Origin of the sequence: Streptomyces sp. AA4, from assembly GCF_000158875.1 — a bacterium.
In the GTDB taxonomy this organism is placed as follows: domain Bacteria; phylum Actinomycetota; class Actinomycetes; order Mycobacteriales; family Pseudonocardiaceae; genus Amycolatopsis.
The window spans coordinates 865,307-910,574 of sequence record NZ_GG657746.1 but is presented as its reverse complement, the minus strand read 5'-3'; the positions used below and the strand labels follow the sequence as shown (position 1 = coordinate 910,574).

The window sequence follows — 45,268 nt, the reverse complement described above, 5'->3', positions numbered from 1 at the left end:
CTCCCGTAGGAGTCTGGGCCGTGTCTCAGTCCCAGTGTGGCCGGTCACCCTCTCAGGCCGGCTACCCGTCGTCGCCTTGGTAGGCCATTACCCCACCAACAAGCTGATAGGCCGCGGGTTCATCCCATACCGCCGGAACTTTCCACACCCCAAGATGCCTTGAAGTGTCATATCCGGTATTAGACCCAGTTTCCCAGGCTTATCCCAGAGTACAGGGCAGATTACCCACGTGTTACTCACCCGTTCGCCACTCATCCCCGGCCGAAACCGGTTCAGCGTTCGACTTGCATGTGTTAAGCACGCCGCCAGCGTTCGTCCTGAGCCAGGATCAAACTCTCCAACAATGTCTTCAAGTTCGATCGAGACTACTCTCAATCAATCATTCTCAAAGGAAACCCCGACGAGGGGGTTTCATATAAGCTCTACTGGCTTAGTTCACTAGCACACTGTTGAGTTCTCAAGCAACACACCCCGAACCAGCCCCGGAATCAACCAGGCCAAGCTCGATGCGTTATTTCAAGCTTTTGGTCGAGCATGCCGGTACCTACAAGGCTAGTCGTAGGGAGTCGGCGGCCGCTCGTGGGCCGACGCTGAACATTACCTGGTCCGTTTCGCGGTGTCAACCCGCTCGACCCTGGCTCCTGGTCGGTGAGGCTTTCGGCCCCGCCGGCCCGGTGTTCCTGGCGACGAAGAGAAGATTACATGCCTTCCAACCACCCGAAAACAGGGGGGTCACTTAACGGCATCGACCCTGGTCAGAGGGTTGCCAGCGCGCTGATTCCACCACTCCGCCAGCACCGGACCCCGCCCGGAAGGCCCTCGGAGAGGCCTCACGTGACCCAGGTCTCCCCTATCGAGCGACTCTCCCCGGCCACAGACCCCAGCATCTGACCCAATTCAGCAGGTCAGCCCGCACGGCGCAACCCCGAACCCGCCCAAAACGAAGGCCGTCGGTCAGCACGAGGCACTGACCGGCGGCCGCCACAAACCTTCACCCGCTCTGGGCAACCCCGAACGGCTTACCCGGGCAGCTTCGGCAGATACCGGGGCGGAATCCGCACCGGCGCGACCCGCATGTAGTCCGCGGCCAGCGCGAGCATCTTCCCGTCCGTCCACTGCCCGCCCATGAACGAAATCCCCACCGGCAGCGGTCCGACCGAACCGGCCGGGACGGTGACGTCCGGGTAGCCCGCGACCGCGGCCGGCGTCGACGACGGGATCACGTCGTTGTCCCCGACCTTGCAGTCCGTCTTCCAAGCCGGCGGGTTCGTCGGCGACGCGATGGCGTCCAGGTCGTACTTCGCGAGGGTCTCGTCCAGCGACCGGCGCGCGAGGTCGGTCAGTTCCGCCCGGTTCTTCAGGTAGGTCGGGTCCTGCGGTCCGGGGGCGGCAAGTGCCTGCTCGAACAGCTCCTGACCAGCGAAGCAAGTGCGCTCCAGCGGGTCGGCGCGGTTGTACGCGATGAGGTCCGCCAGGTTCCGCGGCCCGGTCGGGCGCGTGGCGAGGTAGGCGTCGATGTCGCGGTGGAACTCGGTCAGCAGCGCCGGGAACTCCAGCTCCGACAGCCGATCCTGATACGGCAGGTTCACCTCGACGACCGTCGCGCCGGCGCGTTCCAGCGAAGCCTTCGTCTTGCTGACCACGGCATCCGTGTCCGGGCCGAGCACTGGCAGCCGCCACAGTCCGATCCGGGCGCCGCGCAGGACGCCGGGCCGAAGGAGCTTCGCGTAGTCCGTCGGCTGGGTGGACGGATAACGCAGGGTGGCCGGGTCGGACGGGTCGCGGCCCTGCAGCACCGAGAGCGTGATCGCGGTATCGACGACATTGCGCGCGATGGGTCCCGCCGTGTCCTGTTCCGCGGAGATCGGGACGACGCCGGTCCGGCTGACCAGCCCGAGGCTCGGCTTGTGGCCGACGGTCGCGGTCATCCCGGCCGGGCACACGATCGACCCGTCGGTCTCGCTGCCGATCGCGACCTGCGCGAGCGACGCGGCGACGCCGGCCGCGGATCCGGCGGACGAACCGCACGGGTTGTGGTCCAGCACGTACGGGTTGTTGGTCTGCCCGCCGACGCCGGACCAGCCGGAAGTCGGCTTCGCGGCGCGGAAGTTGGCCCATTCCGACAGGTTCGCCTTGCCGAGGAGCACCGCGCCGGCGTCGCGCAGCCGGGTGATCAGCGTGGCGTCCTTGGCCGGACGGCTCCGCAGCGCGCGCGAACCGGCGGTGGTCTGCTGGTCGTGGGTGTCGACGTTGTCCTTGACCAGCACCGGGATCCCGTCGAGCGGACCGCGGGTGCGGCCGGTCCGGTGCCGGACGTCGCTGGCCGCGGCCTGTGCGAGCGCGGCCGGGTTGAGCGCGAGGACGGCGTTGACCTTCGGGTCCAGCACCCGGATCCGCGCGAGGTACGCGCTGGTCAGGCGGGTCGCGGTGAGCTGCCCGGTCGCCATCCGGTGCTGCAGCGACGGGATGTCGGCGCGGTCGAGGTCGAAGTGCAGCCCGGCCGCGTCGATCTGGGGGTCAGCCGCCATCGCGACCGCCGGCGGCGCGGTGGCCAAGCCCGCCGCCGCGACCAGTGCGGCGAGTACGGCGGGCAGTCTTTTTCCCATGTTCCGATGCCTCCCCAACGTCGGAGCACGGCCCGGGGCCCGGTTCAGAGCATCGGCAACAGAGTCCGGAGCTCGTACGGGGTGACCGCGCTCCGGTAGTTGTCCCACTCGACCCGCTTGTTGCGCAAGAAGAAGTCGTAAACGTGCTCGCCGAGCGCTTCCGGCAGCAGCTCCGACTTCTCCATCTCGGCGAGCGCCTCGCCGAGGTTCTGCGGCAACTGCGAGTAGCCGGCGGCGCGGCGTTCGGAGTCCGACAGCTGCCAGATGTTGTCCTCGGCAGGCGGCGGCAGCTCGTAGCCCTTTTCGATGCCCTTCAGCCCCGCGGCCAGTATCACCGAGTAGGCCAGATACGGGTTGCACGCCGAATCGAGCGTCCGGATCTCGACGCGCCGCGACGACGCCTTGCCCGGCGAGTACATCGGCACGCGCACGAGCGCCGAGCGGTTCGCCCTCCCCCACGACACCGTGGTGGGCGCCTCGCTGCCGCTGATCAGCCGTTTGTAGGAGTTGACCCACTGATTGGTGACGGCGGAGATTTCCTTCGCGTGGTGCAGGACGCCGGCGACGAACGCCTTGCCGGTCTCGGAAAGCTCGTGCGGATCCTCGGCGTCGTAGAACGCGTTGCGGTCGCCTTCGAACAGGCTGACGTGGGTGTGCATGCCGGAGCCGGGCTGGTCGGTGAACGGCTTCGGCATGAAGGTCGCGCGCACGCCCTGGGTCAGCGCGACCTCCTTGACGACGTAACGGAACGTCATCACGTTGTCGGCCATGGTGAGGGCGTCGGCGTAGCGAAGGTCGATTTCCTGCTGCCCCGGCGCGCCCTCGTGGTGGCTGAACTCGACCGAGATGCCCATCGCCTCGAGCGTCTCGATCGCGTGCCGGCGGAAGTGCGTCGCGGTGGCGTGGCTGGCCTGGTCGAAGTAGCCGCCGTTGTCGGCGGGCTCGGGCTCGCTGCCGTCGTCGGGGAGATTGGCGAGCAGGAAGAACTCGATCTCCGGGTGCACGTAGCAGGTGAACCCGGCTTCGCTGGCCTTCGACAGCTGGCGGCGCAGCACGTGCCGCGGGTCGGCCCACGACGGCGACCCGTCGGGCATCGCGATGTCGCAGAACATCCGCGCGGAGTACGGCCCGCCCTCCGGGGTCTCCCACGGCAGCACCTGGAACGTGGACGGGTCGGGCTTGGCGACCATGTCCGATTCGTAGACGCGCGCGAAGCCCTCGATGGCCGAGCCGTCGAACCCGATGCCCTCGCTGAACGCGCCCTCCAGTTCGGCGGGCGCGACCGCGACGGATTTCAGGAATCCCAGCACGTCGGTGAACCACAGGCGAACGAAACGGATGTCGCGCTCTTCCAAAGTGCGGAGCACGAATTCCTGCTGGCGATCCATGGCCGAACCCTAACCAGCACGTGTTAACGCCATGTTTCACGGGTCACCCACAACGGAGGCGGGTTCACGCCACCTGCGCGACCTGCGATTCCTGGATTTTCCTTGATCGGGTGATCGACAGCGACGCGACCGAGGCGATCACCGCGAGCCCGGCGGCGACGTACCAGGCGACCGCGTAGTCGCCGAGCTGGTCGCGCACCGCGCCGGCGGCGGAGGCGGCGAACGCCGCGCCCAGCTGGTGGCAGGCGAAGACCCAGCCGAACACGATCGGACCGGCTTCGCCGAAGGAGCGGATGCAGAGCGCGACGGTCGGCGGCACGGTCGCCACCCAGTCGAGACCGTAGAAGAGGATGAACGCCCACATGCTCGGCTGGACCGAATCCGTGAACAGCTGCGGCAACAGGGCGAGCGAAACTCCCCGCAAGGCGTAGTAGATGCCGAGCAGGATCCGCGGGTCGACGCGGTCGGTGAGCCATCCCGACGCGATCGTTCCCACCACGTCGAAGATGCCGACCAGCGCGAGCAGGCTCGCCGCGGTCGTCTGCGGCATGCCGTGGTCGTGCGCGGCCGGGACGAAGTGCGTGCTGACCAACCCGTTCGTGGTGGCCCCGCAGATGGCGAAGCCGACCGCGAGCAACCAGAACGTCCGGGTGCGCGCGGCCTGGAACAGCACGGACAGTCCTCGGCGGACAGTGCCGACCTTCGGCGCGGGGCGCTCGACTTCGGTGCCTTCGGGCGCTCCGAACGCGACAGTGCCGACATCGGCGGGGTGGTCGCGTACGGCCAGCAGCACGACCGGGACCACCGCGAGAGCCGCGATGGCGATGACCATCGACGCGGTCCGCCAGCCGTCGTCCACCGCGAGCGACGCGATCAACGGCAGGAAGATCAGCTGTCCGGTCGCTCCAGCAGCGGTCAACACGCCGGTCACGACGCCGCGATGGCGGACGAACCAGCGCGTCGCGACCATCGCCGCGAAGCTCATCGCCATCGAGCCGGTGCCGAGGCCGACGAGGACGCCCCAGCAAAGGATCAGCTGCCAGCTGGCGCTCATGAAGACGGTGCCGCCCGCGCCGAGCGCGACGACGCACAGCGCGGTCGCCGCGACCCGGCGGATGCCGAACCGCTCCATCAGCGCGGCGGCGAAGGGTGCGAAGAGGCCGTACAGCACGAGGTTCACCGAGACGGCGGACCCGATCGTGGCGCGGGACCACCCGAATTCTTCGTGCAACGGATCGATCAGAACGCCCGGCGCGGCGCGGAAGCCGGCGGCGGCGAGGAGGGCGACGAACGCGGCCGCCGCGACGAACCAGGCGCGGTGCAGGCGGCGGGCAGGACGAGTCTCAACGGTCACGAGCAGTCAGTCTGGTGGGCCGGAGGCGTCGTCGACAGTGGCCGGAAGGACACTATCCGAAAGAATCGGGCCAGCCGAGTAGGCTCTCGGCCATGCTCAGCCGACGTGTCCTGCCGGCCCTGCTGCTCCTCGGGCTGGTCGGCGGTTGCACCGCGGCCCCCTCCTTGCCCGCGGCGGACGGGTTGCTCGCCGCCGCCAGGACGAACTTCGCCAAGGTCACCAGCCTGCACTTCTCGGTCGGCGTCAACGGCGTGCTGCCCGGTCTCCCGATGACCAAGCTCGTCGGCAACGCGAACCTCAAGAGCGGCGGACAGGCGAGCGGCAGCGCGGAATTCACCGATCGGTCGTTCTCGTTCACCGTTTCCGGGCATACCGCGACCACAAAGGACACGAAGGGTCGCGAAACGGACGGCCCCACGTCCTTCCCGGTCGACCGGTTCCTCGGCCCGCACGGCGGTCTGGTCCGTCTTCTCGACTCGCTTCAGCAGCCGAAAACCGAAATCCGCGAGACGATCCAGCACATCGACGGCTACCGCGTCGGCGGAACGGTGCCCCAGGCGGTCGCGGCGAAGCTGGTGCCGCAGATCCACGCGGACGTCAACGTGAAGATCTGGGTGACGGTCGCGGAACCGCGCCGCTTCGCGCGGATGTGGCTGCAGGTCCCGCCAGCGACGGAGCGGGACAGCCCGGTGATGTACGAGGTGCTGCTGACGGATCAGCAGCCTTAGCAGTTGCCGCTTCGCGCACCACTGCGCGAAGCGGGTGAAGGCGTCCTGAAACCCGGCAGTCTGGGCGATCAGCGTCTGCGGCAAGTCCTGCGCGGGTTCGCGTAGTCGAGCGGCACCGTCAGCCAGGCACAGTCGACCGACTCATCCGCGTACAGACCCTTCTCGAAAGCGGTCTGCGCTTACGGCACACACGGTCCCCCTCGAGCGCTGCCCGCTGGCTCGCTCAGGCCGTGGCAGCGAGCATCGTCGCCACAACCTTCGCGAGCCAGCGCAACCTCAGTTGGCCTTGCAGCGAGCGCCGTCCGGAGGCGTCGTCCCGTCGATCAGGTAGGCGGTCCCCACCTTGTCGACGCACGCGTTGCCCTGCAGGAACACAGTGTGCTGCGTCCCCTCAAAGGTGAGCAGCGAGCCCTTCAGCGCCTTCGCGAGGTTCACGCCCGCCTGATACGGCGTCGCGGGGTCGTTCGTTGTCGAAATCGTCAACGTCTTCGGCAGGCCTTCGACGTTCGGCTCGTGCGGCTTCGACGTGTTCGGCACCGGCCAGAACGCGCAGGCGTCGCGGGCGGAGCTGGCTTGGCGGCCGTCGTCGAGGAAGGGCGCGGCCTTTACGTATTTCTCCTGGCCTTCGAGGATCTGCTTCGGATCGGTGATGCGCGGATCGTCAACGCAGCGAATCGCGGTGAAGGCGTCCTGCGTCGTGCCGTAGCTGCCGTCCGGATTGCGCTCGTTGTAGATGTCGGCCAGCTTCTCCAGCGTGCTGCCGCGCTGCAGCTTCAGCTCGTTCAGCCCGGTGTTCAGGTACTCCCAGAGACTCTGCTGGTAGAGAGCCTGGATGGCCCCCGTGGTGGCGTCTTCGTAGGACAGCTTGCGGCCGTCGCCGACCGGCACCGGGAAGTCGATCAGCCGGCGCGTGAGGTCTTGGAACTGCTTCGTCGCGTCAGCCGGGTTCTTGCCGAGCGCGCAGTCCTGACGCGCCGCGCACCACTTCGCGAACTCGTTGAACGCGACGCCGAAGCCCTGGCCCTGCGCGACGAGCGAGTCTTCCGGGCTCTGCGTCGGGTCGACAGCGCCGTCGAGGACGAGCGCGCGCACGTTCTTCGGGAAGGTCTCCGCGTACGTGGACCCGATGCGCGTGCCGTACGAGTAACCGAGGTACGTCAGCTTCTCGTCGCCGAGGACGCTTCGCAACACGTCCATGTCCTTCACGACGTCGCGCGTACCGATGTGCGCGAGCATGTCGTCGCCGTACTTCGTCCGCTGTGTGCACTTCGCGGCGAAGTCCTTCTGTTCGGCTTCCTGCTTCGCGACGCCCGCGGGCGAACCGTCGGTCTCGCTGTCGTCGGCGCGGTCAGCGTCGCGCTCGGCTCCGGTCAGGCATTTGATCTGCGGTTCGCTGGCCCCGATGCCCCGCGGGTCGAAGCCGACGAGGTCGAACCGGTCGCCGAGATCCGATTTCGACACCTGGTCGAGCAGGCCCGCCGCGGCGACCATGCCCGAAGCGCCCGGTCCGCCCGGGTTCACCACGAGCGAACCGATTTTCTTGCCCTGGTCGCTGGCGCGGTGCCGCAGCACGCCGATGGTGATCGTCTGCCCGTCCGGTTTGTCGTAGTTCAACGGCACCGTCAGGCGCCCGCACTCGATTCCCTGCGCCTTGAAGGCCGACTGCGCGTCGGCCGAGGTCGCGTAGGGTGCACACGCGGACCAGCTCATGCTCTGCCCGTAGAACCGGGCCAGTCCGGCGGGCACCGGGCCCACCGGGGCGTGCGATTCGACCGTCGGAGCGGGCGCGGCCTGACCGGACTTTGACGTGCAGGCCGCGAGCGTGGTCGCGAGCAGGCCGGCAGCCGCGAACACGACTAACGGATGGACTTTCGGGCTGGCGCTGGGATGACGGGACACGGTTTGATCGTGCCATCCGGGCGCGGAACTCGAACGCACCGTCGGCACGTTGGGCAGTGCGGGTGCGACCGGAGACACATCGACACGAGGAGACCAGGGGTGGCACTGATCAGCCGAGTGGGCAAGCGGCTCCGCCGGATCATCCAGCGGCCGGGCAGCGTCGAGCTGACCCGCTACGAAGCGCTGCTGCCCGCCGTCGAGAAGCTCGAACCGGAGCTGGAGAAGCTCGACGACGCCGAACTCACCGAGCGCGCGGGCAAGCTGCGGGACTCCATCGGCGGGGCCGCCTCGTTCACCGACAGCCAGCTGATCGAGATCTGCGCGCTCGGCCGCGAGGCCGCCCGGCGCAAGCTCGGCGAGCGGGCCTTCGACGTGCAGCTGCTCGGCACCATGGGCCTGCTCACCGGCCACGTCGTGCAGATGGAGACCGGTGAGGGCAAGACGCTCGCCGGCGCGCTGGCCGCCGCCGGGTACGCGCTGCGCGGCCGCCGCGTGCACGTGGTCACGGTCAACGACTACCTCGCCCGCCGCGACGCGGAGTGGATGGGCCCGGTGTACGACCTGCTCGGCGTCACCGTCGGCTGGGTCGAACCGGCGCATTCGAAGGAGGAGCGCAAGGAGGCCTACGGCAAGGAGGTCACCTACGGCGCGGTCGCCGAAATCGGCTTCGACGTGCTGCGCGACCGCCTGGTCACCCACCCCGACGACCTCGTGCAGAAGGCCCCCGAGGTGGCGATCGTCGACGAGGCCGACTCGGTGCTGGTCGACGAGGCGCGCGTGCCGCTCGTGATGGCCGGTTCGATCGACCACAACGACGCCGACGAGGAGGTCGCCAAGATCGTCCGGCGGCTGCGGCTCGGCCTGCACTACGAGACCGACTCCGAGGGCCGCAACGCGTGGCTGACCAGCGCCGGCGCGTCGGTCGTGGAGAAGTCGCTCGGCGGCGTCGACCTGTACGACGAGTCCGGTTCCGACCGGCTCGCCGCGGTGAACGTCGCGCTGCACGCGCACGCGCTGCTCACCCGCGACGTCGACTACCTGGTCCGCGACGGCAAGGTGCAGCTGATCAACGCCGCCCGCGGCCGCGTCGCCGAACTGCAGCGCTGGCCGGACGGCCTGCAGGCCGCGGTCGAGGCGAAGGAGCAGGTCACGGCCACCGACCGGGGCGAAATCCTCGACTCGATCACCGTGCAGGCGCTGCTCGCGCGCTACCCCGAGGTCGCGGGCATGACCGGTACCGCGGTGGCGGTCGCCGAGCAGCTGCGCGAGTTCTACAAGCTCGAGGTCGCCGTCATCCCGCCGAACACCCCGAACGTCCGCGAGGACCTGCCGGACCGCGTCTTCGCGTCGCCGTCGCAGAAGCTGCGCGCGATCGAGGAGGAGATCCGGACGGTGCACGAGACCGGGCGGCCGATTCTCGTCGGCACCCAGGACGTCGCCGAGTCCGAGGAACTGGCGGAGAAGCTGGCGAAGGCCGACCTGCCGTGCGTCGTGCTGAACGCGCGCAACGACGCCGAAGAGGCCGCGATCATCGCCGAGGCGGGCAAGAAGGGCGCGGTCACCGTGTCCACGCAGATGGCCGGCCGCGGTACCGACATCCGGCTCGGCGGCAGCGACGGCTCGAGCCGCGAGGAGGTCGCCGAACTGGGCGGCCTGCACGTGATCGGCACCGCGCGGTACCCGTCGAGCCGCCTCGACGGGCAGCTGCGCGGCCGGTCCGGCCGGCAGGGCGACCCGGGCAGCGCGATCTTCTTCGCGAGCCTCAACGACGACCTGGTGCTGTCGAACGCGCCGGACCTGCCGGACGGCATCGACGCGGACACCGAGACCGGCGAGATCACCGACCCGGCCGCGCACCGGCAGCTCAACCACGCCCAGCGCGTCGCCGAGGGCGTCGACCTGGAGATCCACCGCAACACCTGGCGCTACACCCGGCTGATCGAGCGGCAGCGCGCTGAGCTGCTGGAACACCGCGACAAGGTGCTGCACACCGGGCTCGCGGCCGAGGAGCTGGAGAAGGCGCAGCCGGAGAAGTTCGCCGAGCTGAAGGAAAAGCTGGACGACGCCGACCGACTCGAGCAGGTGTGCCGCGAGGTCCGGCTGTTCCACCTCGACCAGCTGTGGTCGGACCACCTGGCGTACCTCACCGACGTGCGCGAGAGCATCCACCTGCGCGCGCTGGCCCGCGAGACGCCGCTGGACGAGTTCCACCGCGCGGCGATCCCGGAGTTCCACAAGATCATCGCCGAATCGGCCTCGCGGGCGGCGAAGACGCTCGAGGAAGCGGAGATCACCGACAACGGCCTCGATCTCGAGGAGGTCGGCGTGCGGCGGGCGAACACGACGTGGACGTACCTGGTGCACGACAACCCGTTCGACTCGGACTTCGAGCAGACGGTCAAGAAGGTGCGCAGCATGATGCGGATGAAGAAGTCCTGATTCCTGCTTTCCAGTTTCGGAGGGCCTCTCGCCGCGGGCGAGGGGCCCTTCGCCGTTCTCTGGCTCACCTCCGCGTAGTTTCTGTCGGTGCGGTGGGACAGAATGGCGGCATGCCGCAACTGCGCATCGCACTGGCCCAGGTCAACACCACCGTCGGCGACATCGACGGGAACACCGCGCTCACCGTCGAGTGGACCCGCAAGGCCGCCGAGGCGGGCGCGCACGTCGTCGTGTTCCCGGAGATGTCCCAGACCGGTTATCCGGTCGAGGACCTGACGCTCCGGCGCACGTTCGCCGACGCGTCCCGGCGCTCGGTGACCGAACTGGCGCGCCGGCTCGACGAGGCGGGCTGCGGCGAGGTGCTCGCGTACGTCGGCTACCTCGACCACGACGAGGTCGGCCCGCGCGACGCCGCGGCGGCGTTGTATCGCGGCGAGGTCGTGGCCCGGCAGTTCAAGCACCACCTGCCGAACTACGGCGTGTTCGACGAGCACCGGTACTTCAAACCGGGCACCGAACTCGAGGTGCTGCGGCTGCACGGCGTCGACATCGGCATGGTGATCTGCGAGGACATCTGGCAGGACGGCGGCCCGATCTCCGCGCTGGGCAAGGCCGGGGTCGATCTGGTGGTCGCGCCGAACGCGTCGCCGTACGAACGGTCGAAGGACGAACAGCGCCTGCCGCTGATCGCCCGCCGCGCGGCTGAGGCGGGCGCGCCGCTGGTGTACACGAACCAGGTCGGCGGCCAGGACGATCTGGTCTTCGACGGCGACTCGCTGGTGGTCGGCGCGGACGGGACGCTGCTCGCGCGGGCGCCGCAGTTCGTGGAGCACCTGCTGGTGCTGGACCTGGACGTGCCCGCGTCGGGGGCGGCTGCCACGGGCTCGTTCGAGGGCTTGGAAGTGCACCGGCGGGTTTTGACTGACTCGCCGCTGGCTGAGTACTCGCCGCTGGCCGCTCCGACGATCAGCGAACCGCTGTCGGACGAGGCCGAGGTGTGGTCGGCGCTGGTCGTCGGGTTGCGCGATTACGTGCACAAGAACGGCTTCTCGACGGTTACGTTCGGCTTCTCCGGCGGAATCGACTCGGCAGTCTGCGCGGCGCTCGCGGCGGACGCTCTCGGCGGGGACAACGTGTACGGCGTTTCGATGCCGTCGAAGTACTCGTCCTCGCACTCGCGGGACGACGCTTCGGACTTGGCGGAGCGGATCGGTGCGCACTACCGGGTCGAGCCGATCGGCGACATGGTTGATGTGTACGTCAACCAGCTGCAGCTGACCGGGCTCGCCGAGGAGAACATCCAGGCGCGGGTGCGCGGGATGCTGCTGATGGCTCTGTCCAATCTGGACGGACACCTGGTATTGGCGACCGGCAACAAAACCGAACTGGCCGTCGGCTACTCGACCATTTACGGTGACGCGGTCGGAGCGTTCGCGCCGATCAAGGACCTGTTCAAGACGCACGTGTGGCAGCTGGCGCGGTGGCGGAACGAGGAAGCGGCCAAGCGGGGAGAAACGCCGCCGATCCCGGAAAACTCGATCACGAAGCCCCCGTCGGCGGAACTGCGGCCGGACCAGAAGGATTCGGATTCGCTGCCGGATTACGAACTGCTGGACGACGTCCTGGACGATTACGTCGAGAACGACCGCGGGTACGCCGATCTGATCGAGGCGGGGTTCGACCCGGAGACGATCGACCGGGTGGTGCGGATGGTCGACCGGGCGGAGTACAAGCGACGGCAGTATCCGCCGGGCACGAAGATCACGTTCAAGGCCTTCGGCCGGGATCGGCGGCTTCCGATGACTAACGGGTGGCGGGAACGGAAGTCCTGATCCGGGTTTCGGCTGGGCCGGGGTTGAGTCGGCTGGATTTGGCTCGGCCAGGTTGGCTCGGCCGGAGTCGAGTCGGCCGGGGTTGGCTCGGCCAGGTTGGCTCGGCCGGAGTCGAGTCGGCCGGGGTTGGCTCGGCCAGGTTGGCTCGGCCGGAGTCGAGTCGGCCGGGGTTGGCTCGGCCAGGTTGGCTCGGCCGGAGTCGAGTCGGCCGGGGTTGGCTCGGCCGGAGTCGAGTCGGCCGGAGTTGGCTCGGCCAGGTTGGCTCGGCCGGAGTCGAGTCGGCCGGGGTTGGCTCGGCCGGAGTCGAGTCGGCCGGAGTTGGCTGCTGGGTGGCTCGCAAGGTTGCCCGGGTGAGCTGCTGGATTCTGGCGCGTTCGCCGGGTTCTCAGCTCTGGAGGGATTTCCGGGGCAGTCGGTGCGAGCGCAGGGTGGTGTCGTTTTCTCGCCAGTTTCTGTCGGTGCCGGGTCGTACGCTGGCGGTATGACGGTTGGGTACGCGGTGTTCGACACCCCGATCGGGGCGTGCGGCCTCGCCTGGCGGGACGGTGCGGTGATCGGCACCGCGCTGCCGGGGAGCACGGCCGAGCGGACGCGTGCACACCTCGCGAAGCGCTTCCCGGAGGCGGTGGAATCGCCGGTGCCGGAGGAGTTGCGCGTGGTGGTGGAGGATGTCGTCGCGCTGCTCTCGGGTGAGGCGCGCGATTTGCGTGCGGTGCCGTTGGACTACCGAGAGGTGCCCGAGTTCAACCGGCGGGCGTACGACGTCGCGCGGGCTATTCCGCCGGGGAAAGTGTTGACGTACGGGGATATCGCGCATCAGCTGGGCGCGCCGGGCTCCGCGCAGGCTGTCGGGCAGGCGATGGGGAGCAATCCGTTTCCGATCATCGTGCCGTGCCATCGGGTTTTGGGCGCGGGCAAGAACACCGGCGGCTTTTCGGCACCGGGCGGAGTCGAGACCAAACGGCGGATGCTGGTGATCGAAGGGGCGTTTCCGGAGGAGCCGACTTTGTTCTGACGCATCGGCTGTCAGCTCGTGCGGAACGTCTTGGGCTGGCTGGTGTTGCGGGACGCTCGGTCGGATTCCAGCCGCACCCCCAGTGCCGCTGGATGCCGACCGAGCCCACCCCCTTTGTTGAGCGAAAGACATCGAGGCTGCCCAGCACCGCTGAACCACGCTCGTTGGCTCGAGGCCTCACCGTCCGAGCGGGATGACGGGCCGCCCCTCAACCGGCCAAATCCAACCCGCTCGCCAACCGGCCCCTCGTCCAGGGCCGCCGCCGGACCTTGTCCAGCGCCTCGTGCACCTGCCCCTCTGCGACCTGCCGCCGCACACCGTCCGGACCGGCGAGGCGGCGACCTCGGCCACGAGTCGGCTGGCTCCGCGGTACCAGGCCCGGCAGCAACACGGCGAAAGGCGGTGGCGACCTTGGCCGCGAGCCAGCCAAATCAGCAATCGCTCCTCCGGCAGCAACCCCACAACACGGCCGCGGCTTGGGCCGCGAGCCAGCCAAACCAGCAATCGCTCGCCCGGCAGCAACCGACCACGCGGGCCGCGGCTTTGGCCGCGGGCCAGCCGAATCAGCAGTCGCTCCTCCGGCAGCAACCGACCACGCGGCTGCGACCTTGATCGCGAGTCAGCTAGCTTCGCGGCACCAGGCCCGGCAGCAACACGGCCGCGGCTTCGGCCGCGAATCGGCTAAATCGACGGTCCCTAGTCCGACAGCAATCACCCACGCAGTGGCGGCCTCGGCCGCGAGTCGGGCAGCTCGGCGGTCCCGCTCCGACAGCAACCGGCAATCGAAGCCGACCCCATAGCCCGCCCAGGGCCCAACCCAGGCAAGCAACACCAGCCGAAATAGCGCGGCGGCGCGAACGACATGCGCCAGCCACGGCAAACGGGCCGAAGGCGCGGCTCGGGAAGTCCTGCAGCGACACCAACAAGCCCGTCTGCCTACCACCGCCGACTCAGGCCGTTGCAAGTCCGGCCCGTTCGGTGGCCAGCGCGCCAAAGTCAGCCCGGGGGCACCCGCGGTTGGCGCAGGTGCGGCCAACGGAACGAATCAGCGCGCGAGAGTCAGGCTCATTCCGCCGGTTTCCACGGTTTCAGCCAGTCCGTCTCCGGCCAGCCTTCCGCCGCGGCTTGCAGGGGCATGGCGGTGGCTCCGTCCAGGGATTCGCGGACGATGTCGGCGTGGCCGGCGTGCCGGGCGGTTTCCTCGATCAGGTGCAGCAGCACCCAGCGGACGGACCACGCCGAGGCGTCCTTCGGGAACCAGGGCACGCCCTTCGGGATCGGGACTTCCTGGTTCAGGTCCGGGACTCCGGCGATGACCTCCTCGGTGCGGGCGGCCACGCGGTCGTAGGCGGCGAGAACCGATTCCAGCGTTTCGTCCTGGCCCAGGCGGTAGTTCTCCTGATAGGCCGCCATGCTTTCGGCGAAGGGCTTCGGCTCGATTTTCAGGACCAGGTCGATCCAGCCGCTTTCGGTGGACGACACGTGTTTCAGCAATCCGCCGACGCTCAGGGCACTCGCGCTGGGCACGGCGCGCGCCTGGTCGTCGGTCAGGCCGTACGCGGCGACCTTCATCGCCTGACGCTGTTGTGCCAGGAAACCGAGCAGACCGCCGCGTTCGTCGGGGGTCAGGGAGACATTGCCAGCCATGGTGGCCTCACTTCCGCTGTCTGTTGCTCCGCAGCATCGCATCCGCCACCGACAATTTCCGGCCGCTGACCGGAACCGGGGTCTGCAAGCCGTACGCGCCGCCGACCACGACCTGCACCGCGTGCACCACCAACTGCACTCGCGTGAAGACGCCTTCGAGGTGTCCGGTAAGCGTCGACGCCACCACCAGCGCCCACGCGATCAGCACGACTACCAGGCACCCCACCGCACAGGCTCGCCAGCCCGACGGCCACCAAAAGACCAGGCTCAGCGCCCCGACGGCCACGGCCGCGCTCAGCAGATTCGGAGTCACCACGGTCTCCGGGACCCCGGCGTACACCATCAGCACGATCCCGAACGCGGACACCGAAACCGACGTCAGCCGCCCGCTCCAGTGCGTCGGCGCGAGCCGCATGAGGGCGGGGCCGGTGAGGAGGAAGGCCAGACCGCCGATCCCCGTCGCGACCGCGAAGACCGGCTGCGCATAGAACAAATCCCAGACCGGCTGTTCGGTCGGCGACACCCCGGTCTGCATGAAGAACTCCAGCAGCCACGCGGAATATCCCGCCAAACCCAGTCCGAGCAGGACTAACGAAGCCACCCGCGCAGCATGCACTTGCCCACCCTAAGCGAATCTCTGCGACGAAGTGCCGGATGGTGTCACACCCGTGACTTACCGGAGGTTCCGGACACCATCCGCTACCACGAACTCACGCACCGAATCCCTGGTGGAGGTTACCGGATCATGGTTGGCGGACTGCCAATACCTGCCCCGGCGGGGACCTCGGGTTGACGGGGAGAGCTGGGAGGAGAGGCGGCGGGATGGTCACCGATCGCTGTGAGCAGGTCCCGGCGACGGTCGGTGCGGCCGCCGCAGGACATGCTCGGGCCTGCTCGCGGCGAAGGACGGCCGGGGCAGATGGCGATCGGCCGCGGCGGCCCGCATGCGATTGCGGACCTCGCGGGGGTGCGGAGAGCTGCGGATTCTTGCGGTTGCGGCTTCGCGAATAGTGGGCGTGCATGTCTGCGGACGCCGACATGCACGGGTCGGCGGGGCCGCGGGCTCCGGCGGTTGCGGCTTCGCGAGCAGTGGGCACGGTGTCTGCAGCGGCAGACATTCATGGGTCAGCCGGTGCCGCGGACTCCCGCGGTTACGGCTTCGCGGGGCAGCGGGCGCGATGTCTGCAGCGGCAGACATCCACGGGGCAGCGGGAGCCGCGGACTCCTACGGCTGCGGCTACGCGAGCAGCGGGCACGGTGCCTGCAGCGCCAGACATCCACGGGGCAGCCGGTGCCGCGGACTCCGGCGGTTACGGCTTTGCACACTGTGCCTGCAGACGCCGACACCCGCGACTCAGCGGGAGCCGCGGACTCCCGCGGTCGCGGCTTCGCGGAGCAGCGGGCACGGTGCCTGCGGCGCCAGACATCACGGGGCCAGCCGGTGCCGCGGGCTCTTGCGGTTCCGTGAGAAGCAGCCCTGCATCTGCAGTTGCAGACACCAGGCGGAGCCAGCCACAGCCACCGGCTCCTGCGGTCGCAACTCCGCGAGAATTCGGCACCGAGTGTGCAGACGCCGACATCCGCAGGCAGCAGACTCTCGCGATCGCGGTTCCGAGGAGAAATAGGCGCGGGTCCGCACGACAGACCGGCAGGGAGCGGCGGACTCCTGCCGTCGTGATTTCGCCAGAAATCCGCGCGACGTCTGCTGTCGCTGACATCCGCCAGGGCAGCCCAGAGCTGTGGAATCCAGCGGTTCCGCAAGGAGCAGGCGCGGCTGACGGGAAGCACCCGTACGTGCAGCCGCACTAGTCCAGCCGACGAGAAGCCTCCCTCACCCCTGCGGGCGGACGAACGGGAAGAGCACCGTCTGCCGGATCGAGGTTCCGCTCAGCATCATCAGCAGCCGGTCCACCCCGAGACCAAGACCGCCGGTCGGGGGCATTCCGTGTTCCAGCGCCAGCAGGAAGTCCTCGTCCAGTTCCATTGCCTCGACATCTCCGCTCGCGGCGCGCAGCGACTGTGCTTCCAAGCGGCGGCGCTGCTCCAACGGGTCGGTCAGTTCCGTGTACGCCGTCCCGACTTCCGAGCCGAACGCGATCAGGTCCCAGCGTTCTGCCAGGAGCGGGTCCGTGCGGTGCTGGCGGGTCAGCGGGGAGACCTCGGTCGGGTAGTCGGTGTAGAAGGTCGGCAGCACCGTCGAGCCCTCGACCAGGTGCTCGTGTGCCTTCAGGACCAAGTCGCCTGCGCTGGCGTCCTCGGGAACCGGAACTCCGGCGGCGGCGCACAGTTTCCGCAAGGTGGCGATCGGGGTGTGCGAGTCGATTTCCTCGCCTAGAGCGTCCGACACGGCCTTGTGCACCGGAATGACAGGCCAGTCGCCGGAGATGTCGTGTTCGACGATGCGACCGTCGGCGTCGGGGCGTCGCACGATCTGTGCGCCGTACGCGGCTTCGGCGGCGTACTGGATCAGGTCGCGCATCAGGTGCCGCATGGCGTTGTAGTCCGCGTACGCCTGGTACGCCTCCAACATCGTGAATTCCGGGTTGTGGGTCGCGTCCACGCCCTCGTTGCGGAAGTTCCGGTTCAGCTCGAAAACCCGCTCGACCCCGGCCACGCACAGCCGCTTCAGGTACAGCTCCGGGGCGATCCGCAGGTACATCCGCATGTCGTACGCGTTGATGTGCGTGACGAACGGCCGCGCGTTGGCGCCGCCGTGGATGGTTTGCAGCATCGGGGTTTCGACTTCGAGGAAGTCGTCCTTGTGCAGGCGTTCGCGGACGGCGCGGACGACCGTCGAGCGGAGGCGGAGCATGTTCGCGGAGTCGGGGTTCACCGCCAGGTCCAGGTAGCGCTGCCGGACGCGCGTCTCCGGATCGGTGAGGCCCTTTCGCTTGTCCGGCAACGGGTGCAGACACTTCGCGGTGATGGTCCATTCGTCCACGAGCACCGACAGCTCGCCGCGGCGGGTCGTGATGACCTCGCCGCTCACGCCGACGTGGTCGCCGAGGTCGACGCCGCTGCGCCAGCCGGTCAGGTCGAGGACCTTCGCGTCGAGCATCAGCTGCAATTCGCCGGAGAAGTCCTTGATCCGCGCGAAGCACAGTCCGCCGAGGGTGCGCAGGGCCAGTACCCGGCCGGCTACCCGGACGCGTTTTCCGGTGTGGGAATCCGGTTCCAGCGCGGAAAACGCGCGCACGATGTCGCCGAGCTGGTCCTCGCGGGAGAAGCCGACGGGATACGGGTCCACCCCGAGTTCCCGCAGTTTGTCCACTTTGGCCACTCGCACGCGGACCTGCTCCGGGCGGCGCTTGGCGCGCGGTGCGACCTGCGCCGTTTCCTCGTCGATCCGCCGGACCTGCGCGACGAAGTCCTCCCCCACGTTCTCCAGCCGCAACGACCGCGCGCGTCCGGTGGGCACGAAGCCCTCCAGCGCGCCCGCGACGATGCCGACCCTCGGGAGCCGTCGCGCGGAGGAGTAGCAGAGGAACCGCGGTTCCCATTCCGGGCCGTACTTGGCGTTCGACCGGTACAGCGATTCCAGCTGGAAGAACCGCGACGCGACGCCGAGCACCGCCCGCCACGCGCGCAGCACCGGGCCGGCGCCGATGCGCTCGCCTTCGGAGAACACCGCGCGGAACATCGCGAAGTTCAGCGAGATCCGCTGGGTGCCGATGTGCTGGGCGGCCGCGACGACCTCGGCGACCATGAACTCGTTGAGCCCGTTTTCGGCGTCCCGATCACGGCGCATCAGGTCGAGCGAAAGGCCCCGGCGGCCCCACGGCACGAACGACAGCAGGCCGCGCAGTTCGCCGCGCGCGTCGTACGCCTCGACCATCACGCTGCGGCCGTCGCTCGGGTCGCCGAGACGGCCGAGTGCCATCGAGAAGCCGCGCTCGGTCTCGTCGACGCGCCACTGCTGCGCGCGGGCGAGCAACTGCGCCATCTCGTCTTCGGGGATTTCACTGTGCCGCCGGACCTGCGCGGTGTACCCGGCGCGCTGGATCCGTTTCACCGCCTGCCGCACAGATTTCCGCTCGGGGCCGGTGAGGGAGAACTCGCGGACGTCGAGGACCGCTTCGTCGCCGATCTGCAGCGCGCGCAGCCCCGCCGCGGCGTACACCTTCGCGCCCTTCTCGCTCGCGCCGAGCACGCCTGGCGTCCAGCCGTACGTACGCGCTTCGTGGAGCCACGCCTGCACCGCTTCCGGCCACGCGTCTGGGTCGCCGATCGGGTCCGCGCTCGCCACCGTGGTGCCGGCGAGCACGCGGTACGTCACCGCGGCGCGGCCGTTGGGCGCGAACATGACGCTCTTGTCGCGGCGCGTCGCGAAGTAGCCGAGAGAATCGTCCTCGCCGAACTCCCCCAGCAAACGGCGCAACCGCAGCTCTTCCTCGTCTGTCCGAATGCGACGGCTGCGTACGCCGCGGAAGAGCGTGTACAGCGCGGCGGTGGACACGAAGGTCGCGCCGAGGTCGAGGACCACGTCGATCCACGCGGGGCCTTCGCCGACGCCGATCCGGCGCAGCTGCAGGTTCTCGCCCGTGGCGTGGTTGACCACCCAGGCGAACCTCTCCCAAGCATCGCCGAGGCTTCCCGGGAAGACCTCGGTGAGCGCCCAGCCGAGCACGATCACCCCGAGGAACCCGACGAACAGCACCGTGAGGCCGTTCCACCAGGCGCCGGGCGCGAGCCGCGCGGGGAACGCGGGCCGCAGCGCCAGCAGGAACACGATCAGCAGGATCGAGATCACGTCGGCGACGGCGAGCGCGCCCACCCGGGTCGGGATGTGGCGCATCTGGCGAGCGGTGAGAGTCAGCAGGTCGGGAGCCCACAGCAGCAGCGCCTGCAGGACCAGCGTGGTCACCAGTCCGGCGATCTGGAACAGCACGAGCACGTACAGCGCGGCCTTCTTGCGCCGGCGCAGCGCCGCGCCGAGCACGACGAGCAGCAGCACGATCACCAGGCTCGAACTGGTCGGCACGCTCACCACGCCGAAGGCCATGTCGATGCCGTTCAGCAGGTGCCCGTGCCGCCCGCCGGCGAGCAGCAGCACGATCGAAAAGATCGCCGCGAGCTGCACGACAGTGGCCACGAGACCGCCGGCGCGGGCCTTCCAGCCGAGGCTGCGCGGGCGGGCGCTCACTGGGGTTCCCATCGGTACCTTTCTTGCGGCGCGACCGTCGGGGGCGCGCCGGACCTTCTCACCATCGGGCGCATATCGGCCCGATGCCCATCAAGACGTCACAGGAGGCAAAACGGTTGTCGCTCCCCGGCCGTGTGAAGCTGGTCGCACGACCTTGGGGCCCTCCCGCGCGCGTGTCACGCTGTGTCCGGTACTGACTCCACGACCCGGGGACCTCAGCGAGGCCTCGAGGGAAGGACGGTCGACGACGATGTCTGCCCAGTCTGCCCAACCCGACGGCGCCTCCGGCGAGGTGGCCGCCCCTTACGGAAACGGGCCCGCGAACGCCGCCGGTCCCAAGCCGCGAAAAGTCCGGATCCATCATCTGCGCGAGCTGAAGGACCGCGGCGAACCGTGGCCGATGCTCACCGCTTACGACATGTATACCGCCGAGCTTTTCGACGAAGCAGGCATCCCCGTGCTGCTGGTCGGCGACTCCGCGGCGAACAACGTGTTCGGTTACGACACGTCGCTGCCGGTCACGGTCGACGAACTGCTCCCGCTGGTCCGCTCGGTCACCCGGGCGGCGAAACGCGCCCTCGTGGTGGCCGATCTTCCGTTCGGCTCCTACCAGCTTTCCCCGGAGCAGGCGCTGGCCACGGCCGTCCGGTTCATGAAGGAGGGCCGCGCGCACGCGGTCAAGCTCGAGGGCGGGCACCGGTTCGCGGCGCACGTCGAGGCGCTCACCTCGGCCGGGATCCCGGTCATGGGCCACATCGGCTTCACCCCGCAGAGCGAGCACAACCTCGGCGGCTACCGGGTGCAGGGGCGCGGCGAAGCGGCGGAGAAGCTGCTCGCCGACGCGCTGGCCCTGCAGGAAGCCGGCGCGTTCGCGGTCGTGATGGAGATGGTGCCCGCCGAGGCGGCCAAGCGCGTCACGCACGAGCTGAAGATCCCGACGGTCGGCATCGGAGCCGGTCCGGACTGCGACGCCCAGGTGCTGGTCTGGCAGGACATGGCCGGGCTGCGCCGCGGCAAGGCCCCGCGGTTCGTGAAGCGGTACGCCGACGTCGCCGGGGTGCTGCGGAGTGCCGCGACGGCGTTCGCCGAGGACGTCCGGCGCGGCGAGTTCCCGGCGCCGGAGCACGCGTTCCACTGAGCTGCCTCGTGAGTGCCGGTGCGAGCCGGCACTCACGAGCGGCGGAACCGTTCGGCGAGTTCGGGATCGTTCTCCCACCACAGTCCCTTCGCCGGCGCCTCGCCTGCCGCTGCCTCCTCGTCGAGTTTCCGGTCGAGCCGTTTGGCCCGTTTCTCGTCGTCGCGCGCCCACCGGATGAAGAGCGCGCCGACGAACGGCAGCCCGGCGACGTCTCCGCCGATCCACAGCACGCCCGCGCCGATGATCTGGTCCGTCCGCCGGTCCGGACCCCAGTCGCGGTGGACCGCGTCGTAGTGCGCGGGCGCGAGCAACGGCCCGAGCCACAGCACCAGGCCGAGTGCGCCGTCGAACACCACTTCGGTGAACGAGATCCACACCGACACCAGATGCGAGCCGTCGCGCGGCGTCGGATCGAGCTGCACGCGGCTGTAGAAGTACAGGAAGCCAGCCAGTACGAGCACTACGCGTACGAGGCCGCCTACGACCGCCGAGTCGAGCGAAAGCTCGTACAGCGGCGTCAGGTAGATGAGCAGGAACGGTGCGATCAGCACCACGGTGACGCACAGCGGGAACGTGATGAACTGTGCGAAGCGACCACGGCCGTGCGTACGCAGCCATGTAGCGAGCTTAGGCGGCGCGGTGCGCATAAGCAGCGTCACCGGCGCGCCGAGCGCGAGGAGCAGCGGCGTGACCATCAGCAGCACGGTGTTCTGCGTGGCGCGGACCCAGAACAGCGTCGTGTCGTACACGCCGAGGAACGAGCACGTGACGAGGACGAGCGTGGCCAGCCCGGAGAGGAACGCTGTGGTGCGTCCGGCCGACCACTCCTGACGGCGGGCCGCCACGACGTAGCCGGTGCCGAGCGCGAGCGCGACTAGCACGGCCGGGACGTCGACGGTCCAGGCCGTGAAGAGCGTCGATCCGCTCAGCGGCGGCAGGTCAGGCACGATTTCGATGCGTTCAGTGTGCACCCGGCGAAATTGCGCCCTACGCCGCCCCTGACACCGCGAAGAAGATCAGGCTGCCGATTCCGGCGACCGCGCAGTAGATGGCGAAGGGGGTCAAGGTGCGCGTTTCAAAGTATTTCGTCAGAAAACGGACAGAAATGTAGGACGCCACGAACGCCACCACGCTGCCGACCAGCGCCGGGCCGAGCGACGGCTTGTTCTCCGGCGTGAACAGCGAGGGCATCTTCAGCGCGCCCGCGGCAAGGATCACCGGGGTCGCCAGCAGCCAGGCGAACCGGGCGGCGTCCTCGTGGTCGAGCCCGCGGCGCAGACCGGCCACCATGGTGATGCCGGAGCGGCTGATTCCGGGCAGCAGAGCCAAAATCTGCGCCGAACCGATCAGCACGGCTTCCTTCACGCTCAGCTTCGACAGCCGGACGTCGGTGGCCTCTTCGACGGTCACCGCGCGCATCACCATCGTGTCCTCGGCGCTGAAGTCGATGGTCTCCTCCTCGCGCGAGACCTGCGCCACTCCCGGCTTGGGCTTCCGGGAGAACTTCTCCGCCGCGTAGAGCACCCCGCCGTTGAGCGCGAGGAAGATCGCCGAGGGGACGGGTTTGCCTAGTACGTCGCGCAGCAGGCTTTCCAGCAGCAGCCCGGCGATCCCGACCGGGATCGTGGCCAGGATGAGCAGCCACGCGAGCCGCTGGTCGGCCGTGCGGACCTCGCGGCGGCGGATCGACGTCCACAGGCCGGTGACGATGCGCACCCAGTCGCGCCGGAAGAAGAGGACCAGCGCGATCGCGGTGGCGACGTGCATCGCCACCAGCACGGCGAGATACGGCGAATCCTTCCCGATGCTCAGGTCGCGTCCCCAGCTTCCGCCGACGAGCGCGGGCAACAGGACGCTGTGCCCGAGACTGGACACCGGAAACAATTCCGACACGCCTTGCAAAGCGCCGACGACAATGGACTCGAGGTAGCTGACCGCGGACATTCACGAAGCCTTTCTCGCCGCAGTTCGGGCATTCCGCGGAAAAGCTACCGAGGACCGGGTTAACTCCGAGCAAGCCGGGCGGGAACAGTCGCAGGCGACACTTTCCGGCCACCCGTTGTTCATCCTGTTCACATCCATGAACATCAATCATGTACTTGACCAGTGTTCTCTCGATGTCTTAGCGTGAGCGCACGCCGCATCCGAAGTCATCGAGCCTCGACGAGGAGGGTTGGAATGCGCGTCCGCGATCGAGTTCTGGCAGCAACCGCCGGAGCCGCAGCATTGCTCGCACTCGCCACACCCGCGGCGTCCGCCGGGACGGTCCAGGTCAAGAACTCCGCCGAGCTGAAGACCGCGCTGGCCTCGGCCAAGCCGGGCACCACGATCCAGCTCGCCGCGAACACCACCTACACCGGCAACTTCAAGGCCGCCGTCAACGGCACCGCGAACGGGCGCATCACGCTCACCGGCCCGCGCAGCGCGGTCGTGCAGGCGTCCGGCGGCCGCACCATCGAGCTGACCGGCAGCTACTGGACGCTGTCCGGCTTCACCGTCACCGGCGGCCAGAAGGGCGTGATGGCGCTGGGCGTCAACCACACGCTGGTCGACGGGCTCAAGGTGACCGGCATCGGCAACGAGGGCATCCACTTCCAGCACGGCAGCAGCGACAACGTCGTGCAGAACTCCGAAATCTCCGACACCGGCAAGGAAAACGGCGGGTTCGGCGAGGGCATCTACTTCGGTTCGGCCAACAGCAACTGGCCCGGCGGGCAGCCCGACCACAGCGACCGCAACAAGGCCATCGGCAACAAGATCGGGCCGAACGTGCGCGCGGAATCGATCGACGTCAAGGAAGGCACCACCGGCGGCGAACTGCGCGGCAACACCTTCGACGGCACCGGCCAGAGCGGCGAGAACTACGCCGACAGCTGGGTCGACGTGAAGGGCAACGGATATCTGGTCACCGGCAACAAGGGCAGCAAGGTCTTCGTGCACGACGCGACCTACGGGTCGTTCGAGGTCCACGTGCAGGTCGACGGCTGGGGCCGGGACAACACCTTCTCGGACAACACCGCGGACGTGCAGGCGCCCTCGGCCTACGGTTTCTACGTGGTCAAAGCGGCCACCGGGAACAAGGTCTGCGCCAGCAACAAGGTGACGAACGCCGGGAAGGGCTTCGCGAACGTAGCCGCGACACTAGGCTGCTGACCGCGATCACAGACGGGGGCCCGCTCAGCCCGGCGGCGGGGGCGGGCCCCCACCCTCCCTTCCCGGCCCGGAGAGCCGTCGGGAAGAGTGTCCGGTATGGACGAGCTTTACCCGCCGATCCCGGTGCGCGCCGACGGAATGCTGGACGTCGGCGACGGGCACCGGATCTACTGCCAGGAAGCCGGGAACCCGCAGGGGAAACCGGTGGTGGTGCTGCACGGCGGGCCGGGGAGCGGCGTCTCCCCGATGACCCGGAGGCATTTCGACCCCGAGGCGTACCGGATCATCCTGTTCGACCAGCGCGGCGCCGGACGCAGCACCCCTAACGCGGGCGAAGATCTGTCGGCGAACACGTTGTGGCACTTGGTGTCCGACATGGAGCTGCTGCGCGAACGGCTGAACATCGAGCGCTGGCAGCTTTTCGGGGGCTCGTGGGGTTCGACGCTTGCCCTGGCGTACGCGGAAACCCACCCGTCGCGAGTGTCGGAAATGGTGCTGCGCGGGATTTTCACTGTGCGGAAGCGGGAGCTTGACTGGCTCTACCGCGGCGGTGCGGCGAATCTCTTCCCCGCGGAATGGGACGCCTTCCTGGAGCCGTTGGACGAGCGGCAGCGGGAGGATCCGCTCGCCGGGTACGCCGAACTGCTCCACTCCCCCGATCGCGCGGTGCGCGAACGGGCGGCGATCGCCTGGAGCGTCTGGGAAGGCGCGACGGTCGCGTTGCTGCCGCAACAGTCCTTTGTGGACCGATACGCGAATCCGCAGTTCGCGTTGACGTTCGCTCGTCTTGCGGTGCACTACTTCCAGCACGGCGCGTGGTTGGAAGAAGGCCAGCTGATCCGGGACGCGGGGAAGCTCGCCGGGATCCCGGGCGTACTGGTGCAGGGGCGTTACGACGCGGTGTGCCCGCCGATCACCGCGTACCAGCTGCATCGAGCGTGGCCCGGTTCGACGTTGAAGCTCACCGAATCCGCGGGGCACGCCGTGACCGACCCGGGAATCCTCGCCGCTCTCCGCGAGGCGACCGACGGGTTCCGCTAAAAGCCGTGAAGGGCTCCCTGAAGGAATCTGATTCCCTCAAGGAGCCCTTCACGGACCTTCGGAGCTAGATCCGGCCGCCGCTGGAGCTGTCGCCGCCGGAAAGCCGCTGTGCCAGGTAAACCGGCACCGTCGAGACGACGATCAGCACCGCCGCGACCACGTTGACCACCGGGGCCTGATTCGGCCGGAACAGGTTGTTGTAGATCCAGATCGGCAGCGTTTCCATGCCGGTGCCGAGGGTGAACGTCGTCACGATGATCTCGTCGAACGACAGTGCGAACGCGAGCAAACCGCCTGCCAGCAAAGCGGAACGCAGCATCGGGAACGTCACCAGGCGAAACGTCGTCATGCCGTCCGCGCCGAGGTCCATCGACGCTTCTTCCAGGTTTCCGCCCATCCGGCGCAACCGGGCGACCACGTTGTTGAACACCACCACGATGCAGAAGGTGGCGTGCGCGACGATCGCCGTCATCAGGCCGAGGTCGAGCCCGAAGATCGTCCGGAACGCGTTGTTCAGCGCGATGCCGGTGACGATGCCGGGCAGCGCGATCGGCAGGATCACCAGCAGCGACAACGAGTTCCGGCCGAAGAACCGGTACTTCTGCAGCGCGAACGCGGCCATCGTGCCGAGCACCAAGGCGATCGCGGTGGCCGACAGGCCGGCGATGACGCTGGTCCACAAGGCGTGCAGGGCGCCCTCGTTGGTGATCGCCCGGCCCCACCATTCGAGCGTGAAGCTCTTGGGCGGCCATCCGAACGTGGTGTCCGCGTTCACCGAGTTCAGCAGGACCACCAGCAGCGGGAAATAGATCACCGCGAATCCGGCGCCGAGCGCGGTCCACAACAGCACCCGGGCGGGTTTCGACATCCGCACGGCGGTCTCCTAGAGGTTGTCCAGCGCACCGGTGCGACGCACCGCGGCCAGGTAGACGAGCATGATCACGACCGGGACCGTCGCGACGGTCGCGGCGAACGGCAGGTTATTGGCCGCGCCGATGTTGTCGTACACGACGTTGCCGAGCATCTGCGACGTGCCGCCGACGATCTTCACCGCGATGTAGTCGCCGAGCGAAAGCGAGAAGGTGAAGATCGAGCCCGCGACGATCGCCGGGAAGGTCAGCGGCAGGATCACCGAACGGAACGTGCGGAACGATTTCGCGCCGAGGTCGCCGGAAGCGTCCACCAGGGACACCGGAAGCCGTTCGAGGCCCGCGTAGATCGGGAGAATCATGTACGGGAGCCAGAGGTAGGACAGCGTGATCACGGTGGCGGTGACGCCGTATCCCGGCGCGGAAAGGCCGAGCGGGTCCAGCAGCCAGTTCAGCACTCCGTTGCCGGACAACAGGGTCCGCCACGCGTAAGCCTTCACCAGGTAGCTCGCCCACAGCGGCGTCATCACCATGATCACCAGCACGCGCTGCGCCTTGGGCGACGCGAGTTTGGCCATGGCGAAGGCCATCGGGAACGCGATCACCGCGTCGATCACGGTCACCAGCAGCGCGATGCCGACGGTGCGGAACGTGATCGTGCGATAAACAGAATCACTGAAAAGAGTGACGAAGTTGTCGAAGGACCAGTCGGTGACCACCTTGCCGGTGAAGACGTCGGTGGACCAGAAGGCCGTGATGAAGAGGGCGGCGAGCGCGCCGAGGTAGGCCAGGCCGAGCCAGAGCATCGGCGCGGTGAGCAAAAGGCCGAGGCGCAGCTGGGGTTTGCGGTGGAAGAAAGCCGAGATGCGGTGACTCGGCGAGCTCACGGCGGTCATGTCGTAGCACTTTCCGGTGGAGACGGGAGAAGAGCCGAGGGCTGCGGGAACATTGGGGAGGGCCCGCAGCCCCCGGCGGACTCGCGGATGCCGGCGCGGTGGGTACCGGCATCCGCGAGAGTCGATCAGCCCTTGATCTCGGTCCAGGCCCGGGTCCAGTCGCCGTAGTCCTTGCACTTGACGTCCGTGCGGCCGTCAAGGCACTGCGGGATCGGCGTGGTCCAGTACTGGATCTTCGCGGCGTACGCGGCGTCGTTGGCGTGGTAGGTGTCGCACAGCGACTTGTCCTTGAACTCCGCACAGGCCTTGGAGTTCGCCGGGGCCTCGCCGAAGTACTCGGCGACCTGGGCGTTCACCTTCGGGCTCGTGATGTAGTCCATCCACTTGTACGCACACGTCTTGTGCTGCGACTTCGCGGACACCATCCAGGTGTCCGACCAGCCGGTCGCACCCTCGCTCGGCACCGTGGCCGCGACCGGCGCGCCCTCGCTCTTCGCGAGGTTCACCGTCACCTGCCAGGCCGTGCCGATCACGCCGTCGCCGCTCTTGAGCGACTGCGTTTCCTTGAGGTAGTCCGACCAGTACTCCTCGACCAGCGGGCGCTGCTTCTTCAGCAGGTCCGTGGCCGCCTTGAACTGCTTGTCGTCCAAGGCGTACGGGTTCTTGATGCCGAGATCCGGCTGGTGCGCCATCAGGTACAGCGCGGCGTCGGCGATGTAGATCGGCGAGTCGTACGCGATGACCTTGCCCTTGAACTGCGACTTCTCGTCGAACATCGGCGACCACGACGTCGGCTCCGGCTGCACCTTGTCGGTGCGGTAGGCCAGGACGTTCGCGCCCCAGCCGTGCGGGATGCCGTAGGCGACGTTGTTGACGCTGTTCCACGACTTGTTCTTGAGGAACGGGTAGATGTCGTTGTAGTTCGGGACCAGCGCGGTGTTGACCGGCTCGACGTCGCCCGAGGCGACCAGCCGCAGCGAGGCGTCGCCGGACGCGGAAACCACGTCGTACTGCCCGGTCTTCATCAGCGTCACGGCCTCGTCCGAGGTGCCGAACGGCTTGACGTTGACCTTGCAGCCGGTCTGCTGCTCGAACGGCGTGACCCAGTTGACCTTCGCGTCGTTCTGGCCGTTTTCCGCGTATCCGGGCCACGCCAGCACGTTCAGCTGGCCTTCCGGCTGTCCGAGCTGCGTCAGCGCGTTCAGCTTCGGCGGCGTGAAGCCCTGCGCGCCCGGCGCCGACCCCGCCTTGGAGTCGGAGCCCGAGGTGCCGCAGGCGGCGAGCAGGAGGCTCACGCCGCACAGCCCTGCGAGCAGCGTCTTCCTGTTCTTCATAGCGAGAGAAACCTTCCCGTGAGGAACTAGCCGGCTTCGGGGACCCGGAAACTGTGTTCGCGGCGCCAGCGCAGGCGAACGCGACCGTCTGCGAATTCGGTCGGTTCGCTGGTGTTCTGGCGGACAACGGACAATTGGCCCCCGGCATCGAGCGCGACAGCGTAGCGCACCGTCGAACCGGCATAAACGACATCCGTGATGGAACCGGTCGCAGAAGTCTCTCCGGGACCGGCCGGGGACGCAAGGTCTCCGTCGATGCGAATCTTCTCCGGCCGGATGCTGTACACGCCCGGCTTGCCGATCACCGCCTCCGCGCTCCGCCCGCTGAGCAGGTTCGACGTGCCGACAAACCCTGCCACGAAAGCACTTGCCGGGCGTTCGTACACCTCGACCGGAGTGCCGACCTGTTCGATGCGGCCCGCGTTGAACACGGCGATCCGGTCGCTCATCGTGAGCGCCTCGTCCTGGTCGTGGGTGACGAAGACGAAGGTGATGCCGACCTCGCGCTGGATCTGCTTGAGCTCGACCTGCATGGTCTGGCGCAGCTTGAGGTCAAGCGCGCCAAGGGGTTCGTCCAAAAGCAACACTTTCGGGCGATTCACCAGAGCGCGCGCGAGTGCTACGCGCTGCCGCTGGCCACCGGACATCTGCGACGGTTTGCGGTCGCCGTAATCCTCCAGCCGCACCGTGCGCAGCGCTTCTTTCGCGCGCTCGCGGCGTTCGGCTTTCGCGACCCGCTTGACTTTCAGGCCGTACTCCACGTTCTGCTGCACTGTCATGTGCGGGAAGAGCGCGTAGTCCTGGAAAACCGTGTTGACGTCGCGGTCGAACGGGGCGAGCTGGCTGACGTCCTTGCCTTCGAGTTCGATCGTGCCCGCGGTGGGCAGTTCGAAGCCGGCGATCACCCGCAGCACGGTGGTCTTGCCGGAACCGGACGGGCCGAGCATCGAGAAGAACTCGCCGGGCGGGATGTCGAGGTCGACCCCGTCCACGGCACGCACCTTGTCGAAGTGCTTTTCCAGTCCGGTGAGCCGGATCGCCGGCTGCGCGGACTGCGGACGCCTTCCCGGCGGCCGGGTCTCGGCGGGGGCTTGATGGGGCATGACAGGCCTTCCGATGGATCTGGTCACGACGGCTACAGCGCACTCATCACGTGCTTGACGCGGGTGTAGTCCTCGAGGCCGTACAGCGAGAGGTCCTTGCCGTAGCCGGACCGCTTGAACCCGCCGTGCGGCATCTCGGCCACGAGCGGAATGTGCGTGTTGATCCACACGCAGCCGAAGTCGAGTTTCGCCGATAACTTCATGGCGCGCTGGTGGTCCTTGGTCCACACCGAGGAAGCGAGGCCGTAGGGAACCCCGTTGGCGTGCTTGAGCGCTTCGTCGTCGTCGGTGAACCGCTGCACCGTGATGACCGGGCCGAAGACCTCGTTCTGGATGATCTCGTCGTCCTGCCGGACGCCGGAAACCACGGTGGCCTCGTAGAAGTAGCCCTCGTCGCCGGACCGCCGTCCTCCACAGTGGACAGTCGCGTGCTCCGGCAGCCGGTCGATGAAGCCGGAAACCTTGTCCAGCTGCGCGGCGTTGTTGAGCGGGCCGAACGCGACGTCGTCGCCGGTGCCGGTCTTGTTCGCCTCGGCCTGGCGGGTGAGCGCGTTGACGAAGGTGTCGTGCACGTCGTCGTGCACCAGCACGCGAGTGGCGGCCGTGCAGTCCTGGCCCGCGTTGAAATACCCCGCCGCGGCAATGGCTTCGGCGGCCGCTTCGAGATCGGCGTCCGGGAACACGATCACCGGGGCCTTGCCGCCCAGTTCGAGGTGCACGCGCTTGACGTCGTGCGCCGCCGAACCGGCGACCTCGATGCCCGCCCGCACCGAGCCGGTGATCGACACCATGGCCGGAATGTCGTGCTCTACCAACGCGCGCCCGGTGTCGCGGTCGCCGCAGATCACGTTGAACACGCCCGCGGGCAGGTGCTCGCCGCAGATCTCGGCGAGCAGCAGCGTGGAGGCGGGCGTGGTGTCGGACGGCTTGAGCACGATGGTGTTGCCCGCGGCGAGCGCCGGCGCGATCTTCCAGATCGCCATCATCAGCGGGTAGTTCCAGGGCGTCACCTGCGCGCAGACGCCGACCGGCTCGCGGCGGATGAACGACGTGTGGCCTTCCATGTACTCGCCGGCCGAACGGCCTTCGAGCACGCGCGCGGCGCCGGCGAAGAAGCGCACCTGGTCGATGACCGCGGGCAGCTCCTCTTCCATGGTCAGCGCGAACGGCTTGCCGGTGTCCTGCGCTTCGACGCGGATGATCTCCTCGCCGCGCGCCTCGAGCGCGTCGGCGATCTTGAGCAGTGCGAGCTGCCGCTGCGCCGGGGTGGTCTCGCGCCAGCTTTCGAACGCTTCCGCGGCGACCTTCAGCGCGCGGTCCACGTCCTCGGCGCCGGCCACCGGCGCGGTGCAGTACGCACGGCCGGTAACCGGGTCGACGATTTCCGCGACCTTTCCGGACAGCGAGTCGACGTAGGTCCCGCCGACATAGTGCTTCAACTCCTGCACGCGTGCGCCTCCTGACTCTCCGTGGCAGGATGAAACATATAACTCCATATTTCAAATGACAAGGCCCTGGGGCAGGATTGGCTCCAACGGATGCCGAGACGGGTGGACCAACGATGCGCAAGGAGATGTCGAACAGCGCACGACTGGCGATGTTCGCCCCGCTGGAACAGGTGGGGCGCGCGGAGGCGGTCGCGGCGCGGCTCTTCGACGCCATCACGCTCGGTCTCCTCGACGACGCCGAGCAGTTGCCGAGCGAGGCCGAACTCGCCGCGCAGTTCCGCGTCTCCACGGTCACCGTGCGCGAGGCGCTCGCGGTGCTGCGGCAGCAGGGCCTCGTCGAAACGCGGCGCGGGCGCGGCGGCGGCAGCTTCGTGCGCACGCCGGACTGGCCCGCGCAGAGCTCGTGGGCCGAACGCCTGCGCTTGGTCTCCATGGCCGACCTTCGCGACTTCGGCGACCACTACCTCGCCGTCGCGGGTTCGGCGGCGAAACTCGCCGCCGAACGCAGCACCCCCGAAGACCTCGAACGGCTGCGGCTCACCGCGGAAGACCTCCTCGGCGCGAGCGGCCCCGACGCGACCCGCGCGGAAAGGCATTTCCACCTCGAAGTCGCCGCCGCCGCGCAGTCCCCGCGGCTCACCAACCAGGAAGTTCAGCTGCAGAGCGAACACGGCGTATTGCTCTGGGCGCCCCTCGGCGACAAGGAAACCTGCCGGGGGTCCTACGCTGAGCACCAGGCGATCGTCTCCGCGATCGCCTCGGCCGACGGCGATCGGGCGCGCGCTTTGACCGAAGACCACCTCCTCGGAGCGCTCGATCGGCTCGCGGATCTGCACCTGACCCTCGAAACGCCGTAAGCTCCGATGACCCGCATCACGAGGTGAGCATCGTGACCGACACCCGCACGCTGACCGGCGAAGAGGTAGTGACCCAGGTTTCCTCCCTCGTCGAGGAGATTTTCGCGCGCCTGAAACCAGTTCTGGCCGCCGCCGAGACGCTGCTCGCCGAATCCGGCGACCTGTCCGCCGAGTCGCTGCACGCGATCCGGCCGCAGGTCATCGAGGCGCTCGGCGGCCTCGTGGTCGGCGCGGGCTTCGTGAGCGCGCCGAATGTCCTTGCCGATCAGGAACTCGGCTTCGAATGGTGGACTTCGTGCCGCACCGACGACGGCGCGCCGGAACAGCTGTTCATCAGCCTCGATCCGGAGAGCCCCAATTTCCTGGACTACACGCGGCAATCCTGGTTCACCGTCCCGCGCGACAGCGGGCAACGGCATGTCAATGGGCCGTACGTGGACTATCTCTGCACCGACGAGTACACGCTGACCTTCACCGTTCCGGTCACTCGCGGTGAGGAATTCGCCGGGGTCGTTGGTGCGGACGTGTATGTGCGCGAGTTCGAGCGCACGGTGAGTCGCCGGCTTCGCGCGCTCGGCCGGACCGCCGCGCTGCTCAACGCGCAGGGCCGGGTGATCGTGTCGAACAGCGTGCGGAAGGCGACCGGGTCGCTGGTGCGCGAGATCGACGTGCCTGCCTGGTGGGCCTCCGGCGCGGAGCCGTATACGGCGCCGGGCGGGACGACGTTGCGGCGGTGCGGGGATTCGCCGATCACGCTGCTGGTCACGACCTGATCTGGAGAGCGAACCACAGTTCCGCGCGGACGCCGGGCGCGTCGAGGTCCCGGCCCAGCAGCTCGGCCGCTTTGGCGACCCGGTTGCGCAAGGTGTGCCGGTGCACGCCGAGTTTCGTCGCGGCGAGGTCCCAGTGGCCGTGGTGTTCGAGCCAGCAGCGCAGCGACAGTTCCAGGTCGCCGCGGCCGCCGGTCCGGTCGAACTTCCTTACCGGCGCGAGGAGCTGGTCGGAAAACGCTTGCGCGGCTTGCTGATCGAGCAAGCCGAGCAATCCGGCCCCGGCATGGTCGGCGTAGCGCAGGAGCGGCACGCGCTGGGTCCGCGCCGCCTCGGCCGCCTCCTCCGCCTGCCTCAACGCGGTCGGGAACTCCCCGGTGGACAGTCCACTGTGGAACTCCCCGGTTTCCGCGACGATCGCGCTCACCTCGTCGTTCTCCGCCAGCACGATCAGCTTGTCTCCACGGTGTGCGGCGAATACTTGTCCGGCAAGGGTTTCCAGCCGTTCGTACAGCGTGTTCCGCGCCGACTTGCTCCCGGCCACCGCGAGCACCGTCCACGGCTCGGGCGGAAGATCGGGTACCACGTCGCGGGCCAGCTCGTCATGTCCGGCGGCGAGCAGCTCCAGCACGCCGGTATGCAGCTGGGACAGCGAGAGTCGTTGTGCCCGATCCTGTTCCAGCGCAAGGGAAAGCAGGGATACAGCCGTGTTGACGATGTAGCGTCCGGTGCTGTCCAACGGTTCGGCAGTACCGACCGCCAAGGCACCCCGCGTATGCAGAGTCTGGATGACCACTTCGTCGTCGCCATGGGACACCACTCGGGTGCCCGCCCGAAGCCCGGTGATGTCCAGCTTGACACTGCGCGCTTTGGCCGACGACGCCTCTCGCATGCGTCCGGCGGAGTCGTACAGCACGACCCAGCCGTCGATGAGCCGCGCAAGCCGCCGCACCACTCCCCCGGCACCGCCGCGCCCGACCGCGGTCCGGGTCAGCTCCTGCTGGGCGCGGCCGATCCGCACCGTCGCGGCGTACTCGTCGGCCGCGACTGACCGGGACACCGCACGCGTGATCGCGATGAACGGCGTCTTCCGCGGCACCTCCAGCACCGGCAACCCGACTTCGTCGGCGACCGCCACCAACGCGTCCGGCACCTTCGCGTGGCTCAGCCCGACGCCGAAGCCGAGCCCGGCGACGTCCGCGTCGACCAGCCGCCGGACGTACGCGGCGTACGTCGCGCTGTAGAGCGTCAGACCGGTCGTGAGCAGCAGTTCCCCGCCTTCGAGGAAGCTCTGCGGGTCGGTCAGCTCGGTCGGGTGCACCCAGCCGATCGGGCGGTCCAGCCCGGCCTCGCCCGCGACCACGCGCAGGCCGAGCGCGGGTTCGGCGGCCAGCGCCCGCAGGGTGAGTGCCATAACGGCTAATTGTAGTCACCAAGTTGGACAGAACGGCCAGCTGACGGCGGACGGTGCAGGCCCCATCCTGAGGGCGACCCACTCACGCGTACAGGAGCGATCCGTGACCACGAGCACCGCCGCCGAGCCGCAGGCTCCGGCACCCCGGCAGCGCAGGCTGCAGACCGAGATCCCCGGGCCCGTTTCCCGCGCGCTGCAGGAGCGCCGCGCGAACGCGGTCGCCGCCGGGGTCGCGTCGACGCTGCCCGCCTACATCACCTCCGCCAGCGGCGGCCTGCTCACCGACGCCGACGGCAACGTGCTGATCGACTTCGGTTCCGGGATCGCGGTGACGAGCGTCGGGCACTCCGCGCCCGAGGTGGTCGACCGGGTGCGCGAGCAGGCGGCGCGGTTCACCCACACCTGTTTCATGGTGACCCCGTACGAGGGGTACGTGGAGGTGTGCGAGGCGCTGGCCGAGCTGACGCCGGGCGACCACGCGAAGAAGTCGGTGCTGTTCAACTCCGGCGCGGAAGCGGTCGAGAACGCGGTGAAGATCGCCCGTACCGCCACCGGCCGCCAGGCCGTCGTGGTGTTCGACCACGCCTACCACGGCCGCACCAACCTGACCATGGGCATGACCGCGAAATCGGTGCCCTACAAGCACGGTTTCGGCCCGTTCGCGCCCGAGGTGTACCGCGTGCCGGGCTCGTACCCGTACCGCGACGGGCTGGCCGGCCCGGAGGCCGCGCGGCAGGCGATCGACCGGATCGAGAAGCAGATCGGCGGCGACCAGGTCGCGGCCGTCGTGCTCGAACCGATCCAGGGCGAGGGCGGGTTCATCGAGCCCGCTCCCGGCTTCCTGCCCGCGATTTCCGCGTGGTGCAAGGCGAACGGCGTGGTGTTCGTCGCCGACGAGGTGCAGACCGGCTTCTGCCGCACCGGCAACTGGTTCGCCTCGCAGCACGAGGACGTCGTCCCGGACCTGGTCTGCACGGCCAAGGGCATCGCGGGCGGGCTGCCGCTCGCCGCGGTGACCGGGCGCGCGGAGCTGCTCGACGCGGTCGGCCCGGGCGGGCTCGGCGGCACCTACGGCGGCAACCCGATCGCGTGCGCCGCGGCGCTGGGCGCGATCGAGACCATGCGCAACGACGGCCTGACCGGTTCCGCGAAGCGCATCGAGGAACTGGTGCTGCCGCGGCTTCGGGCGCTGGCCACGGAAACCGGCGTGATCGGCGACGTGCGCGGACGCGGCGCGATGCTGGCCGCCGAGTTCGTCAAGCCGGGCACGAACGAGCCGGACGCCGACCTCACCAAGCGCATCGCCGCCGCCTGCCACGCACAGGGTGTCGTGGTGCTGACCTGCGGCACGTACGGCAATGTCGTCCGGCTGCTTCCCCCGCTGTCCCTGTCCAACGAGTTGCTCGACGAAGGCCTCGCCGTTCTCGAGTACGCGATCCGCACGGAGGCCCGCAAGTGACTTACCCGTTCTGGGTGGCCGGAAAGCCGGTAACCAGCAGCGAAACGACCGTCGTCCGGCATTCGTTCGACGGTTCCGAAGCCGGTGCGCACTACGTTCCCGGGCAGTCCGAGGTGGAGGCCGCGGTTCAGGCCGCGGCCGACGTCGCCGACGAGTACGCGACGCTGCCCGCACACGTCCGCGCGGGCGCGCTCGACCACATCTCGCGCCGGCTTTCCGAGCGCACCGAGGAAATCGCGCAGCTGATCACCGCCGAATCGGGCAAGCCGCTGAAGTGGTCGCGCGGCGAGGTCGGCCGTGCGGTGTCGACGTTCCGCTGGGCGTCCGAGGAAGCCCGCCGGTTCTCCGGCGACCTGCAGCGCCTCGACACCGATCCGGGCGGCACCGGACGACTCGCGCTCGTCCGGCGTGTGCCGCGCGGTCCGGTGCTGGGCATCACGCCGTTCAACTTCCCGCTGAACCTGGTGGCGCACAAGGTCGCCCCGGCGATCGCGGTCGGCGCGCCGATCGTGCTCAAGCCCGCCCCGGCGACGCCGCTGACCGCGCTGCTGCTCGGCGAGATCCTCGCCGAGACCGACCTTCCGGCGGGCAGCTGGTCGATCCTGCCGCTGGGCAACGAGGCCACCGCCGAACTGGTCAAGGACCCGCGGCTGCCGGTCGTGTCGTTCACCGGTTCGGTTCCGGTCGGCTGGGCGATCCGCGACAGCGTGCCGCGCAAGCACGTCGCGCTGGAACTCGGCGGCAACGGCGCGGTTCTCGTCTGTCCGGATTGGACTGACCTGGACTTCGCCGCGCAGCGGATCGCGACGTTCGCCATGTACCAGGCGGGACAGTCGTGCATTTCGGTGCAGCGGGTGTACGCGCACACCGACGTCTACGACGAGCTGCAGCAGAAGGTGCTGGAGCAGGTCGCCGCGCTGCGCACCGGAAACCCGCGCGAGGACGGCGTCGACGTGGGCCCGCTGGTCAACGAGGCGGCTGCTACGCGGGTCGAATCCTGGGTCACCGACGCGGTGGTCGCCGGGGCGAAGCTGCTGGCCGGCGGCGGCCGTTCGGGCGCGACGGTGGAGCCGACCGTGCTCTCCGAGGTTCCCGAGGACGTTTCCGTGATGGCGGACGAGGTGTTCGGCCCAGTGGTCTCGCTGGTCCGGGTGTCCTCTGTGGACGACGGCGTCGAGCGGATCAACGCGTCCCGCTTCGGTTTGCAGACCGGCGTGTTCACGCGCGACCTGCCGACCGCGTTCGACGTGTCGGCGCGGCTCAAGGTGGGCGGTGTGCTGGTCGGCGACGTGCCGAGCTTCCGCGCCGACCAGATGCCGTACGGCGGCGTGAAGGACTCCGGCGTCGGCCGCGAAGGCCCGGCGGCGGCGATGGCGGACTTCACCGAGGAGCGCGTGACTGTCCTTACCGGACTGACTCTCTGAGCGCCGCGTAGGCGTCCACCAGAGACGGTCCGTACCACGTGAGGTAGCGCCCGGAGAGCAGCACCGGGCGCATCTCCGGGAAGAAGCCGGGGCCGTCGTCCTGGGTGAACTCGTACGGCTCGTCGGGCAGTACGACCAGGTCGGCCCCGGTCTTCTGGAGTTCTTCCAGCGACGGCCGGGGATACCGTTCGGAGTGTCCGGAGTAGACGTTCTCGACCCCGATCCGGCGCAGCACGTCTCCGGCGAAGGTGTCACGGCCCAGCACGATCCACGGCTTGCGCCACACCGGAATCACCGCCCGGTAGCGCACCGGTTGCACCTCGCGCCACAGTTCGTCCGCGGTGTCGAGCCATTCCGGTTCGTCGATGCCGTACACCTGGCCGAAAATCCGCCGCAGTGAACCCAGCGCGGCGGGCACCGACTCCGCCGCGGCCATGACGAACACCGGAATCCCGTTGGCGCGCAGGGTTTCCACGTCCTCCGGCCGGTTCTCCTCGGAGTTCGCCAGCACCAGATCCGGTTCGAGCGCCAGCACCCGGTCCAGCTTCGGGTACTTCGACCCGCCCACCCGTTCCACGTCCAGATCAGCCGGATGCGTGCAGTAGTCCGTCGCCCCGACCAGCCGCCCGGGCGCGCTCGCCTCGACCGCCTCGGTCAGCGACGGCACCAACGACACGACCCGCCGCGGCGAGCCCTCGATCGGCACCGGCTCGCCGAGATCATCGACCAGTTCCGCGTTCCTCATACCCGTTCGAACGACACCTTCCGCTGCTCGACGTCCACTTCGGTCAGCCGCACCGCGATCCGCTCGCCCTCCGGGAACTTCTCGCCGGAACACTTCGCCATCACCGGCGGATCCTCGACCAGGATCTCCGCCCGCGCCTCGTCCGCACGCAACACCACCGCGGTGAACTCGCGACCCACATGCTCAGCGAGTACCCACGCCTCGACCTGATCTATGCACGCGCGTTCGACCCGCGCGGCCAGACTGTCCGAAGCGGACATGTACGCCGGCACTTCGGACAACGCCTCGCGCACCCAATCCGGCACCTCGCGGCCAGCCGTCACCGCCAGGCACACCTCGGTGCCGAATCGGTCGACGAGCCGCCGAATCGGCGCCGTGACGTGCGCGTACGCTCCGCCGATTCCCGCGTGCGTGGTAACCGCGGGCAATTCCCCGGCAAAAGCCGTGTAGCCCGCGCCCCGCAACAGCCGGGTGGTGTCCGCGTACAGCGCCATCGACGCGGGCTGTCCTGGGTCCAAAGTAGACAGAAACTCGGACACCGTCAGCTCGACCGGCCACGCCAGCCCGACCGCCGCCGCGGACCGGCGCAGCCACTCCACCGCGTCCGGTTCCGGGGACGGCAGCGTCCGCAGCACCCCGATCCCGGCGTCGATCATGATCCGCGCCGCGGCCATCCCGGTGAGCAAAGAGATTTCGGCGTTCCACGCGTCGACGACCGTCCGCGGCCGGCGAGCGAGAATCCAGCCGCCGTCGACGTCGCCGCTGATCTCCTGCTCCGGCAGTTGCAACTCGACCGCGCCGCGCTGCACCGCGAGGCTGCGCCGCAACCGGCCCAGCTCCGGCAACGCGGCCACCGACGGATGCGGCCGCCCGGCGTCCAGCGACGCCTGGACCCCTTCGTAGTCGAGCTGCTCCGTCGAGCGCACCAGCGCCCGCCGGACCCGGGTGGCGACAATTTCCCCGGCCTCGTCGACGTCGATGGTCCACAGCACCGCCGGGCGCACTTCGCCCGGCAGCAGGCTGGCCGCGCCCTCGGACAGCACCGGCGGATGCAGCGGGACGTTGCCGTCCGGGAGATAGAGCGTCTGCCCGCGCCGCCGCGCCTCGTGGTCGAGCGCGCCGCCCGGCGGGACGAACGCCGCCAGGTCCGCGATCGCGTACTGCACCCGGAACCCGCTGCCGAGTCGTTCGATCACCATCGCCTGGTCGAGGTCCTTGGACCCGGGCGGATCGATCGTGACGAACGGCAGGTCGGTGGCGTCCTCGCGGCCGCCCGCCGAGGAGAGCGGATCGAGCACCGCCGTTTCGGCCTCCGCGAGCACCGCGGGCCCGAACGACTCCGGCAGCGCGAACTCCGCCCGGAGACGACCGAAGTCCCCTCCCGACGCTGGTGTCCTCAGCACGAGCGGCGGCACGCTCCAACACTATCCCGCCGAACCGCCGGTGATCGCCCGTTCGGGCGCGGGCCGGTCGGGTGTAGCCTGCCTGACATTGACAATCGTCTTCATTTTCAGAAGGGGCCGGATCGGTGAAGATCGCGTTCGTCGGCAAGGGCGGCAGCGGGAAAACCACGCTCTCGTCGCTGTTCGTCTCGTATGTGGCCGCCGCGGGCAAACCGGTGCTGGCGATCGACGCCGACATCAACCAGCACCTGGCGGCGGCCCTCGGCGCGACCGAGGAGCAGGCGCTGGCGTGGCCGACCCTCGGCGACCATATGCCGCTGATCAAGGAGTACCTGCGCGGCGACAACCCGCGAATCCCGTCCGCCGACGCGATGATCAAAACCACGCCGCCCGGCCGCGGCTCCCGTCTCGTCCGCCCCTTCGAAGACAACCCGATCTTCGACGCCTGCTTCCGCCCGCTGGGCGCCGTCCGGCTGGGCGTCACCGGCCAGTTCGACGAGGACGACCTGGGCGTGGCCTGCTACCACTCGAAGGTCGGCGCGGCCGAGTTGCTGCTGAACCACCTGGTGGACGGCACGGGCGAGTACGTAGTGATGGACATGACCGCCGGCGCCGACGCGTTCGCCTCGGGCCTGTTCACGCGCTTCGACGTGACCTTCTTGGTCTGCGAACCGACCCTGCGCAGCGTCGGTGTTTACCGTCAGTACGCGGACCACGCCCGGGACTTCGGCGTTCACCTGGTAGCGGTAGGCAACAAGGTCACCGACAGCGACGACGTCGACTTCCTGACCGAACAGCTGGGTTCGGCACTGCTGGGGTGGATGACGACGTCCGGCCACGTCCGAGCCGCCGAACGCGGCACGACCCGGCCGATCGGCGAACTGGAACCGCGCAACCTGGCGACGCTGGCCGCGATGCAGGACCTGGTGGACGCAACTCCGCGGGACTGGGCCCGGTACCAGCGGCAAGGGGTGGAATTCCACCTGCGCAACGCGCGGGCCTGGGGGAACGGCCGGATGGGGGCGGATCTGGAGGAACAGGTTGATCCGGACTTCGTACTGGATCCGGCCTTGGTGGCCGGGTAGTTGAAGGTGTTCTTGCCGCCGACCGGACGCTTTGTCCGGTCGGCGGTTTCGCGTTGCTCTGGATTTTGGGCTTCGGGCGGGGAGGTTTCGTGTTTCCGGGCAGCCCGCCGCGGTCTCAGGTCAGGTCGGCGGTTTGGCACCGCCCTGATTTCCCGTCCTCGCCCCGACAGGTTTCCTGCTCCGGGCGGCCCGCCGTCGTCCCGCGCCAGGTCGACGGTTTCGCACTGCCCCAACTTCCCAGCCTCGCCCGGGCTGATTCCTGCTCCAAACCACCCCAGGTCAGGTCGGCTTTTGTACTGCCCCAGCCCCCTGGCCTTGCCCGGGCAGGTGTCCCGCTGCGAGCAGCCAGCCGCCATCCCACACCAGAGCAACGGCGTAGCACTACCTCGGCTTCCCAGCCTCGATCGAGCAGGTTTACTGCTCCGAGCAGTCGCCATCCACGCCCCGTCCGCGGCTCAGCGCTGCCCCAACATCCCAGCCTCGCCCGGCCTGATTCCAGTTCCGGGCCAGCCCGCCGCCCCACACCAGGTCGGCAGTTAGCTGCTGCCTCAGCGTCCGAGCCTCGCCCGGGTTGGTTCCGTCACGCCGTCAGTCGCCGTCCCAGTCGCGGTCGGCGGCGTCGGCTTGGCGGGTGCGTTCGCGGGCGATGTCGAGCGCGCGGCGGGCCGTGGCCTCGTCCGGGTACGGGCCGAGGAGGTCGGCGCCTCGGCTGCGTTCCAGGTGCTCGACTTCGTGGGTGCGGGTGTTGTAGTACCAGCCCTGGTCCGGGTTCGGGTCGTCAGACATGGGTTCAGCCTGACATCCGCCCGCTCATTTGCGCCAGCGGAACGGAACCTCCGTGGGCTGCCCGGTGGGCCCGAAGTCGGCCGGGCCGTCGTCCTCGTGGTCGGGGTGCTCGTCGAACCACCCGCGAGCGTCCCCCATGGGAATGCCGCGGGGCGGGGTCGCCGCGTCGTCCGCCGGGGAGGACGCACCGTAATCCGGCACCGGCGGCACGGCCGAATTCTTGCCCGGGAAAACCGGCGGCTCCTCCCGATACACCCGCGACGGCGGCGGCCCGGGCGGACCGCTCTCCTGCCCAGGGAAGACCGGCAAGGGCCGCCCGTCCGGCCCGGTTTCGGCAGGCCGCCGGCGACCGCTGGGCTGCGGCAGCTGGAACGGTGGAGTGGGCTGCGCGCTGGGTGCGGGCGGAGGCTGGTGCTGTGCTGCTGGCGCAGGCCGGATCGCCGACTCCGCGCTGGGCGCGGGCGCAGGCTGGTGCTGCGCTGCTGGCGCAGGCGGGATCGCCGACTCCGCGCTGGGCGCGGGCGAAGGCTGGTGTTGCGCTGCAGGCGGAATCGGCTGCGGCGCAGCAGACGCGGACGGACTCGTCGACTCCGGGCTAGGCGCGGACGGAACCTGATGTTGCGCTGCAGGCGGAATCGGCTGCGCCACCGGCGGGCTCGTCGACTCGGGGCCAGGCGCGGAGGGAGCCGTTGGCGGCTGAGAAGTCTTGGGCGCTGGATGCGCTACGTCAGTTGCGGGCGGGTTTGCCCACTCCGCACTTGACGCGGGCGGGACTGGTCGTGGGAAGCCGGAAGCAGGCGAGTCAGGCGACGCTGCAGCGGGAGCGGTCGGTGGTGGCTGCTGCGGAGCGGGGGCACCCGCGGGCGGAAGTGACTGCGGTGCACCAGATGCGGGAGGGTTCGCCGACTCCGCACTGGGCGCGGACGGAACCGTCGGCGGCGGCGACGCCGGAGCGTCTGCTGGTGGAAGTGGCGGCGTCGCCGACTCCGCGCCGGACGCGGAAGGTGCCGTCGGCGGTTGCTGCGGTGAAGGAGCATTCGCGGGCACCGCAGGAGGTGCGGGCGGGGTCTCCGACTCCGCGCTGGGCGTGAAAGGAGCCGTCTGCGGCTGCGACACCGAAGGATTCGTGGGCACCGCAGCAGGTGCGGGCGGGGTCGCTGACTCCGCGCTGGGCGCGGACGGAGCCGCCGATGGCTGGTGCTGTGCCGGAGGATTCGCAGGCGGGGACGGCTGGGATGCGCCGACCGTCGGCGGACTTATCGGCTCCGGCGGAGCGACTGGCTGTGCCGGAGATGGCGGCACCGGCGAGGTCTGCGGGGCAGAAGCCGCAGGCGGTTGCTGCGGCGAGGGCGGTTGGGCAGCAGGCATCGCCGGTTGAGAAGGCGGAGAACCCGGACCGTACTGCGGTGCCCCAGCCGGAGGAGCCGGATGCCACCCGGGGGGCGCCTCATGCCGACCATGTGACGGAACGGCCGGATTCCCCTGCTGCGGCAACGCTTCCGCCGGACGTACAGGCTGGCGCGGCTCATGCACGTACGGCTTCGGCTGCCACGACTGCCTCGCGCGCAGCTGCGGATCAACCGGCGTTGGCGTGGCGGGAGGCACCGGGGCCGTCGCGCTGGGTTCGGGCGCGGCGGAGTCCGGAATGGCCGGTGCGTCTTCCTTCACCGGAGCGGCAGCCTCGGCCGGAGCCGGGGTCGGCTGGGGTGGCTCCTCAGCAACAACCGGAGCCGGTTCGACCGGTTGGGAGACCGGTTCACTGGTCTGGCCGCTGTCCGCAGTGGCCCGCCCGACGTCTTCCGGCGGACGGGCCGCCGCACCAGCCTCCCCGGCCGAGCGCCAAACCGGGGCAGGTCCGATGTTCATCGGGACCGCCGCGGCCAACGGGCCCATCGGCGGTGCCTCCCCCGAAGGGACCGGACCAGCGGCGGCCGGGCGGGGAATCGGGTCCAGGCAGGAGACCAGCACCGTCGTACGGTCCGGGTCCTGGACCTTGCGGCCGCTCCGTTCCCGGTAGACCATCTCGCCTTCGGCGTCCATCTCCACCAGGTAGCCCGCCTCCGCGAGCTGTTCCTCGTCGAGATCCACCAGGCGCTCGTAGCGGGACGGGACCACGCGGTACACCGGCCACGACAGCCGGGCGTGCTCGGCGTGGAACTGGGCCAGCAGAGCCGCCAGCTGCTGTTGCCACGGAAGCGACATGCCCTCCGCCAGGGAGCGCGGCAGGACGACGTACCCGCCGTCGACGCCGGGCATTCCCTGGTTCAGCAAATCCGCCAGCGGGGTGCTGGACGCGGGGTGCGCGGACTGGCGCGGCGGCTGCGGTGCGCCGAACAGCGCCGCCGGGTCCTGGGGCTCGCTCTGGCCTGCTTTGCCTCGCTTGCCGAATTTCCGTGCCACGTGTGCCATCCTCTGCCAGCGCGCGGCCACGTGCTCGTGGACAGGCCGCGACTTCGGGGTGAATCCGGACCCGCGGCAACTGGGCATCCGCGGGTCAAGAGCCGGTGCCTCCCGCACCCATGCTAGACGCCGGGGCGCACCGCCTGCGGGACGACTTCGTGCTCGTCGAACGAGAACGGCCGCACGTGCACCGGCACGCCGGTCTGCTGGGCCTCGACGATCTTGCCGTCGCCCAGGTACATCGCGACGTGGTGGATGGTCGTCGGGTCGGCCGGGTCGGTGGCGAGGAAGATCAAGTCACCGGGCTGGGCTTCCCGCACCGGCAGCATCGCGCCCGCCTTGTACTGGTCCTTCGACACGCGCGGCAGGATCACGCCCGCCGACTCGTAGGCGCGCAGCATCAGGCCGGAACAGTCGTACGAATCCGGGCCGGTCGCGCCCCAGACGTAGGGCTTGCCCTGCTCGCCGAGCGCGAACTTGATCGCCTGCGCCGCGGCCTGGCTCGGCGGCAGCGCGGCTCCCATGCCCTGCCCGCAGCCGACCACGTCGGCGACCTGGCCCATGTTCTGCACCAGCGTGGCCGCCATGGCCTCCCACCGGTGGTAGCGGTCCGGGAAACCGGACCGCTCGACGCGCTGCGCCGCGTCGCCGGGACGCAAATTCTCCCAGTCCGGGACGCCGAGCAGCACGTCGAAGAATTTGTTGATCGCGTAGTTCGGGTCGGTGACCTGGGCCGGGGTGCCCCAGTTCATCGACGGGCGCATCTGGAAGATGCCGAGCGAATCGCGGTCGCCGTAGTTCACGTTGTGCAGCCGCGATTCGGTCATCCCGGCCTGGATCGCGACCTGCCACGCGCGCGGCGAGAGGCTGCGCTGCTTGCCGATCGCGATGATCAGCGACACCGTGCCGCGCGACTCCTGGTCGAGTTCGGCGGCGTCCGCCCCGCCCTGCTCCGGCTGCCCGGGCTGGGTGGGGCCGATCGCGGCGTCGCACGAGGTCAGCGCGACCCCGCCGGCCGCCGCCTGCTGCTGGTCGGTCACCGCCTTCTGCACGACGTTGGTGGTGAGCACCGTGGCGAAAACGGCGGCGATCACCACCGAGACGAGAATGGCCAGCTTCACGGTCAGCTCGCCTGGTCATAGTCCGACACTCGCCACCCCGCGCTGGTGAGCACCACGGTGATGCTGAGTTTCGGACCGTCGGTGGGGACCACGACCTTGACCGAACTGGAGTAGGACTGCGTGACGGTCGGCTCGCCGGTGACCTTGGTGGCCGGGATGTTCGCCGGGTCCACTGTGGACATGACCGGCAGGTACTCGTCGGTGGTGAGCCCGCGCATCCCGTTGAGCCAGTTGGCGTTCGAGATGCCCGCCGGATGACGCACCCAGGCCGTCGCCCACTGCTTGGCGACGTTCAGCGCCTCCGGGCTCGGCGCCGCCGACGTCGGCGTGACCAGCGGCTGCGACAGCCGGGTCGGCAGGGTTTGCGTGCTCGGCACCGGGGCCGCGACGCCGGTGCGCGGACCAGCTGACGAACTCGGAGCCGCGCCCGGATGCGCGGACGCGGGTTTGCCCAGGACCTTGGGCAGGCCGACACCCAGCGCGGTGATCACCACGGCGAGGAACACCAGCGTGCCCACGAGGTGCCGGGGCGAGCGGAGCGGGAACCCCCACAGGCGGCGGTAGACCGCGGTCCGGCCGCGGTTGGTGCGGATCGGCATCGGTCACCGCCCCATGACCTGGTCGGTGTCGCGGACCTCGATGCCGCGCGACGGGCGGTACAGCACGAACACCGGTTTCCCGGCCACGACCTCGGGATCCACCCGGCGCGGCTGGGCCCGGATGCCCTGCGTGGGCACGGTGAACCCGGGCTGGTCCGGGGCCGGGGCCGAG

General features: G+C 69.2%; 35 protein-coding genes and 1 other annotated feature (1 of these 36 only partly in view). Of the genes, 14 read left to right on the top strand and 21 right to left on the bottom strand.

The features are described from left to right. Positions 1 to 344, bottom strand: a sequence feature (mutual gap in cmsearch alignment for this rRNA model is longer than 100) (it extends 1,137 nt beyond the left edge of the window). 675 nt (positions 345 to 1,019) lie between these two features. From SSMG_RS04380 to SSMG_RS04370, 3 genes are all read right to left on the bottom strand, one after another. Then, positions 1,020 to 2,606, bottom strand: coding sequence for an amidase (locus tag SSMG_RS04380; RefSeq protein ID WP_009073160.1), 1,587 nt, complete (start codon positions 2,604 to 2,606; stop codon positions 1,020 to 1,022). 44 nt (positions 2,607 to 2,650) lie between these two features. Beyond that, complete coding sequence (glnA, locus tag SSMG_RS04375; protein ID WP_009073159.1) at positions 2,651 to 3,994, bottom strand: type I glutamate--ammonia ligase; 1,344 nt, start codon at positions 3,992 to 3,994, stop codon at positions 2,651 to 2,653. A gap of 64 nt (positions 3,995 to 4,058) precedes the next feature. Continuing rightward, entirely contained in the window at positions 4,059 to 5,348 is a 1,290-nt protein-coding gene (locus SSMG_RS04370) for an MFS transporter (protein WP_037712530.1), read from the bottom strand. A gap of 92 nt (positions 5,349 to 5,440) precedes the next feature. On the opposite strand from SSMG_RS04370, the gene SSMG_RS04365 reads away from it, so the two are divergent. Then, entirely contained in the window at positions 5,441 to 6,076 is a 636-nt protein-coding gene (locus SSMG_RS04365) for an LppX_LprAFG lipoprotein (RefSeq protein WP_009073156.1), read from the top strand. Between the two features lie 276 nt (positions 6,077 to 6,352). Here the strand turns inward: SSMG_RS04365 and SSMG_RS04360 are convergent, their stop codons facing one another. Further along, positions 6,353 to 7,975: an alpha/beta hydrolase gene (locus SSMG_RS04360; protein ID WP_078560691.1), complete on the bottom strand. Its 1,623-nt coding sequence runs from the start codon at positions 7,973 to 7,975 to the stop codon at positions 6,353 to 6,355. Positions 7,976 to 8,074: 99 nt separating this feature from the next. Here SSMG_RS04360 and secA2 point away from each other — a divergent pair, with 99 nt between their 5' ends. From secA2 to SSMG_RS04345, 3 genes are all read left to right on the top strand, one after another. Further along, positions 8,075 to 10,414, top strand: a complete 2,340-nt coding sequence (secA2, locus tag SSMG_RS04355) for an accessory Sec system translocase SecA2 (protein WP_037712528.1) — start codon at positions 8,075 to 8,077, stop codon at positions 10,412 to 10,414. 110 nt (positions 10,415 to 10,524) lie between these two features. After that, the gene (locus SSMG_RS04350) at positions 10,525 to 12,246 is read left to right on the top strand and encodes an NAD+ synthase (protein WP_037712526.1); all 1,722 of its coding nucleotides are present in this window, start codon (positions 10,525 to 10,527) and stop codon (positions 12,244 to 12,246) included. A 481-nt stretch (positions 12,247 to 12,727) separates the two neighbouring features. Beyond that, positions 12,728 to 13,261: a methylated-DNA--[protein]-cysteine S-methyltransferase gene (locus tag SSMG_RS04345; RefSeq protein WP_037712523.1), complete on the top strand. Its 534-nt coding sequence runs from the start codon at positions 12,728 to 12,730 to the stop codon at positions 13,259 to 13,261. 1,065 nt (positions 13,262 to 14,326) lie between these two features. On the opposite strand, the gene SSMG_RS04340 is transcribed toward SSMG_RS04345, so the two are convergent. From SSMG_RS04340 to lysX, 3 genes are all read right to left on the bottom strand, one after another. Next, on the bottom strand, positions 14,327 to 14,908 hold the full coding sequence (locus tag SSMG_RS04340) for a DinB family protein (RefSeq protein ID WP_009073148.1): 582 nt from the start codon (positions 14,906 to 14,908) through the stop codon (positions 14,327 to 14,329). 7 nt (positions 14,909 to 14,915) lie between these two features. Continuing rightward, a complete protein-coding gene (locus SSMG_RS04335) occupies positions 14,916 to 15,509 on the bottom strand; it encodes a hypothetical protein (RefSeq protein WP_100266702.1) in 594 nt (197 codons plus the stop codon). A gap of 1,230 nt (positions 15,510 to 16,739) precedes the next feature. Then, positions 16,740 to 20,063: a bifunctional lysylphosphatidylglycerol synthetase/lysine--tRNA ligase LysX gene (lysX, locus tag SSMG_RS04330; protein WP_037712520.1), complete on the bottom strand. Its 3,324-nt coding sequence runs from the start codon at positions 20,061 to 20,063 to the stop codon at positions 16,740 to 16,742. Between the two features lie 238 nt (positions 20,064 to 20,301). Between lysX and panB the strand changes: the two genes are divergently transcribed. Continuing rightward, a complete protein-coding gene (panB, locus tag SSMG_RS04325) occupies positions 20,302 to 21,189 on the top strand; it encodes a 3-methyl-2-oxobutanoate hydroxymethyltransferase (RefSeq protein WP_009073144.1) in 888 nt (295 codons plus the stop codon). Positions 21,190 to 21,221: 32 nt separating this feature from the next. On the opposite strand, the gene SSMG_RS04320 is transcribed toward panB, so the two are convergent. After that, positions 21,222 to 22,160 carry a cytochrome c oxidase assembly protein gene (locus tag SSMG_RS04320; protein WP_009073143.1) on the bottom strand — a complete coding sequence of 313 codons (939 nt, stop codon included), beginning with the start codon at positions 22,158 to 22,160 and terminating at the stop codon, positions 21,222 to 21,224. Between the two features lie 16 nt (positions 22,161 to 22,176). Further along, entirely contained in the window at positions 22,177 to 23,133 is a 957-nt protein-coding gene (locus SSMG_RS04315) for an undecaprenyl-diphosphate phosphatase (RefSeq protein ID WP_009073141.1), read from the bottom strand. A 234-nt stretch (positions 23,134 to 23,367) separates the two neighbouring features. Between SSMG_RS04315 and SSMG_RS04310 the strand changes: the two genes are divergently transcribed. Both SSMG_RS04310 and pip read left to right on the top strand, forming a co-directional pair. Next, positions 23,368 to 24,342 (top strand): right-handed parallel beta-helix repeat-containing protein, encoded by a 975-nt coding sequence (locus SSMG_RS04310; RefSeq protein ID WP_037712518.1) that lies wholly within the window; start codon positions 23,368 to 23,370, stop codon positions 24,340 to 24,342. A 96-nt stretch (positions 24,343 to 24,438) separates the two neighbouring features. Further along, on the top strand, positions 24,439 to 25,383 hold the full coding sequence (gene pip, locus SSMG_RS04305; protein ID WP_037712516.1) for a prolyl aminopeptidase: 945 nt from the start codon (positions 24,439 to 24,441) through the stop codon (positions 25,381 to 25,383). Positions 25,384 to 25,447: 64 nt separating this feature from the next. Here the strand turns inward: pip and SSMG_RS04300 are convergent, their stop codons facing one another. The 5 genes from SSMG_RS04300 to SSMG_RS04280 form a co-directional block, all read right to left on the bottom strand. After that, on the bottom strand, positions 25,448 to 26,257 hold the full coding sequence (locus SSMG_RS04300) for an ABC transporter permease (protein ID WP_009073135.1): 810 nt from the start codon (positions 26,255 to 26,257) through the stop codon (positions 25,448 to 25,450). A gap of 9 nt (positions 26,258 to 26,266) precedes the next feature. Then, a complete protein-coding gene (locus SSMG_RS04295) occupies positions 26,267 to 27,148 on the bottom strand; it encodes an ABC transporter permease (RefSeq protein ID WP_009073133.1) in 882 nt (293 codons plus the stop codon). A gap of 125 nt (positions 27,149 to 27,273) precedes the next feature. Then, entirely contained in the window at positions 27,274 to 28,482 is a 1,209-nt protein-coding gene (locus SSMG_RS04290) for an ABC transporter substrate-binding protein (RefSeq protein ID WP_009073131.1), read from the bottom strand. A 26-nt stretch (positions 28,483 to 28,508) separates the two neighbouring features. Then, positions 28,509 to 29,585 (bottom strand): ABC transporter ATP-binding protein, encoded by a 1,077-nt coding sequence (locus SSMG_RS04285; protein WP_009073128.1) that lies wholly within the window; start codon positions 29,583 to 29,585, stop codon positions 28,509 to 28,511. A 32-nt stretch (positions 29,586 to 29,617) separates the two neighbouring features. Beyond that, positions 29,618 to 31,081, bottom strand: a complete 1,464-nt coding sequence (locus tag SSMG_RS04280; protein WP_199785794.1) for a gamma-aminobutyraldehyde dehydrogenase — start codon at positions 31,079 to 31,081, stop codon at positions 29,618 to 29,620. A 65-nt stretch (positions 31,082 to 31,146) separates the two neighbouring features. Here SSMG_RS04280 and SSMG_RS04275 point away from each other — a divergent pair, with 65 nt between their 5' ends. Both SSMG_RS04275 and SSMG_RS04270 read left to right on the top strand, forming a co-directional pair. Continuing rightward, on the top strand, positions 31,147 to 31,890 hold the full coding sequence (locus SSMG_RS04275) for a FadR/GntR family transcriptional regulator (protein ID WP_009073124.1): 744 nt from the start codon (positions 31,147 to 31,149) through the stop codon (positions 31,888 to 31,890). Positions 31,891 to 31,922: 32 nt separating this feature from the next. Then, positions 31,923 to 32,663 (top strand): cache domain-containing protein, encoded by a 741-nt coding sequence (locus SSMG_RS04270; RefSeq protein ID WP_037716557.1) that lies wholly within the window; start codon positions 31,923 to 31,925, stop codon positions 32,661 to 32,663. On the opposite strand, the gene SSMG_RS04265 is transcribed toward SSMG_RS04270, so the two are convergent. Further along, positions 32,653 to 34,074 carry a PucR family transcriptional regulator gene (locus SSMG_RS04265; protein ID WP_009073120.1) on the bottom strand — a complete coding sequence of 474 codons (1,422 nt, stop codon included), beginning with the start codon at positions 34,072 to 34,074 and terminating at the stop codon, positions 32,653 to 32,655. The two genes, SSMG_RS04270 and SSMG_RS04265, sit on opposite strands and share 11 nt — an antisense overlap. 103 nt (positions 34,075 to 34,177) lie before the next feature. On the opposite strand from SSMG_RS04265, the gene gabT reads away from it, so the two are divergent. Both gabT and SSMG_RS04255 read left to right on the top strand, forming a co-directional pair. Then, a complete protein-coding gene (gene gabT, locus SSMG_RS04260; protein WP_009073117.1) occupies positions 34,178 to 35,533 on the top strand; it encodes a 4-aminobutyrate--2-oxoglutarate transaminase in 1,356 nt (451 codons plus the stop codon). Then, entirely contained in the window at positions 35,530 to 36,957 is a 1,428-nt protein-coding gene (locus tag SSMG_RS04255) for an aldehyde dehydrogenase family protein (protein ID WP_009073115.1), read from the top strand. The genes gabT and SSMG_RS04255 overlap by 4 nt, the downstream gene beginning before the upstream one ends. Here the strand turns inward: SSMG_RS04255 and SSMG_RS04250 are convergent. Next, entirely contained in the window at positions 36,938 to 37,702 is a 765-nt protein-coding gene (locus SSMG_RS04250) for a helical backbone metal receptor (protein WP_037712512.1), read from the bottom strand. The two genes, SSMG_RS04255 and SSMG_RS04250, sit on opposite strands and share 20 nt — an antisense overlap. Then, the gene (locus tag SSMG_RS04245; protein ID WP_009073111.1) at positions 37,699 to 39,117 is read right to left on the bottom strand and encodes an RNB domain-containing ribonuclease; all 1,419 of its coding nucleotides are present in this window, start codon (positions 39,115 to 39,117) and stop codon (positions 37,699 to 37,701) included. The genes SSMG_RS04250 and SSMG_RS04245 overlap by 4 nt, the downstream gene beginning before the upstream one ends. 113 nt (positions 39,118 to 39,230) lie before the next feature. Between SSMG_RS04245 and SSMG_RS04240 the strand changes: the two genes are divergently transcribed. Further along, positions 39,231 to 40,190, top strand: a complete 960-nt coding sequence (locus SSMG_RS04240; protein ID WP_009073109.1) for an ATP-binding protein — start codon at positions 39,231 to 39,233, stop codon at positions 40,188 to 40,190. A 588-nt stretch (positions 40,191 to 40,778) separates the two neighbouring features. On the opposite strand, the gene SSMG_RS04235 is transcribed toward SSMG_RS04240, so the two are convergent. Together SSMG_RS04235 and SSMG_RS45235 are read right to left on the bottom strand one after the other, a co-directional pair. Beyond that, positions 40,779 to 40,976 carry a hypothetical protein gene (locus SSMG_RS04235; protein ID WP_037712509.1) on the bottom strand — a complete coding sequence of 66 codons (198 nt, stop codon included), beginning with the start codon at positions 40,974 to 40,976 and terminating at the stop codon, positions 40,779 to 40,781. 24 nt (positions 40,977 to 41,000) lie between these two features. After that, a complete protein-coding gene (locus tag SSMG_RS45235; RefSeq protein ID WP_158687988.1) occupies positions 41,001 to 41,186 on the bottom strand; it encodes a hypothetical protein in 186 nt (61 codons plus the stop codon). Between the two features lie 164 nt (positions 41,187 to 41,350). On the opposite strand from SSMG_RS45235, the gene SSMG_RS45230 reads away from it, so the two are divergent. Beyond that, entirely contained in the window at positions 41,351 to 41,575 is a 225-nt protein-coding gene (locus SSMG_RS45230) for a hypothetical protein (protein ID WP_158687987.1), read from the top strand. A gap of 180 nt (positions 41,576 to 41,755) precedes the next feature. Further along, positions 41,756 to 42,067, top strand: coding sequence for a hypothetical protein (locus SSMG_RS45225; protein WP_037712503.1), 312 nt, complete (start codon positions 41,756 to 41,758; stop codon positions 42,065 to 42,067). Positions 42,068 to 43,498: 1,431 nt separating this feature from the next. Here SSMG_RS45225 and SSMG_RS04215 read toward each other — a convergent pair. Both SSMG_RS04215 and SSMG_RS04210 read right to left on the bottom strand, forming a co-directional pair. Further along, complete coding sequence (locus tag SSMG_RS04215) at positions 43,499 to 44,497, bottom strand: C40 family peptidase (protein WP_009073105.1); 999 nt, start codon at positions 44,495 to 44,497, stop codon at positions 43,499 to 43,501. A 2-nt stretch (positions 44,498 to 44,499) separates the two neighbouring features. Then, positions 44,500 to 45,096 (bottom strand): hypothetical protein, encoded by a 597-nt coding sequence (locus SSMG_RS04210; protein ID WP_009073104.1) that lies wholly within the window; start codon positions 45,094 to 45,096, stop codon positions 44,500 to 44,502. Positions 45,097 to 45,268 lie beyond the last annotated feature (172 nt).

Excerpts from the sequence above, each read along its gene's own strand:
- SSMG_RS04285 (WP_009073128.1), bottom strand. The coding sequence starts at position 29,585 with ATGCCCCATCAAGCCCCCGCCGAGACCCGGCCGCCGGGAAGGCGTCCG.
- SSMG_RS04340 (WP_009073148.1), bottom strand. The coding sequence starts at position 14,908 with ATGGCTGGCAATGTCTCCCTGACCCCCGACGAACGCGGCGGTCTGCTC.
- SSMG_RS04315 (WP_009073141.1), bottom strand. The coding sequence starts at position 23,133 with ATGTCCGCGGTCAGCTACCTCGAGTCCATTGTCGTCGGCGCTTTGCAA.
- SSMG_RS04210 (WP_009073104.1), bottom strand. The coding sequence starts at position 45,096 with ATGCCGATCCGCACCAACCGCGGCCGGACCGCGGTCTACCGCCGCCTG.
- SSMG_RS04345 (WP_037712523.1), top strand. The coding sequence starts at position 12,728 with ATGACGGTTGGGTACGCGGTGTTCGACACCCCGATCGGGGCGTGCGGC.
- SSMG_RS04310 (WP_037712518.1), top strand. The coding sequence starts at position 23,368 with ATGCGCGTCCGCGATCGAGTTCTGGCAGCAACCGCCGGAGCCGCAGCA.
- SSMG_RS04350 (WP_037712526.1), top strand. The coding sequence starts at position 10,525 with ATGCCGCAACTGCGCATCGCACTGGCCCAGGTCAACACCACCGTCGGC.
- panB (WP_009073144.1), top strand. The coding sequence starts at position 20,302 with ATGTCTGCCCAGTCTGCCCAACCCGACGGCGCCTCCGGCGAGGTGGCC.
- SSMG_RS04235 (WP_037712509.1), bottom strand. The coding sequence starts at position 40,976 with ATGTCTGACGACCCGAACCCGGACCAGGGCTGGTACTACAACACCCGC.
- SSMG_RS04265 (WP_009073120.1), bottom strand. The coding sequence starts at position 34,074 with ATGGCACTCACCCTGCGGGCGCTGGCCGCCGAACCCGCGCTCGGCCTG.
- SSMG_RS04280 (WP_199785794.1), bottom strand. The coding sequence starts at position 31,081 with ATGGAGTTATATGTTTCATCCTGCCACGGAGAGTCAGGAGGCGCACGC.
- glnA (WP_009073159.1), bottom strand. The coding sequence starts at position 3,994 with ATGGATCGCCAGCAGGAATTCGTGCTCCGCACTTTGGAAGAGCGCGAC.
- SSMG_RS04250 (WP_037712512.1), bottom strand. The coding sequence starts at position 37,702 with ATGAGGAACGCGGAACTGGTCGATGATCTCGGCGAGCCGGTGCCGATC.
- SSMG_RS04295 (WP_009073133.1), bottom strand. The coding sequence starts at position 27,148 with ATGACCGCCGTGAGCTCGCCGAGTCACCGCATCTCGGCTTTCTTCCAC.
- SSMG_RS04290 (WP_009073131.1), bottom strand. The coding sequence starts at position 28,482 with ATGAAGAACAGGAAGACGCTGCTCGCAGGGCTGTGCGGCGTGAGCCTC.
- SSMG_RS04275 (WP_009073124.1), top strand. The coding sequence starts at position 31,147 with ATGCGCAAGGAGATGTCGAACAGCGCACGACTGGCGATGTTCGCCCCG.
- lysX (WP_037712520.1), bottom strand. The coding sequence starts at position 20,063 with ATGGGAACCCCAGTGAGCGCCCGCCCGCGCAGCCTCGGCTGGAAGGCC.
- SSMG_RS04380 (WP_009073160.1), bottom strand. The coding sequence starts at position 2,606 with ATGGGAAAAAGACTGCCCGCCGTACTCGCCGCACTGGTCGCGGCGGCG.
- SSMG_RS04365 (WP_009073156.1), top strand. The coding sequence starts at position 5,441 with ATGCTCAGCCGACGTGTCCTGCCGGCCCTGCTGCTCCTCGGGCTGGTC.
- pip (WP_037712516.1), top strand. The coding sequence starts at position 24,439 with ATGGACGAGCTTTACCCGCCGATCCCGGTGCGCGCCGACGGAATGCTG.